23 protein-coding genes and 3 pseudogenes (1 of these 26 running past the window's edge) are annotated in these 57671 nt (G+C 72.0%); 15 read left to right on the forward strand and 11 right to left on the reverse strand.

Annotated features, from left to right (window positions below):
- Positions 1-46 precede the first annotated feature (46 nt).
- From AC07FY_RS19295 to AC07FY_RS19315, 5 genes are all read right to left on the reverse strand, one after another.
- Complete coding sequence (locus AC07FY_RS19295; RefSeq protein WP_479008001.1) at positions 47-448, reverse strand: SDR family NAD(P)-dependent oxidoreductase; 402 nt, start codon at positions 446-448, stop codon at positions 47-49.
- A 637-nt stretch (positions 449-1085) separates the two neighbouring features.
- Positions 1086-2789: an alkaline phosphatase D family protein gene (locus AC07FY_RS19300; protein WP_479007722.1), complete on the reverse strand. Its 1704-nt coding sequence runs from the start codon at positions 2787-2789 to the stop codon at positions 1086-1088.
- Positions 2777-3097: a hypothetical protein gene (locus tag AC07FY_RS19305; RefSeq protein WP_479007723.1), complete on the reverse strand. Its 321-nt coding sequence runs from the start codon at positions 3095-3097 to the stop codon at positions 2777-2779. The genes AC07FY_RS19300 and AC07FY_RS19305 overlap by 13 nt, the downstream gene beginning before the upstream one ends.
- A 383-nt stretch (positions 3098-3480) precedes the next feature.
- On the reverse strand, positions 3481-4599 hold the full coding sequence (locus tag AC07FY_RS19310; RefSeq protein ID WP_479007725.1) for a fatty acid desaturase family protein: 1119 nt from the start codon (positions 4597-4599) through the stop codon (positions 3481-3483).
- A 7-nt stretch (positions 4600-4606) separates the two neighbouring features.
- Entirely contained in the window at positions 4607-5668 is a 1062-nt protein-coding gene (locus tag AC07FY_RS19315; protein ID WP_479007727.1) for a ferredoxin reductase, read from the reverse strand.
- A gap of 87 nt (positions 5669-5755) precedes the next feature.
- On the opposite strand from AC07FY_RS19315, the gene AC07FY_RS19320 reads away from it, so the two are divergent.
- The 3 genes and pseudogenes from AC07FY_RS19320 to AC07FY_RS19330 form a co-directional block, all read left to right on the forward strand.
- Positions 5756-6895, forward strand: coding sequence for a PucR family transcriptional regulator (locus tag AC07FY_RS19320; protein WP_479007728.1), 1140 nt, complete (start codon positions 5756-5758; stop codon positions 6893-6895).
- 669 nt (positions 6896-7564) lie between these two features.
- On the forward strand, positions 7565-8503 hold the full coding sequence (locus AC07FY_RS19325; protein WP_479007730.1) for a MerR family transcriptional regulator: 939 nt from the start codon (positions 7565-7567) through the stop codon (positions 8501-8503).
- A 143-nt stretch (positions 8504-8646) separates the two neighbouring features.
- A pseudogene (locus AC07FY_RS19330) lies at positions 8647-8980 on the forward strand (IS982 family transposase); the annotation flags it as partial.
- A 324-nt stretch (positions 8981-9304) separates the two neighbouring features.
- Here AC07FY_RS19330 and AC07FY_RS19335 read toward each other — a convergent pair.
- Complete coding sequence (locus AC07FY_RS19335; protein WP_479007732.1) at positions 9305-9442, reverse strand: hypothetical protein; 138 nt, start codon at positions 9440-9442, stop codon at positions 9305-9307.
- Positions 9443-9799: 357 nt separating this feature from the next.
- Here AC07FY_RS19335 and AC07FY_RS19340 point away from each other — a divergent pair, with 357 nt between their 5' ends.
- Both AC07FY_RS19340 and AC07FY_RS19345 read left to right on the forward strand, forming a co-directional pair.
- Positions 9800-10408: a hypothetical protein gene (locus tag AC07FY_RS19340; protein WP_479007733.1), complete on the forward strand. Its 609-nt coding sequence runs from the start codon at positions 9800-9802 to the stop codon at positions 10406-10408.
- Between the two features lie 273 nt (positions 10409-10681).
- Complete coding sequence (locus AC07FY_RS19345; protein WP_479007735.1) at positions 10682-11395, forward strand: adenosylcobinamide amidohydrolase; 714 nt, start codon at positions 10682-10684, stop codon at positions 11393-11395.
- 50 nt (positions 11396-11445) lie between these two features.
- Here the strand turns inward: AC07FY_RS19345 and AC07FY_RS19350 are convergent, their stop codons facing one another.
- From AC07FY_RS19350 to AC07FY_RS19360, 3 genes are all read right to left on the reverse strand, one after another.
- Positions 11446-15567, reverse strand: coding sequence for a hypothetical protein (locus AC07FY_RS19350; protein WP_479007737.1), 4122 nt, complete (start codon positions 15565-15567; stop codon positions 11446-11448).
- Positions 15564-15872: a phage holin family protein gene (locus tag AC07FY_RS19355; protein WP_479007739.1), complete on the reverse strand. Its 309-nt coding sequence runs from the start codon at positions 15870-15872 to the stop codon at positions 15564-15566. The genes AC07FY_RS19350 and AC07FY_RS19355 overlap by 4 nt, the downstream gene beginning before the upstream one ends.
- A gap of 282 nt (positions 15873-16154) precedes the next feature.
- Positions 16155-17324: a low temperature requirement protein A gene (locus AC07FY_RS19360; RefSeq protein WP_479007741.1), complete on the reverse strand. Its 1170-nt coding sequence runs from the start codon at positions 17322-17324 to the stop codon at positions 16155-16157.
- A gap of 257 nt (positions 17325-17581) precedes the next feature.
- Between AC07FY_RS19360 and AC07FY_RS19365 the strand changes: the two are divergent.
- Positions 17582-17770 (forward strand): annotated as a pseudogene (locus AC07FY_RS19365) (oxidoreductase); the annotation flags it as partial.
- A gap of 113 nt (positions 17771-17883) precedes the next feature.
- Here AC07FY_RS19365 and AC07FY_RS19370 read toward each other — a convergent pair.
- Both AC07FY_RS19370 and AC07FY_RS19375 read right to left on the reverse strand, forming a co-directional pair.
- The gene (locus AC07FY_RS19370; RefSeq protein WP_479007743.1) at positions 17884-20205 is read right to left on the reverse strand and encodes an amino acid adenylation domain-containing protein; all 2322 of its coding nucleotides are present in this window, start codon (positions 20203-20205) and stop codon (positions 17884-17886) included.
- Positions 20206-20216: 11 nt separating this feature from the next.
- Entirely contained in the window at positions 20217-20525 is a 309-nt protein-coding gene (locus tag AC07FY_RS19375) for an acyl carrier protein (protein ID WP_479007745.1), read from the reverse strand.
- A gap of 154 nt (positions 20526-20679) precedes the next feature.
- On the opposite strand from AC07FY_RS19375, the gene AC07FY_RS19380 reads away from it, so the two are divergent.
- From AC07FY_RS19380 to AC07FY_RS19420, 9 genes and pseudogenes are all read left to right on the forward strand, one after another.
- Positions 20680-21441, forward strand: a complete 762-nt coding sequence (locus tag AC07FY_RS19380) for a thioesterase II family protein (protein ID WP_479007747.1) — start codon at positions 20680-20682, stop codon at positions 21439-21441.
- 142 nt (positions 21442-21583) lie between these two features.
- Positions 21584-23065 carry a class I SAM-dependent methyltransferase gene (locus AC07FY_RS19385; RefSeq protein ID WP_479007749.1) on the forward strand — a complete coding sequence of 494 codons (1482 nt, stop codon included), beginning with the start codon at positions 21584-21586 and terminating at the stop codon, positions 23063-23065.
- A 16-nt stretch (positions 23066-23081) separates the two neighbouring features.
- Positions 23082-23297 carry an MbtH family protein gene (locus AC07FY_RS19390; RefSeq protein ID WP_479007751.1) on the forward strand — a complete coding sequence of 72 codons (216 nt, stop codon included), beginning with the start codon at positions 23082-23084 and terminating at the stop codon, positions 23295-23297.
- Positions 23298-23495: 198 nt separating this feature from the next.
- Entirely contained in the window at positions 23496-23954 is a 459-nt protein-coding gene (locus AC07FY_RS19395; protein ID WP_479007753.1) for a helix-turn-helix domain-containing protein, read from the forward strand.
- 126 nt (positions 23955-24080) lie between these two features.
- Entirely contained in the window at positions 24081-25334 is a 1254-nt protein-coding gene (gene ccrA, locus AC07FY_RS19400; RefSeq protein WP_479007754.1) for a crotonyl-CoA carboxylase/reductase, read from the forward strand.
- Positions 25335-25561: 227 nt separating this feature from the next.
- Positions 25562-26746: a cytochrome P450 gene (locus AC07FY_RS19405; RefSeq protein ID WP_479007756.1), complete on the forward strand. Its 1185-nt coding sequence runs from the start codon at positions 25562-25564 to the stop codon at positions 26744-26746.
- A 5-nt stretch (positions 26747-26751) separates the two neighbouring features.
- Complete coding sequence (locus AC07FY_RS19410; protein WP_479008003.1) at positions 26752-26952, forward strand: ferredoxin; 201 nt, start codon at positions 26752-26754, stop codon at positions 26950-26952.
- A 120-nt stretch (positions 26953-27072) separates the two neighbouring features.
- Positions 27073-36603, forward strand: a complete 9531-nt coding sequence (locus AC07FY_RS19415; RefSeq protein WP_479007758.1) for a type I polyketide synthase — start codon at positions 27073-27075, stop codon at positions 36601-36603.
- Between the two features lie 125 nt (positions 36604-36728).
- Positions 36729-57671 (forward strand): annotated as a pseudogene (locus AC07FY_RS19420) (amino acid adenylation domain-containing protein); its annotated part runs 2592 nt beyond the window's last position; the annotation flags it as partial.

Genomic DNA, 57671 nt, shown 5'->3' on the forward strand with positions numbered 1-57671 from the left:
CGTTGCGAGAAGACCGAACAGACCCCGAGCCTGCTCGGCCAGACCATCAGACAGGTACGGCACCGATCAAGCCGCCGTCAATGGCGAGATCCTGGCCGTTGACGTAGTTCGCGTCGGCCGAGGCGGGAAATGCCACGGCCGCGGCGACCTCTTCTGGGCGCCCGAAGCGGCCGGCGGCGATCTGCCCGGAGATCGCCGTTGCCTCCGTTTTTGTCAGCGAGTCTGCGGGGTACATCGGGGTGTCGATGTAGCCGGGGCTGACGGAGTTGACGCGGATGCCGCACGGGGCGAGTGAGGCGGCGAGGGTTCGGGCCAGGTTGTCCACGGTGGCCTTTGTCGCCGAGTAGCGGGTCAGGACGCTGTTGCCCCGGTGGAGGGCCCAGGAGGCGTTGATGACGATGGAGCCTCCGTCCGCCAGCAGCGGCAGTGCTTGACAGCCTCGACCAATGCGTCCACCGCGCCGCGCCGAGGTCGGCGGCGTCGGCCACGATCCCCGAGGCGTGGGGGGCCGAGCTCCTCGACGGTGTCGTCCACTCGTATGCGGGTGCGGCCGGTGACGATGACGTGGGCGCCTTCGGCGATGGGGCGGTGTGCGGTCGCCAGCCCCATGCCGCTGGTGCCGCCGGTGAAGCGATTCATGCCGGTGCGCCCGTCAGGGTGTGAGTGAGGTGGTCGCTGAGGCGGGGCAGCCAGTCGGGCGGCGTGATACCCAGGAGGTGGTCGCCGTGAGGAGCGCAGGGCCCGCACGGGCAGCGCCTGGGTGACCTGTCGCCGGCGGCCCGACCAGTGCAGCAGCGCGATCGCTCCTTCCACGCACGCGGATGGGTGGGACAGCCGGAACAGTGGGATCGGTTGGGTGACGTCGTTGCGGTTGCGCCACCGCTCAGAGCCACGCGTCCGGGCCCCGGCCGCGGCGCTGCACCAGCTCGCGGCGACGACGCCCGGGGATACATTGCGCGGGGCCACCGGCACCCATGCGAGCACGGTCAAGAACGCACACCACCGGGGCCGACACGGCCGACGTCTCGTGCGGCAATCGCCCCGAACGGACGGGCAGACCGTGCGCCATCCTTCGAGGGGCGCGATCAGCGGCGGCCACTTCCATCCGTCAGACTGCGATCGAGGACGCCGACGAGCCGCGCTCCCGCGCGGTCGGTCCCGCGGCGCCCCCGCTTGGCACCGGCGGAGGCCATCTCCAGCCGCAGCCGCGCCGTACGTCCGCGCAGGGTCAGCGTCATGAACTGGTTGCCGAACCACGGACCCCCGGTGCGTTCCCACCGGATCGCCGGTCTCGCGACCCGTCCGTGGCGGGCCAGGAGGTGTCCGATCCCGTTGGCGAACCGGCTCCAGCCGAAACGGAATCCGGCCCGCATGGCTGCGGGCACCGAGTTGTGCAGCGGTGAGCAGGTGAGCTGGAAGACACGGGAGCGCGGCTGCTGTCCGGTGGCCCAGGCGGGCTCCGCCACATATGCGTGGTGTACGTCCCCGGAGAGCACGCACACCGTCGCCGGGGCGGTATCGGTCCTCCCCACTTCGGCGACCGTCTCCGTCAGCCTTTCGAACGACGTGGTGAACGCCGCCCAATGCTCCAGGTCCGCCCGCCGGCGAAGCCACTCACCGAAGCGCGCCCAGCGCGGCCCGCGCTCGCCCCGGCAGAGCGCCGCGTGCCAGCCCTCCGCGAAGTGGACCATCGGGGGCAGCAGCCACGGGAGCGAGGTCCCGACCAGCAGGTGGTCGACGCCGCCGGGGTCGTCGAACGCCTGCGTCCGCAGCCAGGCCGCCTCCTCGGTGTCCAGCATCGTCCGGTGCTGCTCCTCCAGCACCCGCGCGGCCCGAGTGTCGACCATCAGCACCCGGGTGCGGCCGAAGTCCCTGCGGTAACTCCAGCGCACCGACGCAGGATCGGCGTCGGCGCGTTCGGCGAACGCGCGCAGCACCTCTGTGCCGTCGTCGGCCGCCCGCACCGCCGCGTACAACTCGTCTTCGGCGAGCTCGGCGGGGGAGAGGTTCCCCAGGTGCTGGTAGACCCAGTACGACATGAGGCCGCTGGTGATCCGCTCGCGCCACCAGGGCGTTGCCCGCATTTCGGCTACCCAGGCGGCGCTGGTGTTCCAGTCGTCGATGACGTCGTGGTCGTCGAAGATCATGCAACTGGGTACGGTCGAGAGCAGCCAGCGCAGTTCGGGGTCGCCCCAGGACTCGTCGTAGAGGCGGGTGTACTCCTCGTAGTCGGCGACCTGGTCCGGCGGGGCGGCGGAGCCGGTGCCCGCGGCCCGCCGATGCCGGGCGATCCAGGCGCGGGTGTCGGCGGACGTCTCGTCCGCGTACACCTGGTCGCCGAGGAGGAGCAGAACGTCCGGACGCTCGGCCTCCGGGTCGCCGGCGAGCCGGGCGGAGAGGGTGTCGAGGACATCGGGGCCCACCGGATCGGACTCACCCGCGGCAGGCGCCGCCCACCGGCACGAGCCGAAGGCGACCACCGCGCCCGTCGCCGGGACCGGCGGCGTGTGGATGGTGCTGGGCGGCTGGGACGAGTCCGCGAGGGGCCACACCCGCTCGCCGTCGAGCAGCACCTCGTACGGTGTGGCGGACCCGGGGGCGAGTCCGGTCACGACCACGAGCGCGTAGTGGTGACCCGCGACGCGGAACGTGGGAGCCGAACCACCGGCGCCGCCCGGGCAGCGGACCTCCGCCGTGCACGCCCGGTCGGTTTCGACCCACACCGTCGCGCTCGTGCCCGACTCCCAGTCCACGTGTCGCAGGAGCGGGCCCAACCTCAGACCGGCCATCGCGAGTCCCCTTCCGGTTTTCCGCTCGGTACGGAACCGCCGCTTCGTACAGTACTGAACGGCGGCGGAAGGGGCACCGTTTCGCTGCCCGGCCGCCCCGCGTCGGACGGGAGCAGCAGGTCGGCAGCGGCGCACGCGCCTGCACCCGTCCCGCCGCCCGTCATCTGGCCCGCGCCGCCGCGGCAGGTTCTCGGTGAAGCCGTGGCCAGCGGTGTCCCGAACCACTGCACCGGAATCATCCCGGCGGGCAGGACAGGGGTGGCGTGATGCAGGCCAAGGAAGGCGCCGATGTCGCGGACGTCGGTCACGTGCGTCCTCCGGTCGGACACGAGGGCCTCCTTGGTCGGCGGAGACATCGCAAGCCCCACCAACATCCTCGCGTACCTGCCGGGGACACTCGTTTTGGTCCTGGTTGGCCCGGAAGCGCTTCATCCGTGCCTGCCGGCAGGTCCCCGGTACCTCGGGTTCTCGGTCAGCTGACGCGTGATGCTGATCGATCAGTGCCCCTCGCGGTGGTGGTCGCGTGGGCGCCGGACGGATGCCTGTGCTGCTCCTGGCCGGATGCCGAGCGTGAGATCGCGCAACGCATACCCGTCACCCCGTTGCGGGTCTCCCGGTGACGGTCGGGATACGGGGCCCCGCGGCGCCCGGCGCGGGGTCGAGCGGCAGGGGCGCCAGGCAGGCCGGGACATCAGGCCGCGACGAGCTCCCGCTCGCGGTCCGGCGTTTTGACCTTGGGCTTCTTGTTCGGCAGCGAAAGCCGGAAGACCTTGCGCCACGCGGAGAACACCTGCTTGGGCAGCGGCCCGGTGACGTACTCCAGCTCGTACTTCTCGAACAGCGCGCGCACCTTCACCGCGACCTCGGCGTAGCGGTTGCTCGGCAGGTCCGGGAACAGGTGGTGCTCGATCTGGTGCGACAGGTTGCCGGTCATGAAGTGCATGGCCTTGCTGCCGCTGATGTTCGCCGAGCCCATCATCTGGCGCAGGTACCACTGGCCGCGCGTCTCGCCCTTGATCGACCGGCGCTCGAAGACCTGTACGCCCTCGGGGAAGTGCCCGCACATGATCACCGAGTGGGTCCAGATGTTGCGGACCAGGTTCGCGGTGAACGTGGCGGCGAGCGTGGGGAGGAACGACGGGCCCGACAGCAGCGGGTGGATCACGTAGTCCTTGAGCACCTGCTTGCGGATCTTGCGGGCCACGGCCTTGGCCCGCGCGCGGAACTCCGGGTTCTTGCGGCGGCGCTTGTTCAGGTTCTTGCCGAGCTCCAGGTCGTAGGCTGCGATGCCGTACTCGAAGAAGCAGGCGTTGATGAAGTTCCACAGCGGCTGGCCGAGGTGGAACGGGTGCCACTTCTGGTCCTCGTCGACGCGCATGATGCCGTAGCCGAGGTCGTTGTCCTTGCCGATCACATTGGTGTACGTGTGGTGCAGCTCGTTGTGCGAGTGCTTCCACTGGTCGGCCGGCGAGACGTGATCCCATTCCCAGGTAGTGGAGTGGATCTTCGGGTCCCGCATCCAGTCCCACTGGCCGTGCAGGATGTTGTGGCCGATCTCCATGTTGTCCATGATCTTCGCCACGGACAGCCCGGCGGTGCCGAGCAGCCACGCGGGCGGGAAGATCGAGAACAGCAGCACGCCCCGGCTGACCAGCTCGAGCTTGCGCTGCGCCGAGATGACCTTACGGATGTAGGCGGCGTCTTCCGCGCCGCGGCCGGCGATCACCTCGTCGCGGATCGCGTCCAGCTCGCGGCCGAGCTCCTCGATCTGCTCCGCGGTCAGGTGGGCGGTGGGGTCGATGGCGGTCAAGGTGCTCCTACCGTTCGATGTCGCAGGGGCCCGCGGCGGCGGACACGCAGGTCTGGATGAGGACGCCCGGCTCGGCCTCGGTGATCTCACCGGTGCGCAGGTCGCGGACGGCGCCCGCCTTGAGCGGTGTGACGCAGCCGAAGCAGATGCCCATGCGGCACCCGGAGGGCATGAGCACGCCGGCCTCCTCGCCGATGTCCAGCAACGGCGTGGCACCGTCCGCGGCGACGGTCCTGCCCGTGGCGCTGAAGGTGACCTCGCCGCCGCCGCCGTCGCCGGGGACGACGATGCCGGGGCGGAAGCGTTCGGTGTGCAGGCGCTCTCGTACGCCGTGCTCGGTCCAATGCTCTTCGGCGGCGTCGAGCAGCCCCGCGGGCCCGCAGGCCCAGGTCTCGCGCTCGGCCCAGTCGGGCACGAGTTCGCCGAGACGGGCGATGTCGAGCATGCCGTCCGTGTCGGTGTGCACCTCGGTGAGCCGCAGCTTCTCGTCCGCGACCAGGTCGTGCAGTTCGTCGCGGAAGATCACGTCGTGCGGCTGTGGCGCGCAGTGGACCATGACGGCGTCGTCGATCTCAGTGTCGCGCAGCATGCCCATGACGGGCGTGATGCCGCTGCCTGCCGTCAGGTAGAGCACCTTGGCGGGCTTGGCCTGCGGCAGCACGAAGTCACCGGTCGGCTGGTCGAGCTGGATCAGCGTGCCCGGTTTCGCCCTGCGGACCAGGTGATTGCTGACCTTGCCGTCCGGGATCGCCTTCACGGTGATCGTGACCCGGCCGTCCTGGCGGTTCGTCGGCGAGGTGAGGGAGTAGGCACGCCACAGGCGCACCCCGTCGACGTCGACCCCGATCCGCACGTACTGACCGGCTGTGTGGCCGCGCCACCCCCGTCCCGGCCTGATCACGACAGTCGCGGCGTCACCCGTCTCGGGCTGCACGGCCTCGATGCGCCCACGCAGGTCAGCACCCGCACGCAGCGGACTGACCAGGTCGAGATAGTCCGACGGCAGCAGCGGCGTCGTGACCATCTCCAGCAGTTTCCACGCCCCACTGCGAAGGGCTGCACTCGTCATGACCCCAGCTTGCTGCGCTGCCAGGGGTAAAGTCCTGTCCGCAGGACGTGAATCTGATCAATCAAATTGTTCGCAGGGAACAAAATCGTGAGCCATGCAATCCGGAGGGCCAGTGAACTGGCCCTCGATGAGACGACGGTCACTGCGCTTCGGGCCGCGCTGAAGACCACCGCCGACGAGGTCGTACGGGCGATCATCGACGAAGTCCCTCCCTACGCCAACGCCCTTTCGGGCCGCATGGGCGCCACGATCCGCCGAGCCGTCCGCACCGCCCTCGGCCTCTACCTGGACCTCGCGAGCGGGAACGCCACAGCCGGCGACGCCGGCGACGCAGCCTACGAGCTGGGCCGCGGCGAGGTGCGCTCCGGCCGTTCGATGGACGCCCTGCTCAGCGCCTACCGGGTCGGCGCCCGCGTGGCCTGGCGAGGCCTGGCCGCGGGTGCCGTCCCCGCGGGTCTGCCCGCCGCCGAGGTCGCCAAGTTCGCCGAGCTGACCTTCGCCTACATCGACGAGCTCTCCGCCGCGAGCGCCGCGGGCCACGCCGACGAGCTGGCCGCCCGGGGCAGGGCCCACGAGCGCCACCTGGAACACCTGGCCCGCGAACTCCTCGCCGGCGCGAGCCCGGACGTGCTGCTGGCCTCTGTTCAACGGGCCGGGTGGCAGCCTCCGGTCTCGCTGACCGCGGTCCTGCTGCCCGCCGCCCAGGCCCGGCCCGCCTACCGCGCGCTCGACCCGAGCACCCTCGTCCTCGACGATCTGCCGGACGCCACCGGTGTGCTGCTCGTCCCCGATGCGGACCGATCACACCTCTTGAGGCAGCTGACCGACCGCACCGCCGTGGTCGGCCCGGCCCGGCCCTGGACTCGTGCGTCCGCCTCGTACGCACGAGCCGTACGCGCGCGCTCCCTCTCCTCCGACATCCGCGACACCGAGGACCACCTGCCCGAGCTGGTGCTGAGCGCCGACATGGACGCGTTCGCAGACCTGCGTGCCCGAGCCCTCGCACCGTTGCGCACGGTCCCCGTCGCGACGGCACGGCGGCTGGAGGAGACGCTGCGAGCGTGGCTGCTGCACCAGGGCAAGCGGGACGAGGTGGCGGCGGCGTTGTTCGTCCATCCCCAAACGGTCCGATACCGGATGTCACAGTTGCGAGAGCTGTTTCCGGATCTCGCATCGCCACAGCGGGTCCTTGAACTGACGCTGGCAGTGGGTCTTCGGACCAGCTGACGCGTACGTCGACCGTCCACGACCGCGTCCGCCCGCGAGCGGTCCAGAGATCATGCCCACGTTCCGGGTGACATCAGATGGCACATGGGACCGGGGGAGAGCTGTACTGGTCCGCTGAGACCGGGGGTCTCGTCGCACCGGTGCCGGGACGCTGCTGCCGGAGCAGCTGACCTGGGGCAGCAGTGCGGGCCGCCACCCCTTCCGTTGGCCGCCTGCACCGCGGCTCTCATTACTGATCGCGAACGAAATCCACACCTTCAGCCCGCAAGCCGCTGACAGCTGGCTACGCATCGCCATGGGGGCTCACGATCACGTGGGCAAGGACGATTTCGCTGGCGATGTCCGAATCCACCCGCTCACCAACGTCAAGGGACAAACCACGATGGAGCTCGAGCTTCCCCGCTCCCACGGGGACATGGTGACCATCAAGGCCACCAACCAGCCCTGGATGATTGAGTCCAACGGCTCGTAGCCATAGACCGCCAGCGAGCGGTGACGCATGCAGCTGTCACCGCTTGCCCAGGGCGCGTGCATCGCGTGCCCGTCGTCCTGGCGGCGAGCGGAGAGCCCGCGACGCATTCTCCAGCAACTCGGAGAACGTTTCAGTTGGGGGCTCCGCTGGACAATAGCCTTGAGTCTCCAGTGACTGGAGACAACAGAGTGGGGGACATGGACGTTACGACCCTCTACTCAATCGGGGAGCTTTCCCGGCGGACCGGCTTGTCCGTGAGGACCATCCGCTTCTACTCCGATTCGGGGGTGGTAGCGCCGACCACCCGTAGTCCCGCCGGCTATCGGCTCTACGACCTCGACGCACTGCTCCGTCTGGAGCTCCTCCGCACACTGCGTGAGCTGGGCATGGACCTGGCCACGATTCAACGGGTACTGGACCGCGAGCTCTCGGTGGCGGAAGTCGCCGCGGCGCACGCCGACGCCATGGACGTCCAGATCCGGGTGCTGCAACTGCGTCGGAGCGTTCTGCGAGTCATGGCCGGACGCGGTTCCAGTCCCGAGGAGACCAAGCTCATGCACAGGCTCACGCAGTTGTCCGGCGAGGAACGCCGACGTTTGATCGACGATTTCATCGAGGGCACCTTCGGCACAGTGGCGGACGACTCGGCCGCGGTGGCCATGGTTCGCGCTGCCACGCCCGACCTCCCGGATGATCCGTCCAGCGAGCAGGTCGCCGCGTGGGTGGAACTCGCAGAACTGGTCGGCGACGAGGACTTCCGGGCCCGGATGCACCGGACGGCCGGACACCAAGCCGCCGGGCACACATTCGGCATCGAGAGCGAGGCAGGCGAGGAACTGACGGAGTTCACCCGTCAGAAGGTGGCCGAGGCCATGGAGGGGGGCATCGACCCGCTCAGCGACAGGGGCGCAACCGTCATCGACGACCTCGTGCACCGCTTCGCCGAAGTGTTCGCGCGCGCCCCTGACACGGAATTCCGGCAATGGATGGCCCAGCAGTTGGAAGAGGAGCACGATCCCCGGGTGGACCGATACTGGCGGCTGGTGTGGATCGTCAACGGCTGGCAGGTAGTACCGAACCTGATCCCGGTGTACCCCTGGCTCATCCAGGCCCTGCGAAATGAGCGTGACGCGTAGTCGCCGCTTGGGCGCCGCCCCGGATCCCTGAATGAGTCCAAGGGATCGCCTGCGGGCATGAGACGAGAGCGTCCACCGTCGATGTGTGACCAACGACGACCTGGACACCCTTGCAACGGCACTCGATGCCCGGATCGACGACGGGACTGCGTCTGCACCTGGTGTGCACACTCGGCGGACTGCCGGTCCTGTTCGCACTCACCGGGGCCAAGGCGGACGAGCGCGAAACGCTGCGCGACATGCTCGATACCGCGCCGGACGTCCTCGCCGCTCACCCCGGGCAGACGATCATCGGGGACATCGAGTCGATCAATGACCTTCAAGGCGCAGCTCAACCTGGAACGACACGGCGGCAAGAGCCCGGCAGGGGTGTCACCCCAGGTGCTGTGCCGGATCCTCGCACTCACAGCGGCGCTCTGGCACAACGACCAGACTGGACAGCCCATCAAGCGGTCACTCACTGCCTACGGTCACTGACCGCAACGACACCCCTTGGACTCATCCATCTAGCGGCAATGAGCACCGCAACCAGCGGGTTGCGTCTGGTACGGAGTCCCGCTGTGTCGCGAAGATCGATCTCGCCCGTCCGCTGTACCCGATGCCGGACGCTGGAGGGTCAAAAGGAAGCCAGGTCAGGGCTGATTCCTCCACCCTGCCTGTACCCGCTCGTGCCGGCACGCCCACGGCTGTGTCCGGCCGGCCCTCGCCCGGCCGGAGGCCCCTCCGGCCGGGCAGTACCCGCCGAACCGTACGGGGCTGCTCCACTGCACGGGCAGTGTTGCGGATGGCGGGGTTCGCCCCTCAGCGCAGGACGTTGGCCCAGTGAGCCAGGACCGAGGGAAGCTCGTGGGCGTCCACCCATGCCCGGAACAGTTGGGCACTTTCAGTCCGTTGCTCCGGGGTGCCGGTATAGACGCCGACAATCGCGCGGTCGTGCATCAGAGCATCGTCCCTCTGTCCGTGCTCCTCCTTCCATACCTTGACGTATCCCAGGCGGTACGTCAGCGGTCCGATCTCGTACGCGTCTTTGGTCTCAGGGGGCCCAGGGTCTCCGTTTATGTTCATGGACCTGGACCCTATGCCCGCTCCTCGCGGGTCGGGGGCGAGATGAGTGTTTTCGTCAGGGGCCAGGACAAGCGAAGCCGGGGCCGCAACCGCAGGCTCCCAGGCGGCTCGGTGGCCTCTCCGCCCCGCGGGGCGCTGGACGCGGCCCCCTGGACGGCGCCGACTACTCAGACGGGCCCTGAGTACTCCCGCTCATGACCCGCGAGGGCACCGCTGCCTATCGTGACCAGCATGGACACGGAAGAGGCCCCCACCGACACGCCAACCGCGGACACGCCCCGATGGTTCAGGGGCTGCTCGATCGCCGCCCTCGCTCTACTCGTTCTGATCGGTCTCGGGGCCTGGGGCCTGGCAGAGTTCGAGAAGGGCCTCGACGGCTACGGCCAGCTGGAACAGAGCGGCCCCGCCGGATCGGTCGCGGACCCTCTCGGCCCCGGCGCGACCGCCCGGTACGAGGACGGCCTGAAGGTGACCGTCAGCCGCCCGCGCCCGGAGCCCGACGGCACCTACGGCCTCACCGTGACCTACGACAACGGCACGGACGAAACGATCCGCCCCATCGGCGAGTCGCCCGACGTGGGCGTCTCCGCCTACAGTTCCGCACCCCTGGTCGTCCGCGCGGGCCGGTCCCTCGACGACCACTCCTCCGGGGCCACCGTGCACTGGCTGAACTCGGAGGAGGCCGCCGCAGCCCTCGTGCCGCCCCTGGATCCGGACCGCGAGCGCACCGTCCCGGTGCGTGTGAGGCCGAACGGCAAGGGGACCACGATCACGGTGGAAGTGGACCCGCCGACGGCCTCGTTCCGCGAAACGGCCTACTTCCAGATCTCCCTGGACTGATCCCGCAGAAGCACTGTCATGTCGGGTTCGGCTCGAGCCGCGGCAGCGGTCCTGTGGTCCAGGGCTGCTGCGATCGGTCCCAGTACGCGGCCGCCGGACCCGCGTGATGGTCGGCCCGACGCCCTTCCCGCTGAACGGGCTCGGTCGGGTGCGACCGCTACCGCGGCCGGGTCGCGGCGGCCGGCGGCCGGCGGTCGGCGGTCGGCGGTCGGCGCGGCGAGACCGCGCACCGTACGATCAAGCGGTTCCCGTTCCCCGAGGAGTACCCGTCCGATGACCGCCGTCATCCCGCCGCCCCGCACCGCAGGCAGTCTGCTGCCGGTGCAGCATCTCGCCCGCGTCGAGAACGGCGAGCCGCTGCACAGCTTGCTCTGGAGGGCAGGGGCGGGCTGGCGGATGATCAGCAGCGCTGTGCTCGGCGGAGGCATCGGGGAGCGCGCCTGGGTTCTCAACGCTCAGGTCGGCCATGGCTACTGCCGCACCGACCCGGACCGTCACCTCGCCGACCTGGCCCGCGAGGCCGACGCCCGCGGGCCGGGGGTCGGGCTGATGACGGCCGCCGACGTCCGAACGTACGGACAAGCAGACGACGAGGGCGTGGAGGCGGTCGCCACCGCAGGGCTCGGAGTACGACACTGGGCCGCTTCCCCGGCCGAGGGCACAGGCGTTCCGCTTCCTCCGGGCACGATCAACATCGTGGTCGCCCTCCCGGTGGCGTTGAGCGACGCAGCGCTGGTCAACGCGGTGGCCACCGCCACCGAAGCCAAAGTCCAGGCCCTGCTCGACGCCGGATACGACTGCTCCGGCACCCCCACCGACGCCGTGTGCGTCGCAGCCCGGTCCCCCCGGCCCGGCCACGAGGTCCACGCCTTCGCCGGGCCCCGCTCGCTGTGGGGCGCACGCCTGGCCCGGGCGGTCCACCGGGCCGTACATGCCGCCGCTTCACCCCCTGGGACGGCGGCAGGCACAGTGAAGACGCATCGCTGACCTGGCGAGAAGCGGCTCAGCATGCATGACCTTCCAGGCGTGCAGCATCATCACCCCTTCGCTTTCGGCCGTGCCGCACCGTCCGCCCAAGCTCGGGTGAACCGCTCGTGCGCGGGTGCCGGGACCGCAGCGGGGGATTCAGCCGGGGCGGCGGGTTTGGGGCGCGGGGCCTTCGCGGCGGTCAGCTCCTTGCGGACGGTGCGGTGGTGATCGATGGACCAGGAGTTCCAGCGGCGGACCGTGCGGTCGGCCGGGCGGTCGAAAGCGTGCAACTGGAGCTGGAGGGCGGCCGCGTCACGGCTGACACCGAGAGCCGCCGCCACCTCGTCCACCAGGTCAGGGACGCTGAACAGCGGGTTGCTCTCGTACTGGCCCGGCGGAACGGGGGTGGTGGCGGACCGGTCCGCCAGCTTGCGCAGAGCGGTGTGCAGATCGGCGGGCAGGTCCGTGAGCCCGCCGAGCAGGACGCGGGCACCCTGCGCCGCAGGGTCTTCGACCGGGCGCTCGGCGAGAGCCCAGGCGACGGCGGTGGCGGCGGCCCGCATGCCGTCGGCCTCCAGACGTGTCTCGAGGCGGCCGGTGAGCAGGGCCGTGGCCCAGATCTCCGGGAGTCCGTGATCCGCGGCGAGGGCAGCGGCATGGCTGCCGTCATCGGTGTACGGGGCACTGCCGAGCAGCTGGGCCCAGGCCGCGGCCATGCGGTCCGCGGCCGCGGTCATCCCGCCGGTGGCCCAGAGCTCCGCCGGGTCGCCGGGCAGAGCGGCGGCGAGCACGGCGCGTCGGCCGTCCGGACCGAGCCGCCGCCGGAACTCGTCGTACGCGTAGAGGGTGTTCTGGTCCGCCTTGTAGGGCTTGGCGCGGACCAGCTTGCGGTCCGCACCGTCGTCGTCGCTGCCGGCGAATCCGTCGAGGACCAGGGCGGCGATCGGGCGCGCTACCCCGGTGCGCCAGCGGAACAGGTCCACGGCCTCCTCGGGCACCGGCAGCGGGCCCTGTCCGGCGAGCAGGGCCAGCAGGCGGGGGAGCCGGGTGGAGTCATCGGCGGCGATGGTGTGCGTGGCGCACTCCTCGGCATCGGCGGGCACCGGATCGGCTGCTCGCTGGAGGAAGGGGGCGAGGCGGCTGCGCTCCGGGCCGGAGGCCACGGCGAAACCGTCCGCGCGCAGTGCGGCGATCCGCTGCTCCGGGGCCCGGCCGGTCCGCCAGGAGCTCCCGGCCTCCGCGAACGGCTGCCGGCTCCATACACCGAGCAGGGCCGCGAGTGCCTGTCGCTGCTCGTCGGGGGTGGCCGCGACGACGGTCCGCCAGGCCACGGCATCGATCCGGCCGGTCAGCACCGCCCACTCGGAGGGCGGCGCGGGCAGGGCGAGCACCCGTACCTCGTCGTCGATCTCGCCGCGCAGGTACCGGCCGTCGGCGGCGACGGAGGTGAGGAGGGCGGGCTGTGGCTGCGGCTGCCGTTCCTCGTAGCCGCGCAGCTGGGGCAGCAGGCCGTGGAGGGCCGGGACGAGCCGGTTGTCCGGCGCAGGGTCGGGCAGGTCGACGACCGGCCCGGCCCGCATGACGGCGACCCGGTGGGACAGCTCCCGGCGGCGGCGCAGTACGTCGGCGGCGAGCCGGACGGCGCGGTCGACGCCCTCCTGGACCCGAGGGTCGGTCACGCCGGGCAGGGCGCGCCCGATGCCCTGGTGCAGCAGCTCGCGCACCGCACTGTCGGTGACCGTCCGCAGGACACGGGACGAGGGCTCGTCGCGCGGGGTGAGGAAGTGCCAGAAGGCCGGTGGCGGAACCGGGCCGGCCAGTTCCCCCAGGGTGGCCCGGCTCCGGCTCCTGTGGCGGCTGCCGGGGAAGCCCTGGACCTGCCAGAGCAGCGAGTTGTCGCCGGCGGCATGGCAGCGGATGGTGGTCCCTCCGGCCAGGACGGCGTCCTCACCGCCGAGCGGCAGGGCAAGGATTCCCCACGGGCGACGGCCAAAGGTGTTGCTGCGGTAGGAGGCGGTGCGGCCGTCGATGGACTCCAGCACGAACTCGCGGGGCGAGGGACCCGCGTACGGAGTGCGGTAGTCGACCCGGCAGCCGGTGAGTGTGCCGTCCTGGCCGAGCGGGGAGGGCGGGGCGCCGGGCGGCAGTGCGGCGAGGATCCGGTGATCGGGGAACGGCTTCGTGCCGGGCGGGGACTTGGCGGGGTCGTGGAAGGCGGGCAGAGTGCGGTCGGCGGTGGGAACACCGGTGGCACGGTCGATGCGGGCCCAGCCGCCGCGCCCCTCGCTGAACACCGTGGCGCTCCAGAAGGCGTGGCCGTCGTTCATCTGGTAGTCGCGGGCGCCGATGCCCTCACGGCCCCCGGCCCGCAGCACGCGTTCACCGTCGAACCGGCCGCCCCCGTCCGGCGTTTCGAACTGGTAGCCGAGGCCGCCCTGGATGCTGCCGCCGTAGGGGCGCAGCCCGTACGTCTCCTCCGGTTCGAACGTCTCGCCGGGGTGGTCGGACCAGTAGGCGGTGGTACCGGGGTTCTCCTGGTGCTGCTCGTTCCAGGCGACGAGGAACTGGCCGCCGACCCAGTGCACGGTGTGGCCGAGTGCGCCGTCGGGCAGTTCCAGGGTGTGCTCTGCCCGCAGCCCGGAGTGGTCGACGGCGAGGGCGCGGGTCTCGCCGTACACGGTGAGCACCGGCCAGGTGCAGGTGACGTGCACGGTTTCGTCGGGCCGGAACGCGGCGAGGGCCTGGTCCAGTGCGGGCCAGCCCAACTCCTCGGGGAGGCCGGCCCGCAGGGCGCGGGCCAGCGGGCCGGTGAGGTCGAGTGCGTCGAGGGCCTCTTCGATGCCGTCCAGGGCGATGGCGGTGGGCCGGTCGAGGAGGCCGCGCAGCTCGTCGACGGCCTCGTCGGCGGCGGCGAGTCCCCCGCCGCGCAGGGCGTCGAGCAGCTTCTCGACGCGGGCGTGCACCTCGGCCGTGATGCCCGGGTTGTGCGGGAGCCGGCTGATGGCAGTGCCGCTGATCGCGGTGCCGCCACGGGTGCGGAGCCCGGCGTGCACGGTGCCTTCCAGCCGGGGGCCGAACACCGGGTCGGTGGCGAGTGCCTTGAGGTCGCGCTGGGAGTGCTCACCCCAGAACTCAAGGCTGATCGCAGCACCGGGGTCGTGGACGGGGATGCCCTCGGCGAGGCAGAGGTCGAGCAGGTCGGCGTCCAGATGCGGCCAGCGGTAGCGGTCCTCGTGCAGCCGGACCGGGGTGCCATTCGCGCGCAGCAGCGGGGCGAACCGGCTCACCAGGTCGAAGAGTTCCGCGGGCATGGGCTGGCGGGTCACCCCACCGCCGGCGACGGTGCGGTGGGAGTATCCGGCGGCGTACCGGCGCAGCCAGTCGCCGAGGCCGCCCTCCGGGGTGATCCGCCCGGTCGCGGCCGCGTCGGCGGCGCCGCACGCGATGAGCAGGCGCAGCCAGGCAGCCGCGTCGTTCTTCGACTCGGGAAACAGGTCGAGGAGGGCGGTGGCCTGCTCGTCGGCGGGCGGGTGGTCGCCGAGCGGGCCGGCGGCCGCGTCGAGCAGCCGGTCGGGTATGGCTTTGCCGCGGGACTCGGCCAGCACCCCGCCCAGCACCCGGGCCTCCTCCTCGCTGCCGAGCCCGGCCGCGCGGGCCGAGTCCCGGACCCGGCGGGCCAGATCGGCGGGAAGCTCGCCGGGGGACGCCGCCCAGGCGTTCAGCAGGCGGACGAACTCGTGGTGCGCGTCGACCGGTTCGAGGACACCGGCCAACCAGGCCGCCGCACCGCTGAGCTCACTGGCGGGCAGGGCGCCGAACCGGGCGAACAGCAGCTGGTTCGCCCGCCGCCAGTCGGGATCGACCGGCAGAGCGTGGGTGCGCTCGGCGGCGCGCGCCTGCGCGTAGGCGCGCGCCGCCGAGCGGCGGTGCGTCTCCAGCATCCAATGGCCGATGGTGTCCCAGAACCAGGGCAGGTGGGCGGCCGGCAGGCCCCGGGCCAGGCGCTCCGCGTCGTCCACGAACCGGCCGGGCTTCTCCCAGGCACGGTGCCGGCCGCTGCCCGCCCGTTCCATCGTGTCGCGGGCGTCGGTTTCGACGCCCGGCCCTTGAGTACGTGCCCAGTCGGCGTACGTCTCGGAGATGCGGTGATTGGCTGGGAGCGGGACGGAAGTTCCGGTGTTGCTGGTCATACGTGTGATCTTGCCAGGCGGTTCTGACAGGGGTGTTCACGAGTGTTCTTGCCCTGCGACGCCGCCGGTGTGATTCCGTACGCGGCCGCCAGCGCCCCCGTCACCCGGTGCGCCGGCCACACGCGCTCCAGCGCCCGCACCGCCGACTCCTGCGCCGCGAGCAGGGCCAGCACCCTGAGCACCCCGCCCGCCGCCAGGGCCGTCGATCCCCGACGGCCCTCGGCCGCCGCGACGGCCAGCTCCTCCTTCACCCGCTCCACGTCCTCACGGACCAACTCGACCACTTCCTGTGACAGTGCCTCCATGGCTCCCGGTTACCCCTCCGCGGCCGTGCACGCGGCGCGGCCCGCAGGTGGTGGACGGATTCATGACGGACCGGGCCCTAGACGCCGTCGAGTGCGTGCGCGGTCCTGCACGCGGGCAAGCGGGCCGGCCGTTCGGCATCATCCGGAGGACGGCGTGCGCGGCGGTCGGGCCGGGGACATTCGCGGTATGCGCCCCGCGCGCACGCGGCCTGATTCCACCGCCCACGCCTCAGGCCCGCCTCACTCGAAAGGTGAGCATGACCGCCTACGTGTGAGACCGAGCTAGCTCCGGGCCGCCGCCCGGCGGCGTGAGGCCACGGTGCGGGCGTACAGCAGATGGCCGACGGCCTCGGCGGCGAGCAGGAGGACCACCAGCCATGGCGCGAGGGCGTCGGCGGCCAGGGCCACCAGGGCCGGGACGGCGATGCCCGGGAGAGCCCACACCGCCACGGCGGCGGGCTTACGGCCGAAGCGCAGGGCGATCAGGGCGTGCGCCGCGTGGTAGAGGGCCAGCCCGCCGGCCAGCGCCCAGACCGCGCCGCGGGCCAGGTGGGCGTGGTCCGCCTCCTCCACGGCGGTGGCCAGTCCGGCCGCCATGCACAGGATCCCGGCGGTGACGAAGTAATGCAGGAACCCGCCGACGTCGCGGGCCAGCAGGTAGGCCCGCACCCCTTCGGCCGAGCCGATCACCAGCTCCGCCGCTGTCGCGCCGAAGTCGAAGTAGGACCACCACAGCGCTGCCAGCAGCACGAAGCCGAGCGTGGCGACGGCGCCGGCCGCGGGTGTCCACACGTGGTCCATGGAGGTGACGAGGGCCAATACGGACTCGCCGAGCACGATGATGACGAACAGCCCGACGCGCTCCACGAGGTGCCCGGTGTTCAGCCGGCCGGGCATGCCGCGGCCGCGGGCGGTGAGCAGAAGGACCATCTCGGCGGCGATCAGCAGTGCCCAGAGGGCGTACCGCCAGGGAGAGGGGACGGCCGCCGAGGCCGCCCACAGCAGTCCGGACAGCAGGCAGTAGGTCAGCGGCCGCCAGCGCGGGACCCGGTGCGGGGCGGGGAAGCGGGTGGCGGGCCACCACAGTCCGAGCAGGACCAGCCTGGTTCCGGCGTACCCGAGGGCGTACACCGCTCCGCGGCTGCTGTCGGCCTCGGGCACCGCCGCGGCCATGGCCGCCAGGCAGAGCATCGCGAGCAGCATCAGCAGCCGTCGGCGGGCACTGTCGTCCTCGAAGAGGTTCGCCGATACGGTCAGGTTGATCCACATCCACCAGGGCGGGAAGAACAGCCCGAGGAAGACCGCGAAGTCCTGGGGGCCCGGGTCCCCGTGCAGCCCGTGGGACAGCTGCGCGGCGAAGGCCACGAAGACGAGGTCGAAGAACAGCTCCAGCCAGGCGGCGTGTCGGCGCTCCCGCTCGCGGGGCGCCGTCGCCGCATCCATCGCACTCATCGGGGCATCCGTCCGGGGTTCGCGTACGACCCCCGAGCCTGCCCCTCCCCCTGCCGGCACCCGGCCCGGCTCGCCGCCGGGTCGTCCGAACGGGCCAGAAGTCGTCCGGTCGATCATGTTAGGAGCCAGATGGTGAGGGCTGCGGCGGCGCCGGTGTCGGCACGCCGGCTCCGGCGCACTGGGAGACCTCGGGGCGCACGTCGTCGACCTCGCGCAGTGCCTGGCAGGGGAACCGCTGGTCGGCTTCTTGGCACAGTCGGAAGGGCCTCATCCCATTCGTCACCGCTGACGACCGGGCGGTCGACCGCGCCATGACCGGCCGCCTGGCCGCCCGCTACGAGGAGCTGATTTGCAAGGGCGCGGCCCGGAGCGTCGCCGACCCGACCGTGGGCATGCCGTCCCGGCGGCGGGCCGCACGACAGGAGACCCGGAACGGCGCACGGGCGGGGAGGCGGTGGCCCGACCGCGCCACGGCCGGGCTGCCGGTATCGATCCATGGCAAAGCCCCAGGTCGGCGGCCTGGGGCTGCTCCGTTGTGGGCGGCGCGGTCGGCCGGGGGTTACAGGCGGCGGTGGAGGGCTGCCCGGTCGATTTTGCCCGTGCTGGTCAGGGGCAGCTCGTCGAGCGGGATGATGCGCGTGGGGATCATGTACGACGGCAGGATGGTGCGCAGGGCGCGGAGGAGTTCGGCCTTGCGAAGGGGCTCGGCCTCGGGGACGTAGAAGGCGGCCAGCGTCCGTCCGCCCGGGCCCGTGGGCGCCACCACGGACGCGGCCCGGACGCCCGGGCACTGGAGGAGGGCGCTCTGCACCTCGCCCAGTTCGATCCGGTAGCCGCGGACCTTGACCTGGTCGTCGAGGCGGCCCAGGAACTCCAGGTCGCCGCTCGGCAGCCAGCGGGCGCGGTCGCCGGTGCGGTACATCCGCTCGCCGGGGCGCACGGCTCCCGGGTCGGGCAGGAACTTGGCGGCGGTGAGAGGGGCAGCCGCGGAGTACCCCAGGGCCACGCAGGTGCCGGCGATGTACAGATCGCCCTCCGCGCCGAGGGGGCAGGGCCGCAGGTTGCCGTCGAGGACGTAGTAGCGGGCGTTCTGCATCGGTTTGCCGTAGGGGATGCTCGGCCACGCGGGGTCGACGTCGCGCACACGGTAGTCGTTGGACCAGACGGTGCACTCCGTGGCGCCGCCGAACGACACCACCTCGGCGTTCGGGAACGCGGCGCGAATCTGGTCCGGGAGCGGCACCGGGATCCAGTCACCGCTGAGGAGGGCCAGGCGGAGCGTGGCGCGCCCGGCGGGCTCGCGGGCCTGGACGAAGGGCATGACCATGGCCAGGGCGGCGGGCGCCGAGTCCCAGATCGTGATGGCCTCCCGTTCGAGCAGGTCCACCAGGGTGTCGGGCTCGGCGAGTTCCGCCGCCGACGCCAGCCGTACGGTCGCGCCGGCGGCGAGCACGCCGAACACGTCGTAGACCGAGAGGTCGAAGCAGAAGGACGTGACGAACAGGAGCTTGTCGGCGGGCCCGACCTCGAAGGTGCGGTTCACCCAGTCGATGAGGTTCACCGCCGAACGGTGGGTGACGACGACTCCCTTGGGCGCACCGGTGGAGCCGGACGTGAAGATGGTGTAGCAGATGTCGTCGGCCGTCGGACCCGTGTCGAGGGGGGCGGCCTCCCGGAGGTCGACGTGGTGGCCGGTCCACAGCGGCTCACGGGACGGCGCCGCACGGTCGCGGGATGGCCCGACGCGGATGACGGCGTCGTACCGCTCGACCAGTTCGCCCGGGAACTCCTCGGCCCGGCGGCGGTGGACGCTCGCGCGGGCCACGCCGGGCAGCAGTTCGGGGAGGCGCTCGACGAAGCGTGGCGGGACGCGGAGGCCGGGGTAGGTGCTGAGCCCGGGGTCGATGAGGTCGGCGAGGACGATGACGCCGTCGTCGGCGAGCAGCCCGAGGAGCGAGTCGAGGACGCCGGTCAGGTGGTCGAGGTCCGGCAGGAACTGAACCGTACTGGCCAGCACGATGACGTCGAAGGGGCCGCGTACCCGCTCGGCGGCCTCATGGGCGAAGCACACCACACCCTCGACCTCGCCCCCGGCGCGGACCCCGGCCTCCTCGCTGCGGGCCACGGACACCGGTGAGGGGTCGACGGCGACGTAGCGGGACGCGCCCGGTGCCAGGGCCTCGACGATCAGGCCGGATCCGCACCCGATCTCCAGGACCGAGGGCCGGTCGGCGGACGTCGCGGCGCGTACGAAGCGCGCCACGTGGTCCTGGTAGCCGCGGACGTCGTCAACGGTGAAGGGCCGTTGCGAGCGGCGGGTGTTGAAGCCGGCGGCTTCGAGCGGGTCCGGGGAGCCGGACACGTAGTCGAAGAGGTCCGCGACCCGCTCGCGCCGGAAGGTGGCCTCCCAGGAGAACTCCTCGGGGATGTCGGGGCACAACACGTGGCGAAGCGAAGGCACCTCCCACCGGAACTCCTGTACGGAGGGCAGGGAGGCGCGGTCGGTCAGCACGGCCGCCACGTCGAGCTGGTCGAGCAGCCCGACCACCCGGGGGGCGGGCCACGCCGGGTCGAGGGGGACGTAGGAGGCGCCGGCTTTGAGCGCCGCGAGCATGCCGACGAGGGCCGAGGCGTTGCGCTCGCCGTAGACGCCCACGGCGGAGCCCCGCCCCAGTCCCAGCTCGCCCAGCAGCCGTGCCAGCCGGTTGGATCGGCGGTCCAGTTCGCCGTGGGTGAGGACCTGCTTGTCGCAGGTCACGATCGCCGGGTGATCCGGGTACCGCCGGGCGGTCTCGGCGATCAGCCCGGGGATCGTGGCGTCGTCGCGAAACGGCCGCGCGGTCTCGTTCCACCGGCTCCAGGGGGCGTCCGTGACGGACACCGGCCGGACGCTCACGGGGCCGGCGCCCGAAGGGCCTCGTGCGCCGCCAGCGCGTCGGTCAGCTCGTTCACCGTCGGGTGGCTGAAGAAGAGCCGAAGAGGCAGTCGTGCGCCGAGCTGCGCCCCGAGCGTGGCCATGATCTCGGCGACCAGCAGGGAGTTCCCGCCGGCCTCGAAGAAGTCCTCGTCGTCGCCGAAGCCGTCATGCTCCAGTGCGTCGGCCCACTGGACCCGCACCTGGGCGCGCAGCAGCTCGAGGTCCGGTCCATCGTGGCCGGCGTGGTCCGGGCTCGCCACCCCGGCCGATCCGAAGTCGTCCACCGCTGTCTCCCGCGTTCTCTTCCGGTGTTCTGCGTCTTGAACTGGCTCTCCGGGTGCCAGTCTTGCGGCGACGACCGGCCGTTGTCCGAGGATCTTTCAGAGGTCAGTCAGGATGGGCGGCGGGGGGCCACGGTGACTGGTCATCCTCACGTGCATGGGAACAAACACGAGAAGTCGCTGGTTCGTCGGTGTCCCTCACGACGGACCCAAGGAGTGCGCGCTGTACGCCTTCCCGCACGCGGGGGCCGGCGTGACCACGGTGCGTCAGCTGTGCGTCGAGCTCTCCGACGCCTTCGACGCCTTCGCTGTACGCCTCCCGGGACGGGAGTCGCGGATCGAGGAGCCGGTGGAGACGGTCATGCCGGAGCTCGCCGACAAGCTCGCCGACGAACTGCTCCACCACGCACAGGGACGGCCGGTGGTGCTGTACGGGCACTGCGCCGGCTCCACGCTCGCCTACGAGGTGGCACGGCGCCTGGGCCCCGACCGGGTGCGGGCTCTGGTCGTCTCCTCGCACCCGGCTCCCGGGAGCGTCCGCCGCGAGCCCACATGGGCGCTGCCGCGGGCGGACTTCCTCCAGCAGGTCGTGACGGACGGATACCTCCCGTCGCAGCTGCTCACCAACGATGAACTGCTCGACATCGTCGAGCCCGCCCTGCGCGCCGACTACGAACTCATCGAGACCCACGAGCTGGAGCTGTACGAGCGCGGTGCCGTCGAGCCCGTCCCGGTTCCGACGGTGGCCGTGTACGGCCGCGAGGACCACACCCTCGACCGCGCCCAGGTCGACGCCTGGTCGGCGCTCACCACCGGGCCGTTCCGCGTCGTGTCGCTGCCGGGCAGTCACGACCTGCCGAGCACCCGTCCGGCGGACCTGGCGGAGGCCATCCGCGAGGCCGTGGCGGACCTCGCCTGAGAACCGGCGCGGCGGCGCCGGTCGGGTCTGGCAGCAATCTGTCAGGCGGCCGGATGACTGAAGCAACCCTTCCTAGGGTGGGGCGGGCCATCGGCCACCGTCCGGAACACCCCGCGCAGCATGACCGAAAGGCAACAGGAGCATGGCGACGCCCCTCACACACGCGCAGCGGCGCGTGCCGTCCACCGACCGCTTCGAGGAGGTCGAGGCCGCGCTCCGGAAGCGGGACGGCGTGGCGCAGGCGGCCGTGGTCTCCCGCGAGGACCGGCTCGGGCAGCGGCGCCTGGTGGCGTACGTGGTGCCCGAAGTGCCGGACGCGGACGTGACCAAGCACGTCGAGAAGTGGCGCGCGATCTACGACGACATGTACGAGGAGACCGCGCAGGACGCCACCGGGATCGGCGACGACTTCACCGGATGGAACAGCTCCTACACGCGCGAACCCATCCCCTTGGCGCAGATGCGCCAATGGCGCGACTCCGCGGTGGAGCGGGTGCGCGCTCTGGGGGCGCGCCGGGTGCTGGAGATCGGGGTCGGCTCCGGCCTGCTGCTCGGGCCGCTGGCCCCGGGGGCCGAGGTCTACTGGGGCACCGACTTCTCGGAGTCCGTCATCGAGCGCCTCGGCGCCCAGATCGGCACGGATCCGCGGCTGAAGGACAAGGTGACACTGCGCTGCCAGCCCGCCGACTCCACCGACGGCCTGCCGGCGGAGTACTTCGACACGGTCCTGCTCAACTCGGTCGCGCAGTACTTCCCCGACGCCGCCTACCTCTCGGCGGTCCTGGACCTCGCGCTCCGGCGGCTCGCCCCGGGCGGCCGGATCGTCGTGGGCGACGTCCGGAACCACGGCACCCTGCGGGAGTTCCTGACGGCCGTCCACCACGCCCAGCGCCCCGGTGACGAACCGTCCGCCGTCCGGACGGCGGTCGCACGCGCCATGGTCACCGAGACGGAACTCGCCCTCGATCCCGGCTACTTCACCGAGTGGGCCGACGCGCACCGCGATGTCGCGGCCGTGGACGTCCGGCTGAAGCCCGGAGCGGACGGGAACGAACTCACCCGGCACCGCTACGAAGTCGTCGTGCACAAGCAGGCGAGCAGGCCCACGGACCTGGCGGACGTCCCCACCGTCACCTGGGGCCCGGACGTGCACCAGGTCTCCGGTCTGGCGGCTGAGCTGGCCCGGCACGGCGGCCGTCTGCGGCTGACCCGGATCCCGAACGTCAGGCTGCTGAGCGAGGCGGCCGAGTGCGGGGTTCCCGTCACGGAGGCGGGGACGCCGCTTGACCCGCACGCGCTGGAGAGCTGGGGCGAGGAGCACGGCCTGTCCGTCCTGTGCACCTGGTCGGCCGAGGCGCCGGGCTGGTTCGAGGCAGTGATCGTGCCCGCGGACGGTACGCACTGCCACGGCGGCGTGTACCGGCCCCTGGACACCCGGGCCAGGCCGCTCGCCAACGCGCCCGTGGTCTCCCGCCGGGCGTCGCGGCTGCCGGGAGTGCTGCAGCGGGATCTGGCGGCCGAACTGCCCGGCCACTTGGTGCCGGACGAGGTCGTGGTCATCGCCCGCATGCCCCTGACGGCCAGCGGCGAGGTCGACCGCGCCGCGCTCCCCGAACCGGAATGAACGCAATGGAGGAGACATGGCAGTGAACCCGTTCGACGACGAGAACGGCGAGTTCCACGTGGTGGTCAACGACGAGGAGCAGCACTCGCTGTGGCCCACGTTCGCCGAGGTGCCCGGCGGCTGGCGGATCGTGTCCGGACCGGCGGGGCGGGCGGAGTGCATCGCGTACGTCGAGGAGAACTGGACCGACATGCGGCCCCGGAGCCTGCGCGAGGCGACGCCGGCGTCCTGAGGCGGCCCGTACCCGCCGGGGCCTGCGTACTCGACCGGGGCTCGTCCGTGCCGAAAGGTCCGTGGGCTTTCGTGAAACGGACCGGGATGTACGTGGGGTGCACAGGGAGGGCGCGCTGTGGGCGGTCGAAATTCCGACGTCGTCTTCGTCCGATGGCCGGCGCAGGCGGATCTGAGGACCCGCTGCCGGAAGGAGGGGATGCCGCGGCTACTCGTCGTGGAGGCGGGCGCGCAGCCGCCGATCAGCAGCGATCCCGTCGAGGACTGGGTCCGCCCCCCGGTGTCGCGCGATGACCTGGAGGCCCGGGTCGCCGTCCTGCAGAACCGCTTCGACAGCAATCGGGTACCGACGATCGACTCGACCGGAACCCTCGGCTTCGGCCATCACTCCATCACCGTCTCCGCCACGCAGACCGAGCTGATGCGGCTGCTCGTAGACCGCTTCGGCGACGTCGTGCACCGCGACGAGTTCGTGCGGTGCTTCGCCCTGCGGGCGCTGACGCTGAACAGGAACGCGCTCGATCTGCACATCATGCGGCTCCGCCGCCGGCTCCAGCCGATCGAACTGTCCATCCGGACCGTGTGGGGACGGGGCTACATGCTGGAGAACGCGGTCCAAGCCGAGGTCGTCCCGGTGGCGAACGCCTCCGCCATCTGACCCGGCACTGATCCGAAGGTGCGCCGCCGCGGCACCAGGACCCCGCGCGATCACGTACTCGTCCGACGTCGTGCGGCACATGCCAGAGCCCAGGCACCAACCGACCACTCGACACCGGAGATTACCTTGGACTCCTCGACGACCAGCACGCTTTACGAGGTGGGAGACCTGCCCCCGCTCGGGACCGTCCCCCGCTCCATGTACGCATCGGTCATTCGACCGGAACGGTACGGGGCTCCGGCGACTGCCTTCCGGACGGAGGTCGTCGACGTGCCCGAGGTTCCGCCCGGGTTCGTCCTCGTCGCGGTCATGGCCGCCGGCATCAACTACAACAACGTCTGGGCGGCCAAGGGGCATCCCGTCGACGTCGTGGCGGCACGACAGCGCCAGGGCAGTGCGGAGCCCTTCCACGTCGGCGGATCGGATGCCTCGGGCATCGTCTGGAAAGTGGGAGCCGGTGTACGGCAAGTCGAGGTGGGCCAGGAGGTCATCGTCTCGGCCGGTCTGTGGGACGAGGACGATCCCGACGTTCGGCTCGGCGTCGATCCCATGCTCGCTTCGTCACTGCAAGCGTGGGGCTACGAATCGAACTGGGGCTCCTTCGCGCAGTTCGCCCTGGTGGCCGATTTCCAGTGCCTGCCCCGGCCCGCCAGGCTGAGCTGGGCGGAATCCGCAGGATTCCTGCTGACCGGTGCGACCGCGTACCGGCAGCTCAACGGCTGGGCACCCCACACGGTTCAACCCGGGGACGGAGTCCTCATCTGGGGCGGCTCGGGCGGCCTCGGCTCCATGGCCATATCCCTGACCCGGCAGATGGGGGGCAGGCCCATCGCCGTGGTGTCTTCGCCGGAGAAGGCCAAGTACTGCCTCGACCTGGGCGCCGCAGGCGTCATCGACAGGACCAGATTCAAGCACTGGGGACGCGTACCTCCGGCCGGAACCGAAGAGCACAAGCGGTGGACTGCCGACCTCCGCGCCTTCGGGCGGGAGATCTGGGACATCCTCGGCGAAAAGGTATCGCCCAAGATAGTTTTCGAGCACCCTGGCAGCGATACCATCCCCACCTCCGTCTACGTGTGCGGCACGGGCGGAATGATCGTGATCTGCGGGGCCACGTCCGGCTTCACCGTGGACGTCGACCTCCGATATCTGTGGATGCGGCAGAAGCGGCTTCAGGGATCTCATTTCGCGAATCCGCGCGAGTGCCACGCGGTGACCCGCCTCGTCGACATGGGCCTCCTGGACCCGCACCTGGGACACACGTACGCCTTCGAGGAAATCGGCCGCGCCCACCAGGACCTGCTCGAAGGCGTGCAGGCGCCAGGCAACTCGGCCGTGCTGGTCGGTGCGACCAGCAACCCCGGACTCGGGGACCGCTGACAGAACGCTCGAGAACCGATTGTGCCGCAATCGCAAGAGAGCTGCACTCGGCATGAATGCACGGATCGATATTCGCGTTGTCTGGCATCATCGAGTCACGCCAATCCGCGGGACCATTCCCGAAGTCGTATGGGAATTCGTTTCCGCGGGCGGGCGTGACCCGGATGTCCTCCGAGCAGGGGTTCCGCCTGGCCGGACGAACAGGCCCTCACAACCACGGAGTCGACGTGACGAGCATCGATCTGAATCCGGTGGCATTTCCCACTGAGCGCACGTGCCCCTTCAGCCCTCCCCCCAAGCTGACCGAGCTACGGGACGAGCACCCGGTGAGCAGGCTGGCCTATCCGGACGGCACCACTGGATGGCTGGTCACCGGGTACGCCGCCGCGCGTGCCGTGCTGAACGACCCCCGGTTCAGTTCACGCGGAGAGCACCGCCGGATGGCGGTCGGAGAGGGCGCCCCGGGGCCGACGAGGCCGGGCGTCTTCATTTTCATGGACGCCCCCGAGCACACCCGGTTTCGCAAGCTGTTCACCGGCGAATTCACGGTACGGCGGACCAGGAACCTGGAACCGAAGGTGGAGCAGATCACCGCGGACCGGATCGCGGCGATGCGGGAGATGGGACCTCCGCTAGACCTGGTGCGCGAATTCGCCCTGCCGATTCCCTCGCTGGTGATCTGCGAGCTGTTGGGCGTTCCGTACGAGGACCACGCCTTCTTCCAGCGTCATTCGGAAACCATGCTCGACTACGACTGCTCGATGGAAGAGGTCGTGGAGGCCTTCCACCTGATGGCGGAGTTCTTGACCCGGCTGATCCGCCACAAACGCGACAGGCCGCAGGACGACCTGCTGAGCAGGGTGGCCGCATCGGACCTCACGGACGAAGAGGCCGCGGGTTCGGCCATGCTCGTCCTCACGGCGGGCCACGAGACCACCGCGAAGATGCTGGGGCTCGGCACTTATCTGCTGCTCTCCCGGCCGGAGCAACTGGCGCTGCTGCGCAAGGACCCGGCGCTGATCAACGGCGCGGTGGAGGAGATGCTGCGCTACCTGAGCATCGTCCAGTTCGGGATCATCCGCGGAGCCACGCAGGACGTCGAGCTGGAGGGCCGGCGGATCCGCGCGGGCGAGGTCGTGACCGTGGCCCTGTCCGCGGCCAACCGCGATGCCGCCGCCTTCCAGGACCCGGACGTCCTCGACCTGACCCGCAACGCCGGGCGGCACCTCGGCTTCGGCTACGGCGTGCACCAGTGCGTGGGCCAGCAGCTGGCCCGCGTCGAAATGCGCGTGGCGTTCAGCCGGTTGATCCGCGAGTTCCCCGACCTGCACCTGGCTGCCGCTCCCGATGAGATCGAGACGGCCCACCTGTCGTCGATGTACGGCGTGCGGCGCCTTCCCGTCGGCTGGTGACGGCGATGAGGGTCGACGTCGACCGGGACAGGTGCTGCGGGGCCGGCATGTGCGCCCTGACCGAGCCCCTGGTGTTCGACCAGAGCTGCGACGACGGGACCGTCGTGCTGCTCCGTCCGCATCCGCCCGAGGAACTGTGGGACAGCGTCGAGGAATGCGCACGGGTGTGCCCTTCCCAGGCGATCAGCCTCGACGACAACACCTAGGACCGAGATTCCCGATCCTGGCGTTGCGCGCCAGCGAACCTTCCCTCGGGCCCGGTCCTGCGGCCGGCTCCGCCCGCGCGGACCACCGCGCCTTTCACCTGCCCGAAGTGAGGATGCGTGATGAACGCCGACGACATTGCCATCATCGGACTCGGCTGCCGCCTCCCCGGCGGAATCGATTCCCCAGAGGCGCTCTGGCAGGGCCTTCTGGACGGCATCGACGCCATCGCCGAGGTCCCCCCGCAGCGGTGGAGAGCCGATGACTGGCATGACGTCGACCCCTCCGCACCCGGAAAGATGACGACCCGCTGGGGTGGGTTCCTGGACGACGTCGCGGGATTCGACGCCGCGTTCTTCGGCATCTCACCCACCGAGGCCGCCCAGATGGATCCGCAGCAGCGGCTGGCCCTCGAGGTCGCCTGGGCCGCCGTGGAGGACGCCAGGATCCGGGCCGACCGGCTCGCCGCATCGGCCACCTCCGTGTTCTTCGGAACCATGTGGCAGGAGTACCACCTCGCCACCGGGGCCTCCCCGAGTGAGATCCGCACGCACACGGCCATCGGTACGGACACCTCGATCATTCCGGCCCGCATCGCCTACGCCCTCGGACTGCGCGGCCCCGTGATGTCCATCGGAACCGGATGCAGTTCCTCCCTGGTCGCCGTCCACCAGGCGGTGCGGAGCCTGCGGTCCGGCGAGTCGGACCTCGCCCTGGCGGGCGGCGTCAGTCTGATCCTCCACCCCCACACCACCGTGGCGATGTCCAAGTTCGGCACGCAGAACCCCGACGGGCAGTGCCGCGCCTTCGACGCGGACGCCAATGGATACGTCCGGGGCGAAGGGTGCGGCGTGGTCGTCCTGCGCAGGCTCGCGGACGCCCGGCGGCACGGCGACCGGATCTACGCGGTGATCCGCGGCAGCGCCGTGAACAACGACGGCACCACCGACGGCCTGGCCACCCCGGGTTTCGAGACGCAGGCCGAGGTACTGCGCTCGGCCTGGCAGGAGGCCGGCGTCTCCCCGAGCCTGGTGTCCTACGTGGAGGCCCACGGCACGGGAACGCGCCGGGGCGATCCGATCGAAGCGGCGGCCTTGGGAGAGGTGTTCGGCGCCGACAGGAAGGACCCGCTGCGCATAGGGTCCGCCAAGACCAACTTCGGCCACCTCGAACCGGCCGCCGGAGTGCTCGGTCTGCTCAAGACCTCTCTGGCGCTCTTCCACGGCGAGCTACCCGCCAGCCTGCACTTCCGGCGCCCGAATCCCGACATCGACTTCGACGCGGCGAACCTGGCCGTGGTCACCGACCGCCAGCCGTGGCCGGAGGGACCGCGCCTGGCCGGAGTGAGCAGCTTCGGCTACGGCGGCACCAACGCCCACCTCGCACTGGCCGGGCCGCCGCCGGAGACCACCGACGCCCGGGAACCCGCCGAGCGGATGCCGGTTCCCTGGGTGCTCTCGGCGCGCTCCGAACCGGCCCTGCGGGAACAGGCCCGCCGGCTGCGTGCCCACCTGGCCGCGCATCCCGGCCTCTCGGCCCAGGATGTGGGCTACTCCCTGGCCACCACCCGCGCCGACCACGACCACCGGGCCGTCCTGCTGGGCCGGGAGCCCGCGGACCTCGTCCGCGGGCTGGAAGCGCTCGCGTCGGGAGCCCAGGCGCCGAACCTGGTCGTCGGATCCGGCCGCGGGCACCGTCCGGTGCTGATGTTCGCCGGACAGGGGGCCCAATGGGACGGAATGGCCACCGAGTTGCTTCGGTCCTCCGAGGTCTTCAGCGCGGCGTTCGCCGAGTGCGAGGCGGCGCTGGACGGCTTCGTGGACTGGAAGCTCACCGAGGTGGTCGGCGATGCGGACGCCCTGGAACGGGTGGACGTCGTACAGCCCGCCCTGTGGGCGGTGATGGTCTGTCTGGCACGGCTGTGGAAGCACTTCGGCGTCGAGCCGGAGGTCGTGCTCGGGCACTCGCAGGGGGAGATCGCCTCGGCGTGCGTGTCCGGAGCGCTCTCGCTCGTGGACGCCGCGGCCGTGGTGGCGCTGCGTGCCCAGGCCATCCGCCGCGGTCTGGCGGGCCGCGGCGGCATGGTGTCGCTGGTGTGCTCGCGGCCCGATGCGCGGCGGCTGATCGCGCGGTGGCCGGACCGGCTGTCGATGGCCGCCCTGAACGGGCCCAGGAGCACCGTGGTCTCCGGCGACCCCGAGGCGCTCGCGGAGCTGATCGCGGACTGCGAGTCCGAGGGGATCCGGGCCAGGCGCATACCGGTGGACTACGCCTCGCACTCGGCGCAGGTGGAGGCGATCCGCGAGGACATCCTCGCGGACCTGGCCGGGATCCGGCCGCGTCCCGGGGTGGCCGGCTTCTTCTCCACCGTCGACGTCGGCCGGATCGACACCGCGACCCTGGACGCCGGGTACTGGTACCGCAACCTGCGCTCCACGGTCGAACTCGAGGCGTCGGTGCGCGAGCTGGCCGCCGAGGGCCACCGGGTGTTCATCGAATGCACACCGCACCCCGTGCTGACGATGGGTGTGGAGGGGATCGCCGACGTACACACCGTGGGAACACTGCGCAGGCAGGAGGGCGACCGGTTCCTGACGGCTCTGGCCGAGGCTTACACCAGCGGGGTGGACGTCGACTGGAGCCGGGCCTTCGAGCGGGGAGGCGTCGTGGACCTGCCCACGTACCCCTTCCAGCACCAGAGGTACTGGATCGACGCCGAGGCGACGGGCCGCGGGGGGACGCAGGACGCCCCGTTCTGGGACGCGGTGGGCCGCGAGGATCTCGACGAGATGGCCCGGACCCTGCGCATCGACCGGGAATCCCTCGCTCCCGTCCTGCCCGCCCTGGCCTCCTGGCGCAGACGGCGCACCTCGCAGTCCGTCGTGGACCACTGGGAGTACCGGGCCGGCTGGAAGCAGATCCCCGCACCCGCCTCGGTCCGCCGGGGTGACTGGCTGGTCCTCGCGCCCACCGGCAGCGCATGGGCCCACTCGGTGACCGAGGCCCTGACCGGACAGGGACTGCACGTCACCCTCGTGGAGGCCGAACCCTGCCTCGACCGGCGCGCGCTGGCCGCCCGCCTGCGCGGCACTGCCTGCGACGGCGTGCTGTGCCTGCTGGCCGCGCAGGACGGACCGCACCCCGGGCATCCGGGGGTTCCGGCCGGCTACGCCGCGACCCTGACCGCCGTGCAGGCGCTGGGAGACGCGGACGTCACCGCCCCACTGTGGTGCGTGACGCGGAACGCCGTCGCGGTCGCGGACGAAGCGGTCGACCCGGACGGGAGTCTGGTGTGGGGGCTGGGCAAGGTCGTCGCCCTGGAACACTCCGCGCGCTGGGGCGGTCTGATCGACATGTCCTCCCCGTACGAGAGCGCCGTACTGGCCGGGATCCTCACCGGTGGTCACGGTGAGGACCAAGTGGCGATCCGGGGTTCCCTCGCGCACGGCCGACGCCTGGTCCGCGCCACCGCCGGGCAGCCGGCCGGCGAGTGGAGTCCCAGGGGAACGGTCCTGATCACCGGCGGTACGGGAGCGCTCGGCGCCGAGGTCGCGCGCTGGCTGGCCGGCCAGGGCGCCGAGCGCCTGGTGCTGGTCAGCCGGAGCGGGCCGGACGCCCCTCGGGCGGCCGCCCTCACCACCGAACTCCGCCGGCTCGGCACGGAGGCCGAGATCGTCGCCTGCGACGTCGCCGACCGGGAAGCGCTCCGGGAACTCATCGAGCGGACCCGGCCCCGCGCGGTGGTGCACGCCGCCGGAGCCCTGCACGACGGACTCGTCCAAGACCTCGCCCTCGACCAGGTCGACGCGGCGTTGCGGGTGAAGGCGCGCGGCGCGTGGAACCTGCACGAACTCACCTCCGACCTGGACGCGTTCGTGCTCTTCTCGTCGTGGGGCGCGACCGTCGGCGTCCCGGGCCAGGGCAACTACGCGCCCGGCAACGCGTACCTGGACGGCCTCGCCGCGCTCCGCCGCGCGGAGGGGCTCCCCGCGACCTCGGTGGCCTGGGGCCCGTGGGCCGGGGAGGGAATGGCGCGCGGGCCGGTGAAGGAGGTCCTCGACCGCCACGGCGTACCCGCGATGGCCCCGGATCTGGCCCTGCCGGCCCTGGGCAGGGCCCTGGCGAGCCCGGAACCCTGCGTCACCGTGGCGGACGTGCACTGGGACCGGTTCCGTACGGCGTTCACGGCCACCCGCCCGAGCGCCCTGCTCAGCGACCTGCCCGACGGGCGGGACGCCGCGATCGTCCAGGCGCCCGCGCTCCGCCGGCGCCTGGAAGAACTACCCCGGGACGGCCGGGCGCGCGCCGTACTGGACGAGGTCAGGGCGCAGACCGCCCTCGTCCTCGGGCACGCGGCCCCCGATGCGGTGGACGTCGGGCGCACCTTCAGGGAACTCGCCTTCGACTCGGTCCTCGGGGTCGAACTGCGCAACAGGCTGGGCGCGGTGACCGGGCTGCGGCTGCCCGCCACACTGATCTTCGAACACCCCACGCCCGCGCAGCTCGCCGAACACCTGCTCACCGAACTCGCCCCGGACGACGCCACCGTCGGCACTCCGGTGTCCGCCCCGGAGAGTTCTGCGGAGCCCATCGCCATCGTCGCCATGAGCTGCCGCTTCCCCGGTGGAGTCCGCGATCCGGAAGGGTTCTGGCGGCTGCTCGCCGACGGCGGTGACGCCATCACCTCGTTCCCCGAGGACCGGGGCTGGGACCTCTCCGCGCTGTACCACCCGGACCCGGACCACCCCGGAACCAGCTACGTACGCGAAGGCGGTTTCGTCACCGCCGCCGAATTCGACCCGGAGTTCTTCGCAATCAGCCCCCGCGAGGCGCTGACCATGGATCCGCAGCAGCGCATCCTGCTGGAGGGATCCTGGGAGCTGCTGGAGAGGGCCGGAATCGCGCCGCACACGCTGAGGGGCAGCGACACCGGGATCTACCTCGGCACCAACGGCCAGGACTACGCGTCGCTGGGCACTCCCCACGGCTCCGAGGGATTCGGGCTCACCGGAAGCGCCGCCAGTGTGGTCTCCGGCCGGATCTCCTACGCGCTCGGCCTGGAGGGGCCGTCGGTCACGGTGGACACCGCGTGCTCGGCCTCACTGGTAGCCGTTCACCTCGCCGCGCAGGCCCTCGCGAGGGGCGAGTGCACAATGGCCGTCGCCGGTGGCGCCACCGTCATGGCCACGCCGCGCCTGTTCGTCGGATTCAGTCGGCAGCGCGGCCTCGACCCCGGTGGGCGGTGCCGCGCCTTCTCGGACGGCGCCTCCGGCACGGCACTGGCCGAGGGCAGCGGACTGCTGCTGCTGGAGAAGCTGTCCGACGCGCGGCGCAACGGGCATCCGGTCCTGGCCGTGATCCGGGGTTCGGCCGTCAACCAGGACGGCACGTCCAACGGGCTCACCGCGCCCAACGGCCGGGCCCAGCAGCAGGTCATCCGCAAGGCCCTCGCCGCGGCGGGCCTCCAGGCATCCGACGTGGACGTCGTGGAGGCACACGGCACCGGCACGACGCTGGGCGATCCCATCGAGGCCCGCGCACTGCAGGCGACCTACGGGGCCTCCGGCAGGCCGGTGTGGCTGGGCTCGGTGAAATCCAACATCGGGCACACCCAGGCGGCGGCGGGCGTGGCCGGTGTGATCAAGATGGTGCTGGCCATCAACAACGGGGTGGTGCCCCCCACCCTGCACGCCGACACCCCCTCGAGCCACGTCGACTGGTCGGCGGGTTCCCTGCGGCTGGCCACCGCCGCCGTCGACTGGGACGGCGACGGTCCGCGGCGAGCGGGCGTCTCCTCCTTCGGCATCAGCGGCACCAACGCCCACCTGATCCTCGAACAGGCCGCCGAGGCCGAGGAACCGGTGGCGGCCCCGCCTCCCGCACTGCTGCCGTGGGTGCTGTCCGCGCGGACCCCGGAAGCCCTGCGCGAGCAGGCGTCCCGGCTGGCCGTCCGGATCGGCACACCCCCCGAGCCGGACCCGGCCGATCTGGCGTTCTCCCTGGCCACCGCCCGCACGTCCTTCCAGGAGCGTGCCGTCGTCATCGGCCGGGACACCACCGACCTGCTCACCGGGCTGCGTGCGATCACCACGGGGGAGTCCGCGGCGTCGGTCGTGCAAGGGTCGACGGACGACGGCAGGACGGCTTTCGTCTTCGCCGGGCAGGGTACGCAGCGTGCGGGCATGGGAGCCGATCTGCGCGCGGCGTACCCGGTGTTCGCCGCCGCGTGGGAGGACATCCGTGCCGAACTCGACCGGCACCTCACCAGGCCCCTCTCCGAGGTCATCGACGACCCGGACGCACTGCGCCGCACCGAATACACCCAGCCCGCGCTGTTCGCCTTCGAAGTGGCGCTGTTCCGGCTCCTGGAGAGCTGGGGAATCACACCCGATCTGGTGCTCGGACACTCCGTCGGCGAAATCGCCGCCGCGCACGTCGCGGGGGTGCTCTCCCTGCAGGACGCGTGCGCGCTGGTCGCAGCCCGGGGCCGGTTGATGCAGGCCCAGCCGGACACCGGCGTGATGCTGGCCCTTCAGGCCGGCGAGCCGGAGATCGCCCCGCTGCTGTCCGATCGGGTCAGTCTCGCCGCCGTCAACGGACCGCAGTCCGTGGTGATCGCCGGTGACGCCGATGCCGTGGCCGAGGTCGCCGGGCGGTTCACCGGACGCCGCACCAAGCGGCTCAACGTGTCCCACGCCTTCCACTGCGCGCACATGGACGGCATGCTCGACGAATTCCGGAGCGTGGCGGAGGCGGTCACCTTCCACCCGCCGCGCATTGCGCTGGTGACGAACCTGACCGGGCGGATCGTCACCGCCTGCGATGCGGGCCACTGGGTGCGCCAGGTCAGGCAGCCGGTCCGGTTCGCCGACGGAATCCGCACCGCGCTGGGCGAAGGCGTCACCAGGTTCCTCGACATCGGCCCCGACGGAACACCTGCCGCCATGATCGAGGACTGCCTGGACCGCGAGGCCGTCGTGGTCGCGACCCAGCGTCCGGACCGGTCCGGACCCGAGGCACTGACCCTGGCGGTCGCCAGAGCACACACGGCGGGTGCCGGGCCCGACTGGCCCTCGCTCCTCGGCGGGCGGCGGCGCCGCGTCGACCTTCCCACCTACCCCTTCCAGCGCAAGCGGTTCTGGCTGGACGCCTCCGGCGCCGGGCACCCCTGGCTGACCGAGGTCACCGAACTGGCCGACGGCGGCTGGGTGCTGTCGGGCCGGGTGTCGGCCTCGTCCCAGCGGTGGCTGGCCGATCACGTGGTCTTCGACACCGTCGTCGTACCCGGCACCGCACTGCTGGACCTGGTCCTGGCCGCGGCCGGCCAGGCCGGAGCGGCCGGCGTCGGCGAGCTGACCCTGTCGCGGCCGATGGTCCTGGAGGACGCGGCACACGTACAGGTCAGGATCGGCCCCGCCGAAGACGGACGGCGACCGGTGACCCTGCACAGCAAGGTGGACGGCTCGGGTGCCTGGAGCACCCATGCCGAGGGCGTGCTGGTGGACGCGTTCGGTCCGGAGCCCACCGACTGGTCGATGCCCGAGCTGCCCGCCGTGGACCTCTCCGGCTTCTACGAGGGCTTCGCCGCCCAGGGCGTCGACTACGGCGCCGCTTTCCACGGCGTGGCCGAACTGCGCGGGCAGGGCCGGACCGCCTGTGGTGTGGTCCGGCTACCGGTCGGCGAGGCGGGCGGATTCGGTGTTCACCCGGCCCTGCTGGACGCGGCCTTGCAGGTGATGCGCGCGGTGGTCCCGGCCACGGCGGAGGCACAGCTTCCCTTCCAGTTCACCGACGTCCGCCTGTACGCGACGGGAGCCACCGAGCTCCGGGTCCGGGTCGACGTCCGGGACGACGGGATCCGGGCCGTGATCACCGACCCCGCCGGGGCGCCGGTGGCGTACATCGGGGCGCTGCGGCTGCGTCCGGTCAGTGCCGATCTGCTGCGGGCGGCCCTCTCCGTTCCCGACCTCTACCGCGTGGTGTTCCGGCCCGTGCCGAAGGCGCCCTCGGTTCCGGAGCCCGTACGGGTCCTGGGCCGCGGCCCGGTGTCCGAGGCCCTCGGGGTGACGCCGGCCGAGACGGTCACGGGAGACGGCCCGCGCCGGATCCTGATCGACGCCACCGGGAACCCCGAGGGTGTCGCCGCCGCCCACGAGTCGACCGCGTACGCGCTGGACCTGCTGCGCCGACTGGTCCCGCTCACGGGCGTCGAGCTCGTGTGGATCACCAGGGACAGCGTCGCCGCGCGCCCCGGCGACCGCGTGCGCGGACTCGCGCGGGCACCCCTGTGGGGCCTGCTGCGGGCGGCACGGCGCGAGCACCCGGAGGCGGCCCTGCGGATCGTCGACTGCGACCGGATCGACGCCGCGACCCTGCTGTCGGCGCTGTCCGTGACCGGCGAGCCGGAGCTCGCCGTCAGGGACGGGGAGGTCCTCGCGCCCCGGCTGACCGCGGCGGGCGCCGCCGGGGCGCCCACCGCCGCCGTGGCCGACGGAACGGTGCTGATCACCGGAGGCACCGGCGAACTCGGCAGGGCGGTCGCCCGGCACCTGGTGACCGAGCACGGGGTCCGCGACCTGGTGCTGACCTCGCGCAGCGGTCCCGGCAACCCGGAAGCCGGGAGCCTGATCGCGGAACTGACCGGAGCCGGTGCACGATCCGTCCGGGTGCTGGCCTGCGACGTCGCCGACCGGGCCCAGGTGGCCGACGTACTGTCCTCGGTGGACGACTGGTCGGCGGTGCTGCATCTCGCCGGCGTGATCGACGACGGCCTGCTGCTCGACTACGACCCTCGGCGCCTGCGTACGGTACTGGCCCCCAAGCTCGACGGGGCCGCGCACCTGGCGGAACTCACCGGGCATCTGGGCCTCTCGGCGTTCGTGCTGTTCTCCTCGGTCTCGGGAACCCTCGGTTCGGCCGGGCAGGGCGCGTACGCGGCGGCCAACGCCTATCTGGACGCCCTCGCAGCCCGCAGCGGTGGGACCAGCCTGGCCTGGGGTCTGTGGGAGCAGGCGGGCTCGGGAATGACCGCGCACCTCGCGGAGGCGGAGCTGGGGCGCCTGCGCAGGCAGGGCATCGCGCCGCTGCCCGTCGCCAAGGCCCTGCGGCTGCTGGACCGCGCGCTGCGCTCGCCGGACGGCAACCTCGTCCCCGTCAGGCTGGACCTCGCCGCGTTGGAAGGCGAACCCCCGGCCCTGCTGCGGGGACTGGTCCGGCCCTCCCTGCGCCGGGCCGGCGAGGAGCCTGCGGGCGGCGGGCTACGCAAGGACCTGCAGGGCCGGACGCCCGCCGAGCAGGCCGCCTCGGTCACCAGGCTGGTGCTGGGGGAAGTCGCCGTCGTCCTGGGGCTGCCCGGCCCCGGAGCGCTCAGGAGCAAGGCCGTACTGAAGGACCTCGGCCTCGATTCGCTGATGGCCATGGAGCTGCGGCGCAGGCTCGCGAGCGCCACCGAGGTCCCGCTGCCCGCGAGTCTCGCCTTCGACCACCCGACCCCGGCGGACATCGCGGAACTGCTGATGCGGCTCATGGGGATCGCTCGTGCGGAGTCCGGGACGGCACCGGAACCGGAGTCGTCATCGGACCCGGCCGGGCCGGCGCCGGCCCGGTCGGTCGCCGAGATCGGCGCCGAGCTCGACGCCCTCCTCGAACTCTAGAAGCTTCCACACCCCGCACTTCCCGGAAGGAATCCCTGATGTCTGAACAGAATCGGCTGGAACTCGCCCTGCCCGCGATCCGGGAGCTCAAGCGGCGGGCCACCGATCTGGAGGCACAACTGACGGAGCCGGTCGCGATCGTGTCGATGGCGTGCCGGCTGCCGGGCGGGGTGGGCACTCCGGAGGAGTTCTGGCGGTTGCTGTCCTCGGGTGGGGACGCGATCGAGGGGTTCCCGTCGCGGTGGGACGGCTGGGACGTGTACGACCCCGATCCGGAGGCCGTGGGCAAGAGCTATGCGCGTACGGGCGGATTCCTGCGGGACGTCGAGGAGTTCGACGCCGGGTTCTTCGGGATCCCGCCGCGTGAGGCGCAGGCGATGGACCCGCAGCAGCGGGTCGTCCTGGAAACCTCCTGGGAAGCCCTCGAACGGGCCGGATACCCCTCCGAAGCCCTCGAGAACAGCAACACCGGTGTGTACCTCGGCACGATGAACGGCGACTACGGCAGCGTGGGGCACGGTCTCGGGGACCAGGACGGATACGTCAACACCGGCAGGGCGAGCAGTGTGCTGTCGGGGCGGGTGTCGTACGCGCTGGGGCTGCGGGGCCCGGCCGTGACGGTGGACACGGCGTGTTCGTCGTCGCTGGTGGCCCTGCACCTGGCGGTGACGGCACTGCGGCAGCGGGAGTGCGACGTCGCACTGGCCGGTGGCGTGACCGTGATGTCGACGCCCTCGGTGTTCGTGGAGTTCTCCCGGCTGCGGGGCATGGCCGCCGACGGGCGGTGCAAGAGCTTCTCCGCCGATGCGGACGGGGCCGGCTGGTCCGAGGGCTGCGGCGTGCTCGTCCTGAAGCGGCTGTCGGCCGCGCAGGCGGCCGGGGACCGCGTGCTGGCCGTGATCCGCGGATCGGCCGTCAACCAGGACGGCCGCTCCCAGGGACTGACCGCTCCGAACGGGCCCTCGCAGCAGCGGGTGATCCAGGAAGCACTGTCGCGCGCGGGGCTTTCCCCCGCGGACGTGGACGCGATCGAGGCACACGGCACCGGCACCCCCCTGGGCGACCCGGTCGAAGCCGGGGCGCTGGCGGCGGTCTTCGGGCCGGGGCGGTCCGCGCAGCGGCCGGTGTACCTGGGGTCGTCGAAGTCGAACATCGGTCACGCCCAGGCCGCCGCGGGCGTGGCCGGCGTGATCAAGATGGTGCTCGCGCTGCAGCACGAACAGCTGCCCCCGAGTCTGCACGCCGAGCGCCCCAGCGAGCACATCGCATGGGAGGGCAGCGGCCTCGAGCTGCTGGGCGGGGCGCGCTCCTGGCCGCGGGAGGAGTCCCGGCCTCGGCGCGCGGGCGTGTCGTCGTTCGGCCTGTCCGGGACCAACGCCCATCTGATCCTCGAGGAGGCACCGGCGCGCACGGGATCCCCGGAGGAGCCCGAGGAGGTCTCCGGGCCCGAGGCCGGCGCCGCCGGCGGCGGGGTGTTCCCGGTGGTGGTGTCGGGCCGGGACGCCGGTGTCGTGCGGGCGCAGGCCCGGCGCTGGGCCCAGTGGTGGCGCGAGCACTCCGAGGCGTCCCTGGACCGGGTCGCCTCCACGGCCCTGTGGCACCGCAGCTGGTTCGACTCCCGCGGCGCCGTCCTCGCCTCCACCCGCGAAGAGGCCATCGCCCGGCTGGAAGCCCTCGCCGACGGCATTGATGCCACCGGAGTGATCGCTCCCCTCGAGACGCCGGGTGACGAGGCCCTCCAGGAGGCAGGCCCCGGGGGCGTATGGGTGTTCCCCGGCCAGGGGTCGCAGTGGGAGGGCATGGGCCGGGTCCTGTACGAGCAGGCGCCGGTGTTCGCCGAGACCGTGGCGGCTTGCGACGCGGCCCTGCTGCCCTGGACGGGGTGGTCGGTCACCGAGGTCCTGACCGGGCGGCGCCTCCTGTCCGGGGTGGAGGAAGTACAGCCGGCGCTGTTCGCGATGAGCCTGGGCCTGGCCGCGTGGTGGGAGTCCATGGGCGTCACCCCGCAGGCCGTGATCGGGCATTCGCAGGGCGAAGTGGCCGCCGCGGTGGTGGCGGGAGTCCTCACCGTCGAACAGGGCGCGAAGATCGTCGCCGCCCGCTCCCGGGCCGTGGCCACCTGCAGCGGGCAGGGCGGCATGGCCGTCGTCGAACGCGGCGTGGACTGGATCACCGAGCGCCTCACCGGCACCGAACTGTCCGTGGCCGCAGTCAACACCCCGGGATCCACCGTGATCTCCGGAGACAGCGACGCCCTCGACACCCTCCTCGCCCGACTGCAGGCCGAGGACGTGTTCGCCCGCCGGGTGCAGGTGGACTACGCCTCCCACAGCGCGCACATGGACCCCCTCCTGCCCGCCCTGGCCGAGGAACTGGCCGGCCTCCAGCCGACAGCCGGGCGGATCCCGCTCTACTCCACCGTCCACGGCCGCCTGATCCACGGCACCGAGATGGACGCCGGCTACTGGTGCGCCAACCTGCGCCGGCCGGTCCGGTTCGACCAGGCCAGCCAGGCCGCCACCGCCGACGGCCACCACACCTGGGTCGAAGTCAGCCCCCACCCCGTCATGGCCATGGCCCTCGACGAGATCACCCGGCAGCACGGTGGAACCACCGTCGCCACCGCCCACCGGGACCAGGCCGACACCACCGACGTGCTGTCCGCTTGGGTCCGCGCCGGACTCGCCCGGGGCAACGGGTGGCCGTGGGAGCGCGCGGTGCCGCGGACGCCGGTGGAAACCGCCCTCCCCACCTACGCCTTCGACCGCCGACGGTACTGGCTCCCCACCCCCGGCGGCACCCCGGCCGACCCCTCGGCCTGGGGCGCGGACGGGCTCGACCACCCCTGGCTCACGCTCTCCACCCCCCTGGCCGGCGACGACGGCCTCATCCTCACCGGCAGGATCGACGCCACCGCACCCGGACAGCGCTGGCTCAGCGACCACAAGGTGTTCGACACCGTGCTCCTGCCCGGCACCGGGATCCTCGACATGGTCCTCACCGCCGCCGCACGCGTGGGCGCCACCGGGATCGACACCCTCACCCTGACCACCCCCCTCGCCCTCCCCGAAACCGGCGCGCTGCGCGTCCAGGTCGCCGTCACCGGCACCGACGCCCAGGGGCACCGCCAGGTCACCGTCCACACCCACCCCGGCCCCGACACCCACCCCGACACGCCCTGGACCACCCACGCCACCGGCCGACTCACCCACCTGGCCGTCGGCGACACCGACGGCCACGAGTTCGGCGAACTCCGGAGCCGGCCGGTGGCGGGCACCACGCCAGTGGATCTGGACGGGTTCTACGACCGGCTGCGCGAGCGCGGAATCGACTACGGACCCGCCTTCCGGGGTCTGGTGGAGCTTTCCCGCAGCGGCGACACCGCTTACGCCGTGGTCCGCCTGCCCGAGGCCGAAGCCGAGAGCGCGGCGGCAGGCGGCTTCGCGGTGCATCCGGCGCTGCTGGACGCGGCGCTGCACGCGATCTCGGTGCTGGACGCCGACACCGGACGGGTGCCGCTCCCCTTCGAGTGGACCGGGGCGGAGCTGTACGCAACCGGGGCGAGCGAACTCCACGTCCGGATCGAGCGGGATCCCGCATCATCCGAGGCCCGGCTGTGGATGGCGGATGCCCACGGCCGGCCCGTCGCCTACGTGGACGGGCTCGCTCTGCGTCCGGCGACCGCACAGCAGCTGCGGCAGCGCACGGCCGGCCACCTCTACCGGCTCGACTTCCGGCTTCCCCGCACGCTGCGCGAGGCACCTGCCCGGACCTGGGTCCTCGGCGGCGCCGGTGATCTCGCCGACGTGATCGGCGGACGGCCGGTCATCGGCGTGGACGAGCTGCGCGCCCGGCTCGACGCCGGCGAGGAGCCCCCGGCCCGCCTCGTCGTCGACAGCACCACGCAGGACCCGGGTGATCTGGCGGACGCGGTGCACGCGGCCACCGCCACCGCACTGCACGTGGTGCAGGCTCTGCTGGCCGAGTCCCGGCTGGACGGGACCGAACTGGTCTGGGTGACCCGTCAGGCCGTACCGGCCGAGCCGGGCAAGGGCGTCGACGGCCTGGTGCACGCCCCGCTGTGGGGTCTGGTCCGTGCCGCGCGCGCCGAGCACCCGCGGCGATCGCTGCGCCTGGTGGACGCCGGTCCCGGAGCAGAGGACATCACCGCGCTCCCCAGGGCCGTGTCCGTCACGGACGAGCCCGAGATCGCGGTACGGGGAGGAGAGATCCGGGTCGCGCGGCTGGTCGCCGTCGACCCGGAGCCGCAGGATGCCACCCCCGGAACTCCGTTGTCCGGGGGAACGGCACTGATCACCGGAGGAACCGGTGAGCTGGGCAGGGAGCTCGCCCGGCATCTGGTGCGCACCCGTGGGGTCCGGCGTCTCGTGCTGACCTCGCGTCAGGGCGAGCGGGTCCCGGGGGCCGCCGACCTCGCCGCCGAACTCACCGGGGCCGGGGCCGGCAGCGTACGGATCGCTGCCTGTGACGTCGCCGACGGGCAAGCCCTCGCCGCTCTGATCGGCTCCATCGACGATCTGGACTCGGTATGGCACCTGGCCGGTGTGCTGGACGACGGATTGCTGCCGGACCAGACCACCGAGCGGCTGGACCGCGTACTGGCTCCGAAGCTGGACGCCGTGCTGCATCTGCACGAACTCACCCGGGAGCACTCGCTCTCCGAGTTCGTACTGTTCTCCTCACTCGCCGGAGTGCTCGGAAGCGCCGGCCAGAGCACGTACGCCGCGGCGAACGCGTTCCTCGATGCCTTCGCCGTATGGCGCGTGCACGCGGGTCTGCCTGCCAGGAGCCTGTCCTGGGGACTGTGGGAACAGGCGGGTGTCGGTCTGACCGCGCGCCTCGGCCGGGCCGAGTTGACCCGGATCCGGCGCATGGGCGTCGAGCCGTTGTCCGTGGATGAGGGGCTGCGGACCCTGGACGCGGCGCTCGCGACGGATGCGCAGGGACATCTGGTTCCCGTCCGCCTCGGGCTGGCCTCGTTGCGCCGCGGTCAGGACGAGGTGCCCGCGCTGCTGCGCGGCATGGTCCGGCCGCGCCTGCGGCGGGTGAACGCCGGCGAGGCGCCCTCGGACCTGCGCGGCAGGCTCGCGGCGATGACCGGCGACCAGCGGCGGGAGTCGGTGACGCTGCTGGTGCGGTCGGCGGCGGCGGGCGTGCTCGGCCTTCCGGACGAGGATGCGGTGTCGGCGCAGCAGGTGCTCAGGGAGCTCGGCCTCGACTCGCTGATGGCCGTGGAACTGCGGCGCCGGGTCTCGCAGGAAACCGAGGTCGCCCTGCCGGCGACGCTGGCGTTCGACTACCCGACCCCGGCCGCCATGGCGGAGTTCCTCCTGGAACGGATGGACCTGTCACAGGCGATGCGGCCCTCCGAGGCTGTCGTCCGCGATGCGGGCGAGGACGACGATCCGGTGGCGATCGTGTCGATGGCGTGCCGGCTGCCGGGCGGGGTGGGCACTCCGGAGGAGTTCTGGCAGTTGCTGTCCTCGGGTGGGGACGCGATCGAGGGGTTCCCGTCGCGGTGGGACGGTTGGGACGTGTACGACCCCGATCCGGAGGCCGTGGGCAAGAGCTATGCGCGTACGGGCGGATTCCTGCGGGACGTCGAGGAATTCGACGCCGGGTTCTTCGGGATCCCGCCGCGTGAGGCGCAGGCGATGGACCCGCAGCAACGGCTCGTGCTGGAAGCCTCGTGGGAGGCTCTCGAGCGCGCCGGACTGCGCCCCGAAACCCTGGAGGGCAGCAACACCGGCGTGTACCTCGGTGCGATGGGGTCGGACTACGACCGCTTCCACAAGCATGACCTGAGTGCGCTCGACGCATACGGCTCCATGGGCAGTGCCGGCAGTGTGCTGTCGGGTCGGGTGTCGTACGCGCTGGGGTTGCAGGGCCCGGCGGTCACGGTGGACACGGCGTGTTCGTCGTCGCTGGTGGCCCTGCACCTGGCGGTGACGGCACTGCGGCAGCGCGAGTGCGACGTCGCACTGGCCGGTGGCGTGACCGTGATGTCGACGCCTTCGCTGTTCGTGGAGTTCTCCTGGCTGCGGGGCATGGCCGCCGACGGGCGGTGCAAGAGCTTCTCCGCCGATGCGGACGGGGCCGGCTGGTCCGAGGGCTGCGGCGTGCTCGTCCTGAAGCGGCTGTCGGCCGCCCGGGCGGCCGGGGACCGGGTGCTGGCGGTCATCCGCGGCTCCGCGGTGAACCAGGACGGCCGCTCCCAGGGGCTGACCGCTCCGAACGGGCCCTCGCAGCAGCGAGTGATCCAGCAGGCCCTGTCGCGCGCGGGGCTTTCCCCCGCGGACGTGGACGCGATCGAGGCGCACGGCACCGGCACCCCACTCGGTGACCCCATCGAGGCGGGCGCTCTCGCCGAGGTCTTCGGGCCGGGGCGGTCCGCGCAGCGGCCGCTGTACCTGGGCTCGTCGAAGTCGAACATCGGTCATGCCCAGGCCGCCGCGGGCGTGATCGGCGTGATGAAGATGGTGCTCGCGCTGCAGCACGAACAGCTGCCCGCGACGCTGCACGCGCAGGAGCCGAGCCCGCACGTCCCATGGGAGGGCAGCGGTCTTGAGCTGCTGGGCGAGGCGCGCTCCTGGCCGCGGGAGGAGTCCCGGGTGCGGCGCGCGGGCGTGTCGTCGTTCGGACTGAGCGGGACCAACGCCCATCTCGTTCTCGAGGAGGCCCCTGCCGTAGATGCCGTCACCGAGCAGGCCGTCACCGAGCAGGCCGCGGCGGAGGGCGTGTTCCCGGTGGTGCTGTCGGGCCGGGACGCCGGTGTCGTGCGGGCGCAGGCCCGGCGGTGGGCCGAATGGTGGCGCGAGAACCCGGACGTGTCCTTGCCGAAGGTGGCGTCCACGGCCCTGTGGCACCGCAGCTGGTTCGACCACCGGGGCGCGGTACTGGCCACCACCCGCGACGAGGCCATCAGCCGCCTCGAAGCGCTCGCCGAGGGGACCGACGCGCCCGGCGTGATCACCCCTGCCGAGGGACCGGGCGCAGGGGTCCTCCACGGGGCCGGTTCCGGCGGTGTGTGGGTCTTCCCGGGCCAGGGGTCGCAGTGGGAGGGCATGGGCCGGGCCCTGTACGAGCAGGCGCCGGTGTTCGCCGAGACCGTGGCGGCTTGCGACGCGGCCCTGCTGCCCTGGACGGGATGGTCGGTCACCGAGGTCCTCACCGGGCGGCGCCCCCTGTCCGGGGTGGAGGAAGTACAGCCGGCGCTGTTCGCGATGAGCCTGGGCCTGGCCGCGTGGTGGGAGTCCATGGGCGTCACCCCGCAGGCCGTGATCGGGCATTCGCAGGGCGAAGTGGCCGCCGCGGTCGTCGCGGGAGTCCTCACCGTCGAACAGGGCGCGAAGATCGTCGCCGCCCGCTCCCGGGCCGTGGCCACCTGCAGCGGGCAGGGCGGCATGGCCGTCGTCGAACGCGGCGTGGACTGGATCACCGAGCGCCTCACCGGCACCGAACTGTCCGTGGCCGCGGTCAACACCCCGGGATCCACCGTGATCTCCGGAGACAGCGACGCCCTCGACACCCTCCTCGCCCGACTGCAGGCCGAGGACGTGTTCGCCCGCCGGGTGCAGGTGGACTACGCCTCCCACAGCGCGCACATGGACGCCCTCCTGCCCGCCCTGGCCGAGGAACTGGCCGGCCTCCAGCCGACAGCCGGGCGGATCCCGCTCTACTCCACCGTCCACGGCCGCCTGATCCACGGCACCGAGATGGACGCCGGCTACTGGTGCGCCAACCTGCGCCGGCCGGTCCGGTTCGACCAGGCCAGCCAGGCCGCCACCGCCGACGGCCACCACACCTGGATCGAAGTCAGCCCCCACCCCGTCATGGCCATGGCCCTCGACGAGATCACCCGGCACCACGGGGGAGTGGCCGTCGCCACCGCCCACCGGGACCAGGCCGACACCACCGACGTCCTCTCCTCGTGGGTCCGCGCCGGACTCGCCCACGCAGACGCCTGGCCGTGGCACCGGCTCATCCACCGGGCCTCCCCGGCGAGTGAGTTGCCCACCTACGCCTTCGACCGTCAGCGTTACTGGCTCCCCGCCCCCCGCACCACTGCGGCGGACGCCTCGGGTCGGGGCGCGGACGGGACGGGCCACCCGTGGCTCACGCTGGCGACACCGCTGGCCTCCGGCGACGGCCTGGTCCTCACCGGCACGATCGACGCCGCCGACGGCGGCCAGCGCTGGCTGCGCGACCACCGCGTGTTCGGCACGGTACTGCTGCCCGGCACCGGGATCCTGGACATGGTCCTCGCCGCCGCCGAACGGGTGGGCGCGACCGCCGTGGACACCCTGACCCTCACCACCCCCCTGGTCCTGCCCGAGTCCGGGCCGCTGCGCCTGCAGATCGCCGTCACCGACATCGACGGCAACGGGCACCGCCAGGCCACCGTCCACACCCATCCCGACCCCGAAACCCACCCCGACACCCCCTGGACGACGCACGCCATCGCCCAGCTCACCCACGTCACGCCCACGCGCGAACCCGAATCCGTCGACTGGGCGGCGGCCCTCGAGTCCGCGCACCACGTGTCCCTGGACGGGTTCTACGAGCGCTTCAGCGAGCGCGGACTCGATTACGGCCCCGCATTCCAGGGCCTCAGCGCCCTGTGGCGACAGGGCAACGAGCTCTACGCCGTCCTTCGCCTTCCGGAGAGCCTGCGACCCGAAGGGTTCGGGATCCACCCCGCCCTCCTGGATGCCGCGCTCCACACGATCCTCACCGCTGAGGAAGCCGACGACGCGCGGCGAGGGAAGCGGGTCCTGCTGCCGTTCGAGTGGAACGACGCGCGGCTGTACGCGACCGGGGCCTCGGTCGCGCGGGTGCGCGTACGCCTCGACAGCACGCGCTCGCAGGCCGAGCTGTGCGTGACGGACGAGAACGGGGACCTGGTCGTCACGGCGAGCCTTCGCCTCCGGGAGGCGAGCGCGGAAGGCCTGCGGACGGCGGCGCAGCAGCACCTGTACCGGCTGGAGTTCCAGGAATGCCCGGCGCCCGCTGCCGAGCCGGCGGACACCGTGATCACCGCTGGTCCCCTCGCGGCCGCGCTCGGACTGCCCACGCTGGACGCAGGGAGCGGACCGGTTCCTTCCCGCATCGTGGTGGATGCCACGCAACCCACCGGTACCCCGGAGGAATGCACCGCGGCGGCACTGATCCAAGCGGGGGAGCTGCTGGCCGATCCACGGCCGGCCGGGACCGAACTGGTCTGGGTGACCCGTCGGGCCGTGTCCGTCGACGAGGGCGACACCGTCGACCTGACATCGGCGCCCCTGTGGGGTCTGCTGCGTGCGGCGCGCGCCGAGGGACATCCGGTGCGGCTGGTGGACGTGGACGGTGACGCCGATCCGGACAGGGTGCTGGCGTCGCTGACCGTCCCCGAGCCGGAGTTGGTGGTCCGCGGCGGTACGGTACGGGTTCCCCGGCTGGTCCGGTTCTCCCCGCGCGACACGGCATCCGCGGACGGCGGCACGGCGCCTGCCGCCGACACGCCTGATGCGGAGCGAGCCCGGGGCACGGTGCTGATCACCGGCGGTACCGGTGAACTGGGGCGGCAGGTCGCCCTGCACCTGGTGAGCGCATGGGGAGTGCGCACGCTGGTACTGGCTTCCCGCCGGGGTGACGCAGCGGACGGTTCCGACGAGCTGGTCGCCGAGCTGACCGCCGCCGGGGCCGAGAGCGTGCGCGTGGTGGCCTGCGACGTCACCAGCCGCGACCAGCTGGCCGGACTCGTGGAGTCCGTCACGGATCTCAGCGGCGTGTGGCATCTGGCCGGCGTACTCGACGACGGACTGCTCGCGGACCAGACCCCGGAGCGTCTGGAACGGGTCTGGGCGCCGAAGGCACGCGCGGCATGGTGGCTGCACGAGCTGACCGCGGACCGTCCACTGACCTGGTTCGTGGTGTTCTCGTCCGCCGCGGGTGTCCTCGGAAGCCCTGGGCAGAGTGTCTACGCGGCGGCCAACGCGTTCGCGGACGCGCTCGTGCTCGAGCGGCGCCGGCAGGGACTTCCCGGCCTGAGCCTGTCCTGGGGACTGTGGGAGCAGGCCGGTACGGGGTTGACCGCGCACCTGGGTCAGGCGGAACTGGCACGGATGCGCAGGCAGGGAGTGGCCGCGCTGACCGGTGCGCAGGCACTGGGGGCCCTCGATACCGCGCTGACCAGCCGGCGGGCGCATCTCGTCCCCCTCCGGGTCGATCTGTCCGGGGCCGAGGACGCCCGCTCGCCGCTGCTGCGGCGCCGGACCCGGATGCGGAGGCTGGCGGACACCCGGACGGCCGGCGTCGACACCGGTTGGTCCGCCCTGCCGGAGGCACAACGCATCCGCGCACTGGTTGATCTCGTACGGCGTGAAGCGGCCGTGGCCTTGGGCCGCTCCGACGAGATCCACCCCGAGGCGGAGTTCACCGGACTCGGGCTGGACTCCCTGATGGCCGTGGAACTGCGCCGGCGGCTGTCGGCCGAGACCGGACTGTCCCTGCCCGCGACGGCCGTGTTCGATCACCCGACGCCCGCCCGCCTGGCGGAGTACCTGGGCGGCTGCCTACGAGACCCGGGGGACGACACGGGCCGGGCGCGCGTGAAGCGCGTGAAGCGCGTGGAACGCGGGGAGCGGCGCGGTGTCCATCCGGCGACCGAGGGGCAGCGCAGGCTGTGGTTCCTGGAGCAGATGCGTCCCGGCACGGCCGAGTACAACGTGACGATGCCGGTCCGGGTCGCCGAACCGTTGGACCGCGCAGCGTTCGCCTCCGCCGTCGAGTTCGTGGTGCGGCGGCACGAGGCACTGCGCACGGGCCTGGAGAGCCGCGACGGTGAGCTGGTCCAGGTGGTGTACGAGGAGTTCGCCGCCCCGCTGCGCTTCGAGGAGGTGGCCGGTTCCGAGGAGCTGGCCGACCGGATCCGGGGCGAGGCCGAGACGCCCTTCGACCTGTCCGGCCCCGTCCTGCTGCGCTGCCTCGTGCTGACCGCCGCGGACGAACAGGTGGTCTGCTTCACCCTGCACCACGCGATCATCGACGCCTGGTCGCTGGTCATGATGCTGCACGAGCTGTTCGCCGCGTACGGCGAGTTCTGCGCGGGCCGCGTTCCCGACAGCGGGAGCGAAGCGCTCGTGCACCTCGGCGACTACGCCGGCTGGGAGCGGGACTCCCTCGAACAGGGAGGCTTCGAGGCGGGACTCGGGTTCTTCCGGAACGAACTGGCCGGGGCCCCGCGTCTGGAACTGCCCCGCAGCGACCTGGACTCCGGCGCGGGCAAGGTCGGATTCGCCGTGTCCGACGCCCTTCGGGGCGAGCTGGAGGAGCTCGCCTCCGATGCGGGGGTCACCCTGTACACGGTGCTGGCCGGCGCCTTCGCGGTGCTGCTCTCCCGGTACAGCGACCAGCGGGACTTCAGCATCGGCACGGTGTGGTCCGGGCGCGACCTGTCCGGGGCGGCGGAGATCGTCGGTTTCCTCGCCAACACACTGCCGTTGCGCTGTGATCTCTCCGCTGACCCGAACGTGTTTGATCTGCTGTCGGCGATGAAGTCCCGCGTGCTCGGGGTGATGGAACACCAGAACGTGCCGCTGTCCGAAGTGGTCAAGGTCGTCGACGCCGAGCGCAACGGCGAGGAGAACCCGCTGTTCCGGGCGGTGTTCAACTACGGCCTGGGTGCCGAGCCGGACGACGGCACGTGGCAGCCGTACGCCGGGTTCTTCACCGGCAACGTCGCGGGGACCGCCAAGTTCGAGCTGACCATGAGCCTGGCACCCGCCGCGGAGGGACTGCGCGGGGAGCTGGAGTTCCAGTCGCACGTACTGGATCGGCAATCCGCACAGCGCATGGTCGCGAACTTCGAGACCCTGCTGGACTCCTTCGTCCGGGACGGTGCTCTGCCGGTCAGCCGGTTGCCCTTGCGCCACGCCGAGGAAGTGGGCTGGTTCCGGCGGCACGGCGACGACGTGACGTCGGAACCGGCCGCGCTGCCCGCGACGCAGCCGGAGCCGCAGCCGCAGCCGCGGTCCGCGGAACCGGTCGCCGAGGGTGACCGGGTGTGGGAGACGGTGCTCTCGGCCTGGTCGCAGGTACTGGAGCTGGAGCCGGCCGAAGTGGACCCGGACAGCGGCTTCTTCGATCTGGGCGGCACGTCGTTGACAGCGGTGCGGGTCCACGAGCTGATCCGTGACGGTCTGGACCGCGAGTTTCCGCTCGCGACGCTGTTCCGCCACTCCACGGTGCGCCAGCTGACCACGTTCCTGCGCGGTGACGCCACGCGTGCGGCGACTGCGACTGCGACTGCGCCGTCGCCGGCGGCCGCGCCGGCCGGGGAGCGTGCGGACGAGGACGCGGTGGCGATCGTGGGCGTGGCCCTGCGCCTGCCGGGTGCGGCCGACGCGGAGCAGTTCTGGGCGAACCTGCGGGGCGGTGTGGAGTCGATCCGCCGCTTCACCGACCGGGAACTGCTGGACGCCGGGGTGCCCAGGAACGTCCTGGACGATCCCGGGTTCGTCCCGGCCAAGGGATACGTGCAGGACGCCGACCTCTTCGACGCCGAGTTCTTCGGTTACTCGCGGTCCGAAGCGGAGAACATGGATCCGCAGCACCGGCTCTTCCTGGAAACGGCCTGGCAGGGCCTGGAGAACGCCGGCATCCTGCCCGGTTCCCACCCCGGCCGCATCGGAGTCTTCGCCGGCGCCGGATTCGGCGGCTACAACAGCGGAAGCGTGCGCGGCGACGAGATCACCGAACTCCACGAGTTCTACCGCAATCTCCTCGGGAACAAGTCCGACTTCGTGTCCACCAGGGTGGCGCACAAGCTGAATCTGCGCGGTCCCGCGCTGACGGTGCAGACGGCGTGTTCCACGGGGCTGGTGGTCGCGCATCTGGCCCGGCAGAGCCTGCTGCGCGGGGAATCCGACGTGGCACTCGTCGGCGCCTCCGCCCTCACCTTCCCCCTGGAGTACGGCTACTACCACCAGGAAGGCTTCGTCTTCTCCCCGGACGGCTCCTGTCGCGCGTTCGACGCCGACCGCCAGGGCACCGTGGTGGGCAACGGTGTGGTGGCGGTGGTGCTGCGGCGGCTGTCGGACGCGGTCGAGGCCGGGGACCGGATCTACGCCGTCATCCGGGGGAGCGCGATCAACAACGACGGGTCGGACAAGGTCGGGTTCACCGCGCCCAGCGTGAGCGGCCAGGCCGCCGTCATCACCGACGCCCTCGCCGACGCCGGGCTCTCCTCCGCCGACATCGGCTACGTCGAAGCCCACGGCACGGCCACCGCCATGGGCGACCTGATCGAGGTCCAGGCCCTCCAGGAGGTCTTCTCCGCCGACCGCGAGGAGCCCTGCGCGGTGGGATCGGTGAAGTCCAACATCGGCCACGTCGACGTGGCCGCGGGCCTGGCGGGGCTGGTCAAGGCAGCGCTCTGCGTCTACCACGGCGAACTCGTACCCACGGTCAACTTCGAGCGCGTCGACCCGGAACTGGGTCTGGATCCGGCGGTCCTGCGGATCAGCGACGACACACGCGCCTGGTCCGGCATCCGACGCGCCGGAGTGTCCTCGTTCGGCATCGGCGGCACCAACGCCCACCTGGTGCTGGAACAGCCGCCGCAGCCGGCCGCCCAGCCCGCCCCGGCACAGATCGCGGCGCCGGTGGTCCTCTCCGGACGGACCCCCCAGGCACTGAGGGACCAGGCCCGGCACTGGGCCCACTGGCTCACCGAACACCCCGACACCACCCTCACCGACCTGGCCTGGACCACCACCCGGCGCCGCCGGCACTTCGAGCACCGGGCCGCCGTCCTCGCCCATGACCTGGACGAGGTGGTGCGCGGTCTGACCGCGCTCGGTGAGGGACAGGGCGACGACGCGGTGTGCACCGGGGTGGCCGAAGAACGCGGCAAGGTCGTGTTCGTCTTCGCCGGCCACGGTTCGCAGTGGCCGGGCATGGCCCAGCGCCTGCTCGCCGAAAGCCCGGCCTTCGCCGACACGGTCGCCCGCTGCGACGAGGCACTGCGCCCGTGGACCGGCTGGTCGGTCCTCGAACTGCTCCGGGACCCCGAGGCGAGCGGGCTGAGCCTGGACGACGTCGAGGTGACCCAGCCCGCGCTGTTCACGGTCGCACTCGGCCTGGCGGAGGTGTGGCGGTCCCTCGGCTTGGAACCGCAGGCCGTGGCCGGGCACAGCCAGGGCGAGGTGCCCGCCGCCGTGTTCGCCGGAGCGCTGACCCTGGAGGAGGGCGCCAAGGTGGTCGCCGTCCGCAGCCAGGCGTTCCGGCGCATCGAGAGCGGCTCGGGCGGCATGGCCCTGTTGGGACTGCCGCTGACCGAGGTCGAGGAACTGCTCGCCGAGTACGACGGATCGCTGTCGGTGGCCGTGGTGAACGCCCCGGGCTCGGTGGTGGTGGCCGGCGCGGCGGACGCGGTGGACGACCTGCTCGCGAAGCTCGCGGACCGTGACGTGTTCTCCCGCCGGCTCAAGGCGGACCGGGCCGGACACTGCAGCCTGGTCGACCCCATGCTGCCCGAGGTGGAAGCGGCGCTGGGCGGACTGCGCCCCCGCGCGACGACGCTGCCGATGTACTCCACGGTCACCGGTGCGCCGATCGGCGGGGAGGCCCTGGACGCCCGCTACTGGTGCCGCAACCTGCGTGAGCCGGTACGCATGGACCTGGCGCTCGACGCACTGGGTGCCGATGGCTTCGGCGTGTTCACCGAGGTCAGCCCGCATCCGCTGCTGGCCATCCCGCTGACCGCTTTCACCGCCGACAGCGGCGGAGTGGTCGTGGGCAGCCTGCGCCGGGACCACGGCGGCCTCGCGCAGATCGTGCGCGGCCTCGGCGAACTGCACGCCCACGGCCATGCGGTGGACTGGACACGGGTCCTCGACGCGCCCGGCCGCCCGGTCGACCTGCCCGGCTACGCCTTCCAGCGGCAGAGCTACTGGATCGACGGCGGAGCCCGTACCCGGCAGGAACGGCCGGCACCCCCCGCGGACCTGGCGGCCCGGCTGACGGCACTGCCCGAGTCGGCACGTGCCCGCACCGTGCTGGAGGCCGTGCAGGAGGTGGTCCGCGGCGTTCTCGGACTCAGCGAACCCATGCCCGTCGACGAGCGGTTCCAGGAGCGCGCACTGGACTCGATGATGGCCCTGCAGCTGCGCAACCGGCTCAGCGAGGTGACCGGTACGCCGCTGCCGTCCACGCTCGCCTTCGAACACCCCACGCCCCGAGCGGTCGTGGAGTATCTGCTGGCCAACGCCTTCTCCGAGCTGCCGCCTCCCGGTCCGACGATGGAACGTGCCGAGCGGCGCGACGTCCATCCGGCGACCGAGGGCCAGCGCAGGCTGTGGTTCCTGGAGCGGATGCACCCGGATTCCGCGCAGTACAACGCCGTTCTCCGGCTCGAGGTGCACCGTCCCCTGGACCCGGAGACGTTCGAGCGGGCGCTGCGTACGGTGATGGACCGGCACGAGGCGTTGCGCACCGGACTGGAACTGCGCGACGGCGAGCTGGTCCAGGTGGTGCACGCGCAGTACACCGTTCCGCTCCGGCACGAGCGGGTGTCCGACGCCGATGAGCTGGACCGGATGCTGCGTGCGGAGGAACGGATACCGTTCGAGCTGAACGCCGAGGCTTTGTTCCGCTGCCTGCTGGTGGATTCCGGCGAGGTGTGGACCCTGTGCTTCACCCTGCACCACGCCATCACCGACGGCTGGTCGCTGTCCCTGCTGCTGAACGAGCTGCACGAGACGTACCGGGCCCTTGCCGGGCAGGACACCCTCCAGCTCCCGGAAGTCCGCTACCACCTCGGCGACTACGCACGATGGGAGAAGGAATCCGTCGAGCAGGGCGCCTTCGCGCGTTCGCTCGAGTACTTCGCCTCCGAGCTCGAGGGTTCGCAGCGCCTGGAACTCCCCGCCCGGGACGTCGCCGAGGACGACCGGGACGACCAGGGCGACGCCGTGCACTTCACCGTGCCCGCGGAGCTCCGGGCACGACTGGACGAGCTGGCCGCACGCAACTCCGTCACCGGGTACACCGTGTACGTCAGCGCCTTCGCGGTGCTGCTCGCCCGGTACACCGACCAGTACGACTTCAGCATCGGCACGATCTGGTCGGCGAGGGAGTTGCCGCAGGTCGCGGAGACCTTCGGGTTCCTGGCGAACACCCTGCCGCTGCGCTGCGACCTGACCGGGGCGGAGACCTTCGAGGACGTCCTGGCCCGCACGCACACCCGGGTGCGGGGCGTGTTCGAGCACCAGAGCGTCCCGCTGACCGAGGTCGTGCGCATCGCCGGCGGTGACCGGACCGGTGAGGAGAACCCGCTGTTCCGGGCGGTGTTCAACTACGGCGGCGCAGCGTTCCCCACGATCGGGACGGGCGAGGCGGCCTGGCGGCTTCCCACGACGGGAAGCGTGTCCGGCAACGTCCGGGGCGCGTCGAAGTTCGAGCTGGGCCTCACGCTGACCGCCGACGGTGATGTGCTGCGCGGCGAGCTGGAGTTCCAGTCCCACGTGCTGGACCAGGACTCGGCCCGCCGCATGGTCGCCAACTTCGAGACCCTGTTGGCATCGCTCGCCGCCCAGCCCGCCCGTCCGGTCCGGGAGACCGAACTCCTCTGCGGTGCGGAACGCCGGTGGCTCGCCGAGCACGGCGGCGACGTCGCGGCCGATCCCGGCGGGGAGAGCGCGTACGAGCTGATACGGGAACGGGCGGCGCGGATGCCCGACGCGGTGGCCCTGGTGTCGGACGGACGCGAGCTGACCTACCAGGAGGTGTCCGCGAAGGCCCGGGCCATCGCCCGGCAGCTGGCCGGACTGGGCGTGACCCGTGGTGATCTGGTCGGTCTCTGCCTGCCCCGCACGGTCGATCTGCCGGTGGCGATGCTCGCCACCTGGATGGCCGGGGCCGCCTACGTTCCGCTGGACCCGGAGTACCCGAAGGCGCGTCTGGACCATGTGGTGTCCGACAGCGGGCTGGAGGTGGTGATCTCGGACGGTTCCCTCGCGGACGTCCTGCCGGACGGCCTGCGGGTGCTGTCGGTGGGGGAGTTCGCCGACGCCGACGAGCACGGGGAACCGGACGGCGCCGTGCCGGTCCAGCCGGATCCGTCCGACCCGGCCTACGTCATCTACACCTCGGGCTCGACGGGCACCCCGAAGGGCGTGGTGGTCGAGCACGCGCAGTTCGCCGGCTTCTGCAGGGCCATGGACGACCGCGTCGGCGGTGGCGCCGACGGCACCTGGCTCGCCGTGACCAGCGTGTCCTTCGACATCTCCGGCCTCGAACTGCTGTGGACCTTGACCAGGGGTTACCGCGTGGTGATCGCCGGCGGAGAACTCGGCGGCTGGGCCGGATACCGGCAGTACGGGCCGACGCACCTGCAGTGCACGCCGTCCCTGGCCAGGATGCTCCTGGCGGACGCGGAAGGCCGTGAGCTGCTCGGTGGGCTGCGGCTGCTCCTGGTCGGTGGCGAAGCGCTCGACCGCGCCCTGGCCGACCGGTTGCTGCGGACCTGTGGCGGCGACGTGCTCAACATGTACGGGCCCACGGAGACCACGGTCTGGTCGACGACCTGGTGGGTCGAGCCCGGGCCGGTCTCGCTGGGATCGCCGGTGCTCGACACCCGGTTGGCCGTTCTCGACCGGCATCGGCAGCCGGTACCGCGCGGTTGCCGCGGTGAGTTGTGGATCGGTGGGCGTGGTGTCGCGCGGGGCTACTGGAACCGGCCCGCGCTGACGGACGAGCGGTTCGTGGTGGACCCGTTCGCGGGTGCGGGGCGGATGTACCGCACCGGGGATGTGGTCCGCTACCGCGAGGACGGCTCACTGGAGTACTGCGGCCGCGTGGACGACCAGGTGAAGCTGGCCGGACACCGCATCGAGCTCGGCGAGATCGAGTCCGTGGTCGCCGGGTGCACCGGCGTCCGGGAGGCTGCCGCGGTGGTGCGTGAGGACGCCGGCTCGGCTGCCTTGTGGATGTACTACTCCGGGGACGCCGACCAGCAGGCCCTGGCCGAGCACGCCGCGGCGCGGCTGCCGGTGTCGATGCTGCCCGCGCGGTGGGTACGGCAGGAGGCACTGCCGCTCACACCGAACCGCAAGATCGACCGGCTGGCCCTGGCCGCACTGCCCGCACCGCAGGCGCAGCCGGAGCCCGCGGGACCGGCCGGCGAGAGTGACCGGGTGTGGGAGACGGTGGTCTCGGCCTGGTCGCGGGTACTGGGTCTGGCCCAGGTGGACCCGGACCGGGGGTTCTTCGATCTGGGCGGGACGTCGATGGCGGCGCTGCGGGTCCACGAGCTGGTCTGCGGCGGCCTGGACCGCGAGTTTCCGCTCTCGACGCTGTTCCGCTACCCCACGGTGCGCCGGCTCAGCGCATTCCTGCGCGGTGACGCCACGCGTACGGTGACTGCGGCGGCGCCCCGTGAGCGTGCGGACGAGGACGCGGTGGCGATCGTGGGCGTGGCCCTGCGCCTGCCGGGTGCGGCCGACGCGGAGCAGTTCTGGGCGAACCTGCGGGGCGGTGTGGAGTCGATCCGACGCTTCACCGACCGGGAACTGCTGGACGCCGGGGTGCCCAGGAACGTCCTGGACGATCCCGGGTTCGTCCCGGCCAAGGGATACGTGGAAGACGCCGACCTCTTCGACGCCGAGTTCTTCCGATGCACTCCGTCCGAAGCGGAGAACATGGACCCGCAGCACCGGCTCTTCCTGGAAACGGCCTGGCAGGGCCTGGAGAACGCCGGCATCCTGCCCGGCGCCGACCCCGGCCGCATCGGAGTCTTCGGCGGAGTCGGCTTCGGCGGCTATGACCAGGGTGATCCCGAGGACGCCTCGGAGGTGTTCCGATCGGCGATCGGCAACAAGAACGACTTCCTCGCGACCCGCCTGGCGCACAAGCTGAATCTGCGCGGTCCCGCGCTGACGGTGCAGACGGCGTGTTCCACAGGGCTGGTGGCCGCGCACCTGGCCCGGCAGAGCCTACTGCGCGGGGAATCCGACGTGGCACTCGTCGGCGCCTCCGCATTCACCTTCCCCCTGGAACAGGGCTACCAGTACCAGGAAGGTTTCGTGGCCTCCCCGGACGGACACTGCCGGCCCTTCGATGCCGAGGGCGCGGGCACGGTCCTCGCCAACGGTGTGGTGGCGGTGGTGCTAAGGCGGCTGTCGGACGCGGTCGAGGCCGGGGACCGGATCTACGCCGTCATCCGGGGCAGCGCGATCAACAACGACGGGTCGGACAAGGTCGGATTCACCGCGCCCAGCGTGAACGGCCAGGCCGCCGTCATCACCGACGCCCTCGCCGACGCCGGGCTCTCCTCCGCCGACATCGGCTACGTCGAAGCCCACGGCACGGCCACCGCCATGGGCGACCCCATCGAGATCCAGGCCCTCCAGGAGGTCTTCACCCCCGACCGCGAGGAGCCCTGCGCGGTCGGATCGGTGAAGTCCAACATCGGCCACACCGACGTGGCCGCGGGCCTGGCCGGACTGGTCAAGGCGGCACTCTGCGTCTACCACGGCGAACTCGTACCCACCGTCAACTTCCAGCGCGTCAACCCCGAACTGGGACTGGACCCGGCGGTCCTGCGCATCAGCGACGACACACGGGAATGGCCGGGCACCCGACGCGCCGGAGTGTCCTCGTTCGGCATCGGCGGCACCAACGCCCACCTGGTACTGGAACAACCGCCGCAGCCCGTCCCGGCACAGCCCGCCCCGGCACAGGCCGCGGCGCCGGTGGTCCTCTCCGGACGCACCCCGCAGGCGCTCAGGGACCAGGCCCGGCATTGGGCCCACTGGCTCACCGAACACCCCGACACCACCCTCACCGACCTGGCCTGGACCACCACCCGGCGCCGCGAGCACTTCGCCGAGCGCGCATCGGTGGCCGGACCCGATCTGTCCTCGGTCATCGAGGGCCTGACCGCCATTGCCCGTGACCAGCCGGACGCGTCGGTCACCCTGGCCACCGCACGGCCGGGCAAGGTCGTGTTCGTCTTCCCCGGCCAGGGTTCGCAGTGGCCGGGCATGGCCCAGCGGCTGCTCACCGAAAGCCCGGCCTTCGCCGACACGGTCACCCGCTGCGACGAGGCACTGCGCCCCTGGACCGGCTGGTCGGTCCTCGACCTGCTCCAGGACGAGGACCGCATCGCGTGGGACCGCCTGGACGTCGCCCAGCCGGTGCTGTTCACCATGTATCTCGGCCTGGCGGCGGCCCTGCGGGATCTGGGCCTGGAAGCACAGGCCGTGGTCGGACACAGCCAGGGCGAGATCCCCGCAGCCGTGGTCGCCGGCGCCCTGACCCTGGAGGAGGGCGCCAGGATCGTGGCCGAACGCAGCACGGCCCTCGCCGCGCTGTCCGCGGACGGGGAGATGGCGACGGTGGAACTCCCGGTGTCCGAAGTCGAGGCGGCACTGGCTCCCTACGGGGACGCCGTCTCCGTCGCCGTGGTGAACACACCGCGATCCACGGTCATCTCGGGAGACCGCGCGATCGTGGAAGAGCTGCTCTACGCGTGGGACGACCAGGACGTGTGGTGCGGCAAGCTGAACACCGCCTGCGCATCGCACAGTTCGCACATGGACGAGCTGCTGTCCGGACTACGGGACCAGCTCGCCTCACTGCGTCCCCGCCCCGCCCGGATTCCGCTGTACTCCACGGTGCTGGGCCGGCGGGCCACAGGCGAGGAACTCGACGCCGCCTACTGGTGCCGGAACCTGCGCGAACCCGTACGGCTCGACCTCGCCCAGCAAGAGCTGCTCGCCGACGGATACACGGTGTTCGTCGAGGTCAGCCCGCACCCCGTGCTGGCCATGCCGCTGACCGACGGCGGCGCCGATCAGGACGCGGTGGTCCTGGCGACCATGGAACGCGACCAGGGCGGCCTGGACCGGCTCCAGCGCGCACTGGGCGCCCTGCACGCGCACGGCGTCGGCATCGACTGGTCGGCGGCCGTTCCCGACGGGCGCATGGCGGACCTGCCCGGCTACGCGTTCCAGCGGCAGCGGTACTGGAAGGAACCCGCTCGCCGCAAGACCACCGATCAG

The sequence above is a fragment of the Streptomyces sp. NPDC045967 genome, from assembly GCF_056430495.1.

Coding starts and splice junctions, on each gene's coding strand:
- AC07FY_RS19300 (WP_479007722.1), bottom strand. CDS start 2,789: ATGGCCGGTCTGAGGTTGGGCCCGCTCCTGCGACACGTGGACTGGGAG.
- AC07FY_RS19315 (WP_479007727.1), bottom strand. CDS start 5,668: ATGACGAGTGCAGCCCTTCGCAGTGGGGCGTGGAAACTGCTGGAGATG.
- AC07FY_RS19325 (WP_479007730.1), top strand. CDS start 7,565: ATGGACGTTACGACCCTCTACTCAATCGGGGAGCTTTCCCGGCGGACC.
- AC07FY_RS19335 (WP_479007732.1), bottom strand. CDS start 9,442: ATGCACGACCGCGCGATTGTCGGCGTCTATACCGGCACCCCGGAGCAA.
- AC07FY_RS19340 (WP_479007733.1), top strand. CDS start 9,800: ATGGACACGGAAGAGGCCCCCACCGACACGCCAACCGCGGACACGCCC.
- AC07FY_RS19345 (WP_479007735.1), top strand. CDS start 10,682: ATGACCGCCGTCATCCCGCCGCCCCGCACCGCAGGCAGTCTGCTGCCG.
- AC07FY_RS19350 (WP_479007737.1), bottom strand. CDS start 15,567: ATGACCAGCAACACCGGAACTTCCGTCCCGCTCCCAGCCAATCACCGC.
- AC07FY_RS19355 (WP_479007739.1), bottom strand. CDS start 15,872: ATGGAGGCACTGTCACAGGAAGTGGTCGAGTTGGTCCGTGAGGACGTG.
- AC07FY_RS19360 (WP_479007741.1), bottom strand. CDS start 17,324: ATGAGTGCGATGGATGCGGCGACGGCGCCCCGCGAGCGGGAGCGCCGA.
- AC07FY_RS19380 (WP_479007747.1), top strand. CDS start 20,680: ATGGGAACAAACACGAGAAGTCGCTGGTTCGTCGGTGTCCCTCACGAC.
- AC07FY_RS19385 (WP_479007749.1), top strand. CDS start 21,584: ATGGCGACGCCCCTCACACACGCGCAGCGGCGCGTGCCGTCCACCGAC.
- AC07FY_RS19390 (WP_479007751.1), top strand. CDS start 23,082: ATGGCAGTGAACCCGTTCGACGACGAGAACGGCGAGTTCCACGTGGTG.
- AC07FY_RS19395 (WP_479007753.1), top strand. CDS start 23,496: ATGCCGCGGCTACTCGTCGTGGAGGCGGGCGCGCAGCCGCCGATCAGC.
- AC07FY_RS19410 (WP_479008003.1), top strand. CDS start 26,752: ATGAGGGTCGACGTCGACCGGGACAGGTGCTGCGGGGCCGGCATGTGC.
- AC07FY_RS19415 (WP_479007758.1), top strand. CDS start 27,073: ATGAACGCCGACGACATTGCCATCATCGGACTCGGCTGCCGCCTCCCC.